Here is a 57,671-nt window from a genome sequence, read left to right as displayed (position 1 = left end):
CAGTCAAAGGCTGGAGTGCGATATTCAATTCTATTTCTTATGTTTTAATGTCTTTGCTTCTGGTTATTCCGATAGGAACAATATGCGCTGTATTGCTGAATCAAAAAATAGCAGGACGTACTTTTATCAGGACGCTGGTTATTATTCCCTGGGTTTTGTCTCAGACAGTTACAGCTCTGCTGTGGAAGTGGCTGCTTAACAGTAATTATGGACCTGTAAGTTATATATATTACTCTCTTACGGGTCAAAAGATTGATTTCTTCAATACACCCTTGGCAGCAAAGTTTACTGTTGTTTTAGCAAATGTTTGGAATTCATTTCCGATTGTATTAATCCTTATCCTTGCGGCCTTACAGTCCATATCAGCGGATGTGTATGAAGCTGCACAGGTAGACGGCGCAACAAGGCTTCAGACATTTTTCAAAATAACGCTGCCGTTATTGAAGCCCATAATACTGACGACTGTTGTGCTTCAGAGCATGGAATACTTTAATATGGTAACTCTGGTTTATACATTGACATCAGGAGGACCGTTCAATGCTACCCAGACAATGAGTGTGCTGGCTTTTAAAGAAGGATTTGAATACTGGCATCTGGGGTACGGCTCTGCGAGCAGTATTATTATACTTGTCCTCAATATGTTATTCAGTATATTTTATATGAAAACACTTAGAAAAAAAGACTAGTCTAAGAAAGAAGGTAACAGATAATGGCAGGAAGTTATGCTACGGGAAAGAAAAAATTCAGTATTTATATTTTATTGACGTATCTGGTATTGATTTTGTTTATTTTAGTTACAATAACTCCTATTATTTGGGGACTTATAACGTCACTTAAGGGAACAGGAGAGATTAACAGATTTCCGCCTACAATTTTTCCTGAGAAGCTAGATTTATCTAATTTTTACAAGGTAATCTTTTTATCTAATTTTACAACATACTTTAAAAACAGCTGTCTGGTAACTTTTTTATGTATCTTGGCTTCCACTATTATAGCCGGACATGCTGCATATGCAATTTCACGCTTTAACATTAAGTTTAAGGAACAGATGATGTTCGGAATATTGATGACAAGCATGGTCCCTGCTGTAGCCCTGCTTATACCGCTTTATATTATGGGTGTAAAGGCAGGAATATATAATACCGGTTTTATGCTGGTGCTGGTATATACTTCATGGAGAACCCCAATGCTGACATGGATACTGAAAGGCTTCTTTGATTCGGTTCCAATAGCTATTGAGGAGGCTGCGATGATTGACGGCTGCACAAGGCTTCGGACTTTTTATACAATAGTAATTCCTATGTCTCAGCCCGGAATTGTATCAAGTGCATTGCTGACAGCGGTGTATGTATGGAATGATTTTTTGGTATCATTTACCTTTGTAACAAAGGAAGAGCTCAGAACTGTATCGGTAGGACTTTATTCTTATATAACACAATATGGGGTTCAGTGGGGAGAGTTACTTTCTGCGGTTATGATTACAATTATTCCTATAATTATTTTATTTGTCCTCCTGCAAAGAAAGTTTGTGGATGGAATGGCTGCCGGAGCAGTAAAAGGTTAATAATGAATTAGAACGTATGCTTTAATTATAATTTGAAGTAAAAGGTTAATATTAAATTAGAGCTTATGCTTTAATAATAATTTAAAGGACAAAGGAGATTAAAAATGAAAAGATTTGTTATTGCAATGATCTCATTAGCACTTGTCTTTAGTATGACAGCTTGCGGTAATACAGCAAGTACTGAAGAAAGCGGCGGAACAAGTGCAAATAAAACATCATCAGGTTCTGACGTAAAAGGATCGGATTTGACCTTGTGGATTTTTTTGAATCCCGAATCAAAGGATGATCCGAGAAATATTGTATTAAAGGATATTGTTGACAGCTACAATGCTAATAATACAATGGGCAGCAAGGTAAAGGTTGAAAGCATCCATTACAGTAAGTTTGAAGCGCAGGCTATACAGGCGGCGGCAGCCGGTACAGGTCCGGATATTGTCAATGTATACACAGATATGCTGAAACAGCATATTGCAGGCGGAACTATTCAGCCAATGACAAAGTATGCCGAGGAATTTATTCCTACAATTGAAGGATACACATATACTGCCGACAGCTTGAAGATTAATAATGAAATCTATACTCTTCCGTGGGAGAGCAGAACATTTGTATTCTGGTACAGAAGCGACATTTTTAAGGATGTACCAAAGTCACTTGGTGAATTGTCTTCACTGGCAGGTGCTCAGTCGACTGCTTTGGCCCAGGGTTTTGTTATAGGATTGTCAGATGGTTCGAATAGCGCAAGCTTTATGGAATCATTTATTCCCTTCATACGTTCAGCAGGAGGAGCAATTTTTGATGACTCGGGAAAAGCAGTGTTCAATAGCGATGAAGGCGTTCAGGTTCTAAACTATATGAAGAGCCTTATTGATTCAAAGGCAATGGATAAAACTACTTTAAGCTTGGGTGTTGATGAAGTGGTTGATGCCTTCAAGGCAGGAACAATATTGTCCTGCAATGCAGGTACTCAAAGAGCAGCTACTATAAGAGGCTCTGAATTAAATGACAAAATCAAATCTGCTCCAATGCTAGGCTTTAAGGATAATGAGCCAAGCCCGGCAGTGGTTGCAGGTCAAAGCTTAGGTATAGGTAAATTCTGTAAGAATACAGATGCGGCATTTGATTTTATCAAGACCTTCTATACAAAAGATAATCAGGTTAAATGGCTGAAGGCAAATGTTCTTCCGGCTGTAAAATCAGCCTATGATGATGCTGAAATAAAGGCTATGTCTAACTATGAAGAGCTGGTTTCATGGAATGAATACGCTAGCAAGGGAAAGGTTGAATTTTACCCTGCCGATTATTCGGAATTGTCCGTCAAGCTGGTTCAGGCAGCGCAGAATGTATTATTTAACGGCAAGGATGCAAAAACCGAGTTAGACACTGTTGCAAATTGGTACAACGATAAGAATCAAAAATAATGTAACTAAGAATGCACTTGCACATAATCGGTGTAAGTGCATTCTGCAAGAATAACAGAGGAAAGTGAGGAATACAGGTGTGAATATGAAGTTTAAGGATAAATATGATGTAATTGTGGTCGGAGGCGGACCGGCCGGAATTATGGCTGCTTTGGCTGCTGCCGCAGTTGGAGCTGATACATTGGTTATTGAACGGAATGGATTTTTGGGAGGTGCTGCCACCAACTCAGTACTGGGACCGATTTCACCATTTCACTTTGGTGATGAGCAGGTAATAAACGGAATACCTCAGGAATTCATGGAGCAGCTTATTAAGGAGCATGGAAGCACAGGGCACCTAAAGGCGCTTGATCCATATGGAAGCGGGGCTTATCTTGGCTTTTATGACAGGGAAAAGTATAAATATGTTGCAGAGGAAATGCTGTTAAAAGCCGGAGTTGATATATTTTTTCATGCTTTTATCAGCGAGGTGCACAAGACCGGAAATAAAATTACAGGGTTGACAGCAATAACAAAAGCAGGCTCCAGAAGGTTTACGGCAAAAATTGTAGTTGATGCAAGCGGTGATGGCGATACGGCAGTCATGGCAGGGGCAGAGTACACATACGGCAATTCGGAAACAGGAAAGGCCCAGCCTGGTTCGTCAATGTTTGAAATGGCCAATGTGGATACTGATAAGGTGTATGACTATATTTATAATAATCCTGAGGATTTTGAGTGGAAATCTGATTTAGTGCCTGTTAGAGAGTACAGCGACAGACTAAAGCAGCACTATTTTGTGGCTCAAGGGTTTAAAAAGCTTGTAAAGAAGGCTGTTGAGGCCGGAGAGCTATGCTTTGGAAGAGACAGCGTTATTGTGTTAAACGGTATTCACCCCGGCAGTATTCATTTTAATGCAACTCGTGTAATTGGATATAACTCGGCAGATCCTGCAGAAAAGTCTGCAAGTGAAATTGACGGCAGAAGACAAATTGAATCCGTATCGGAATTCATGGTCAAATATGTTCCGGGCTTTGAAAACGCATATGTCAGTGTAACCAGCAACGAGGTCGGAGTTCGTGAAACAAGACACATAAAGGGACTATATACATTGACGGCTGAGGATGCAGGACAGGGAAGAAAGTTTGAAGATGTAGTTTCAAGAGGATATTTTCCTATGGATATTCATAATCCTGATGGGGCAACCGGATATACCGAAGGCAAAAGCGGCGGAAGCTGGGTAGATTTAAAGGACACTTATGATATCCCCATAAGATGCTTGATTCCTGAGAAATTAGACGGAATGGTATTAAGCGGGCGCTGTATTTCAGGAACAAGTGAAGCTCACGGCTCATACCGTACTCAAGGCGGTATTATGGGAATTGGTCAGGCCTCCGGTGTTGTGGCAGGGCTGTGTGCAATTAAGGGAATTGAACCGAGAAACATTAATGTAAAGGAAGTACAAAAGAAATTAGTTGAGCTGGGGGCTTCTGTTTGGCGTGATGATGCTAAAAAAGCCAGGGAAGAAGCACATGCAAAAGAGTGTGTTAAGCAATATATGAGCAAAAGAGACAAGGCGATAACAAAAAAAGACATTCTGGATTCTTATTTTAAATAGCAGAGACAGGTTTGAATAAGAAAGCTGATGAGGTACCAAAGACATTGATGTCTGAGAGCCTTATAATAAATTTAATATACAGCACGGCAAAGATTCCAAATGAATGGGCTGGCTTGAAAGAACGTGGAGGCTGATATGGATAATTCACTTGATAACATATTAAATAATTTTGTAAATATTTCTTTAAATGAAATAGAAGCTTTAAAGAATGAAATAAATTTTGAAGTATATGAAAAAGCCGCGGAACTAATAATAGCTGCAGAAGATATTGGCAACAGAGTGCATATAACAGGAATAGGAAAGCCTGGACACGTTGCCGGATATATAGCCTCGCTGATGTCATCAACAGGCACTCCCACTTATGAGCTTCATGGTACTGAAGCGGTTCATGGCTCGTCAGGACAAGTTAAAGCAGGTGATGTTGTAATAGCGATTTCAAATAGCGGCGAGACCTCTGAATTAAAGGCTACAGTTGCAACCTTAAAGGAAAACGGAGCAAAAGTAATCGCCGTAACCGGAAAGAAGGAGTCCTGGCTTGCCAAAGAAGCAGATATATTCCTTTATGCGGGAGTTAAAAATGAAGGAGACCCGTTAAACAGGGCTCCGCGAGCATCAATATTGGCAGAGGTTTTCGTCCTTCAGATTCTAAGTCTGCTGCTGCAATGCAAAAAAAATATTACACCGCAGCAATATGTTAAATGGCATCCGGGAGGAGCGCTCGGGCAATTAAGGACAAATGAAGTAAAATAGACTGATAACCATAGGAGTAAATTATGCTGAAAACTGCTTGTATAAATCCGGAATTAACGGGATTCCTTGCTGCATGCGGGCATGGCGACAAGATACTGATTGCCGATGGCAATTATCCCCTTGAATCCAATACATGTGATACTACACATAAAATATATCTGGGGCTTACACATGGCATTCCTGCTGTAACACAGGTTTTGAAAGTAATTAGCGATACCGTTGCAATTGAAGCTGCTGAGGTTATGCTTCCCGAATCAGGAAAGGAACCTGAAGTTTTTAGTGAATTCAGGAAGCTTCTTCCCAACGGCCTGAGCCTTGGGAATTTATCCAGATATGAATTCTATGAAGCTTGCAGCCAGAGTAATATCAAGATTGCCATAGCTACGGGCGAACAAAGAACATTTGCAAATATTCTGTTAACCATCGGTGTAGTAGGACTCTAGAGCTTAAGGAATACAGGAGCTGCAGAAATATAACGTAACACAACACATAATGGCTTTTGCGGAAAACAATTCTGCAAAAGCCATTTTAGCGTGTTTTTCAGCACTCAGGATAATAATGGGCTATATATAATGCTTTCTGTAAACGACACGAATAGACTTCCCTTTTGACATAAGTAATCAGTTTCCCTGCGCAATCCATAGGCTTTCTGCCTTATAGTTCATGGAAGTACTGATACATATGAGAATATCAATTTTACCATAACTAATTAACTTTATCTCACATTTAAAAGTAAAAATTAAAATGGTGAGATAAAGATATCTTTGTATATATAATTAAGTCATATCAGATACTGAATGCTTTACCAAGGTCAATTACGGTTGAAAGCTTCGCGCGATAAAATATCAAAAGAATACTCAAGGTGTTTTTTTAGAAAAATATTAGTTTAAAGCCGTTAGTATGTATCTGATAGGAAATTAAAAAGTGTGCACTGAGTGCAGCTGGTGGCATTATATATTAATGAGCAATTGATAAAAATAACAATGTATTACGCTGTATTATTCAAAGCGTGTGTTAGGAGGGTTGATATATGTTGAAAAAAAGCAGCAATCTGCAAAAAAATTTAATTGATGTTGTTGATATGTCTTTGAAAAGGTATGTTGGGGAAGGTATCCACCTTTATATTGATAAGAAGGAATATATTGATTGCGCATCCGGTACATTTAACCTTGCATTGGGTTATTCGGCAGGAGAGATAACTCAGGCACTGCATAAACAGCTGGATTCATGCTGCCATCTTGCATCGGAATATACAAAGGAAAAGTCACGGGTCATTTTTGAAATGTTAAGGGAATACCTTCCGGAGCACATTAATGCATTCTGGTTCAGAGACATCATAGGTTCAACTGCAAATGAATGTGCAATTCAAATTGCTCAAAAGGCTACGGGAAAGAGAGAAATTATATCGGTTTTCTTATCCCATCATGGTCAAAGTATTGTAAGCACAGGAGTCTCCGGGAATGCTTTCCGTCAGAGCTATATCAATACTCCTTTTACAGGAGCTCTTAAAATACCTGCATCTGATTGCGAAAACTGTTTCTACGGCCAGAATAAAAACCGCTGCGGAATACTCTGTGCAAGAAGATTGGAGGATTTCATCGAATATGCCTCCTGCGGTCAGGTAGCAGCATTTATACTTGAACCCATTCTTGGAAACGGCGGAAACATTGTACCGCACCCTGAGTACTACAGGCTCATCAGAAAAATCTGTGACAAGCATAATATTTTAATTATCGCAGATGAGGTTCAAACAGGTTTTGGCAGAACAGGAGCATTTTTTGCAAGCAATGGAATTGCAAAAGCGTTGAAGCCGGATATTATTACTTTTGCAAAGGGTGCAGGCGGTATTGGAATTCCGGTGGCAGGAGTCTTGATGAGAAAGGAACTGGATATACTGAACTCCTGGGAGCATTCTACAACATCAGGTGCAAATCCATTGGCTCTCGTGGCTATGGAAGAAACTATAAAGTATATAAAGAAGCATAAGGTCCTGCAGAACGTAAAAAAACAATCTGTGATCTTAAAAAATGGTCTACTTGAGTTGACTAAGGAATTCCCATTCATAAGCAATGTGAAGGGAGAAGGCTTGATGCTTGCCTTTGATATGAAAAGCAGTACCGCAGCCACTGATTTTATAAGGATTGCCAAGGAAAACGGATTAATTATGCGAGGCAGCAGATATGGCCTCGGCAATACGGTAAAAGTCAGACCTCCTCTGATAATTTCGGAGGAAGAGATTGAAGAGATTCTTGAACGGTTGAAAGCAGCGTTAAAGCAATATGAGGAGGAAAATTATGAGAGCACTGAAGTATAAGGATACGTGGAATTTGTCCATAGAAGAAGTAAACGATCTTCATGCAGAAGCCCCTTATGATGTTATTGTCGCGGTTTCCTACTGCGGAATCTGCGGTACAGATGTGGGAATCGCATCGGGAGCATATCCGGCGGCGGTCAGTGGGGTTACTCTGGGACATGAAGCTACAGGAATTGTTGTTGAGATAGGAGAAAAGGTGAAAAATGTCAATGTCGGGGACAGAGTTGTAATAAACCCTACGCCCTACTGCGGTAAATGCAGAATGTGCCAGACTCTCAGGATAAATCACTGCCAGAACAAGTTCGGCACTGAGAGCGGAGTAAGCTATGATGGTACATATGCGGATTTGTATAAAACTACTCAGGATTTTGTATATGTTTTGCCTGAGAAGGTATCACTGAAGGCGGGAACACTTACCGAGCCTTTAAGCTGTATTCTGACTGGATTACGCAAGATACAGCCTGCAACCATGACCGCATATTCATATGTTTTCGGCGCAGGACCGATGGGACTTCTCTATATATGGGCTTTATCCCTCAAAGGTATCGTGCCTGTGCTTATTGAGAGCTCACCGTCCAGACTTGAGTTTGCAAAAACCTGTTTACCTCATGGTGTCAGAGTATATTCAAATCTTGAAGAAGCAAAATCTGATTTTTTCAAGGATGTGAAGGCTCCAATGGATCTGGTGGTTGACACTACCTCGGGACTGCTGGAGGAGCTGTACCCGGAGCTGGCTTGCGGCAGCATATATATGTCAATTGGACTGAAGCAGAAAAAGGTATCAATAGACACAATGCAGCTTGCCGACAAAAGCCTGACTATTATGGGTTCCATTGACTCAATGCATGGCTCCTTTATTGAAGCATTCCACCTGATTGTAAAAGGAGTGATTCCGGCAGAAAAGCTGGTGAGTCATATATACCCTCTTAATGAGTTCAAACAGGCATTTGCTGCAATCGGATGTGATTTAAGCCAGAAAAAAATGACAAAAACTTCAGAACCGAACTGTAAGGTGCTGATAGAAATGAGAGCCGGACAATGATAAAAGGAATTATATTTGATATTGACGGTATTCTTGTAGACAGTGAACCGCTGCATGCGGCTTCCATCGTTGAAGCCATGAGAATTGTTTCAGGAAAACCGATTGAATTCCAGCCTCAAAAGCTGATTGGGCTAAGTCTGGCTGAAACCTTGGACAGGGTGGGAATTCCAAAGGATTGTATATGTGAGCTCAAGAAAACAATGATGTACTATTATCTCGAGCATTTGAATAAAACCATGATTAGGTGTGGCATACAAAAGCTATGGCAGAAGCTTGTAAGACAAGATATTCCTTTCGGCTGTGTTTCCTCGTCAGAAATGAAAATCTGCAAGGCAAATATTGACCTGATAGAGCTTCCGTCTGTTAAGGAAATTCAGATTATATCCTGTGAATGTCTGCCTCAAACCAAGCCCCATCCTTTGCCGTATATAACAATGCTGGAACGTTTGGGGTTATCGGCGGATGAAGCGGTTGTACTGGAGGACTCGGATGTTGGGATAACTTCTGCAAAAGGGGCGGGTATTGAAAACATATATGCATGGCCGCATGGATTGTCAAAGGATCAGTCCTACAAGGATGCCGGGAAGGTTATACAAGACATAACGGAAGTGCCCTTTATAAGGGAAGTCCTTCTGGGAGACGGTAAGGTTAAATAAGGTGCTTAAAGCAGACTAATAAAGCAGAGAAGAATTGCAACGGAATTTTTGGGGGGGTTTTGATTAAAAAAATGAAAATAAGTGTCATTATGCCTTATAAAAAGAGACTTGAGAATATACGCATGGCATTTGAAGCTATGGCGGCTCAGACCATGGAAAAATCGGAATTTGAAATTATAGTGGGAGTAATGGAATACTGTGAAAAGTATATAGCAGTCTGCAGGCAATTCATTGATAGAATCAACATCTGCTCGATTCTGGTAAATGAGGAATGGAATGTGGCCGCGGCAAGAAATGCTGCACTGAGGCAGGCAGCGGGTGAAATACTGGTAATACTTGACGCTGATATGGTTGTTCCTGCAAATTTCTTGACTAACCTGTATGACAGACACTTTTCATTCCGGCAGAGACAGTGTGTGATAGGCCAAATGATTGATTACAGCAACAATACTGAAAATGTGGATTCAGTGGAAATTCTGCCTTTCTCCCATTATGAGAAGCTTCTTTCAGAGCTGGAAAGGGAACAGCCCTTTCAAAAGGACACAAGATGGCATGTAGAGCATAATATCCCATGGGCCTTTGCATGGACGGCTCTTATAGCCCTGCCGAGAACAATAGTGGAGCAAAGCAGTCTGCTTTTCGATGAGAATTTCAGGGGCTACGGTGTGGAAGATCTGGAATGGGCATACCGTATTAGTCTTTCAGGAGTGCCGCTGCTGTTAAAGCATGATGTATGGGGAATCCATCTTCCTCACGCCCGGAACGTAAACAGCAATCAATTGACGGAAGGCAGCAATTACCGTTATTTCCTTGGCAAATATCCGGGCTATGATGTGGAAATTGTCAGTAGGCTGGGAGATTTTCAGGGGAATATCAGCTATATGGAGTATAAAAAGGAAATTGAAGCTGTTGCCCATAATGCAAATAATCTGCTGTCGGTATTGAATGGCAAGGTTAAGGGAATAACTACCCTTGTTATAGGAGTTATTCAGGACAGAAACGGAAATTATTTAAGTGACAGCAGCTTACCTGCTGTGTTTGATATGGGGGAGGAAGTGATTTCCATGCCTCTGGCAGGTATCTCATTGCCGTTTGAGGATCAGAGCATGGAGGAATGCTTTATTCTTCCTGTAATAATGGGTTTCAGTGATAAATACAAGGACTTGATATTTCAGGAATGTCAGAGAGTATCCAAAAAAATTCAAGTTAAGGAGAAATAGCATGTTTAAAGACTTCCAGTGGCATTGCCCGCCCCTGAAATGGGAAATTACCGAAAGGGGTTTGACAGCTGAAACAGCTTATCAAAGCGACTTTTGGAGAAACACATATTATGGTTTCATTCGTGATAATGGCCACTTTTTTTATAAGGAAACCGAAGGTGACTTTACCATGCAGGTAACAATATCGGGGAATTTTGAAGCCCTTTATGATCAACTGGGACTTATGATACGCCTCGATGCAAATCATTGGGTGAAGGCCGGAATAGAATACACAGATGGTGAAGCCCATCTGAGCTCGGTTTTTACAAATGAATTTTCTGACTGGTCCGTGGTCAGATACCGCCATTATAACGGTGAACTGACAATTCGCCTGACACGCCATGAAGAGGCGATACGTATTCAATATCTGGATGAGGATAAAAAATGGCAGATGCTGCGGCTGGGCTATCTCCCAAAATCAAAAGGCTGTATGGCGGGAATAATGTGTTGCTCCCCTGAGAGAAAGGGTTTTAATGCAGTATTTAAAAATTTTTCAATAGATAAGCCCATTGACAGAAAGCTGCACTCAGAATGAGAGACTGAGGGGACAAGAGTTCCAATGGACGAAATAATACGTTGTGTTTATATTATGCCGCTGGTGCTAATTATTTAAGAAAGTGCAGGTGAAATAATCTGAAAAAAGTATATGTATCATCAATTAAGACCCATGATGATCTGAAAAGCTATATAAAGCAGTTTGAGCTGGGAGAAGAGGGTGTCATTATCAAACCAAACTGGACGACAGGCGATTATGGGTTTTATACTGATGCCAAGCTTCTGGATATGGTGCTGTCCTGTATAAAAGGGGAAAAATATATAATTGAAAGCTATATGTACGGAAGGTGTGACGGCAGTATAAAAATAAATTCAGAGAATGGAAGAGAACATTGGGATTATCTGAAGGAGCAGGATGCGGTGTATCTGAAAAAAACCGGTCTGGCGGAGGTGCTGCAAAAGCATGATGCCCAATACATCAATATTAGTGAAGAATATTGGTCGGGGCGCTGCGTGGAAACAGAAAAGATAAAAGCACTGGTAGAAAAAAAATTCTCTCCCTTATATCATCAGGAGTTTTATGGTTTTATCCCCCAAAGGCTGTTTGAAAAAAGGCATCTGCCAATGATCAGTCTGGCGAAAATCAAGTATAATGTTCCGAGGGTATCTAATTTTTCCACTCTTTCCATGAAAAATATGTTTGGACTTATTCCTCTGCCTAACCGGGAAAAATATCATGGGGCGGATTTTGAGAAGGGGCTGTCCCGGAGTATCGTAAATATACTTACGGTATATGCTGCTATATTTAAAATTATTGGAATAAATGAAGGGCTTTTTCAGATGTCCGTTACAAGGGAGCCCGGTAAAAATACCCGCAAAATGATATGGACAGAGTACGATGTTATTGAAAATCAGGGGATGATTTTAGGAGCAGAGGATCTTGTAACTCTTGACGGGGTAACAAATCATATGATTGGCCTTGACCCTGAAAGCAGGTCAATCCTGAAAATCGGAGAAGAGGTGTTCGGCAGATGGGAACGCAAGGAGAAGGAGCGTATTCCCGAAGCATTCAAACAGGTATTTGCGCAGTTTTTGTAGGAAGGCTTTCAGATTTCATCAATACTTGTGCCGAAAACTCAGCGTGGAGGGCAGCTTGAAAAGCTTGAAAACAAAGTTTGTACAAACATGGTGCATTTTCGAGCAATAAAAAGCTGGCGTACATCCGCGATGGTTTACCAAATTTTTGTGCCGGAACTCGGCGTGGGGGTTAACATGAATGAAATGCACACACAGGGAGATATGCAGCCGCTTGCAAGTATTATAATACCAACCTACAATCAAAGCAGGCTGCTTAAATATACTGTTGATTCTATTCTTAAACAATCAGTAGATACACGTTTATTACAGGTTATAGTTGTGGATGACGGGTCTTCGGATGATACGAGGGAAATGGTAAAAAATTATTTCAGCAAGCTGAATTTTAAATATTTTTATCAGGAGGATATGGGCTTCCGGGCTGCTAAGGCAAGGAATACAGGCATCCTTAATGCGGATGCCCCCTTATGTATTTTTGTGGACTCCTCGGTTATGCTCGGTACACATGCGGTTGAGGAGCATTTGAAAATATACCGTTGCAGCAGCAGGCCCAGTGCTGTTATAGGTTATGTTTACGGATTTGATGATTATAACAGAAATGAAAATAGCTTGCTGGAGCTTGTGGATGTTCAAAATGCGGACAGCTCCATTGAAAAGCTGAAGAAGCTCGGAATCTGTGACAACAGAGAGCCTCTGTATCTAAAGCACGGAGATAATCTTTCAAAGTGGCCCGCACCATGGGTGATATTCTGGACCTGCCATGTATCAGTACCAAGAGCTGCTTTAATCAAGGCTGGTCTGTTCGACGAATTTTATACTTCATGGGGAGGGGAGGACTCTGATTTGGCTCTGGCTTTGGAGAGGAACAACGTCAGGTTTGTAATGAGCAGAGCGGCTGAGAGTATTCATTACCCACATGCAAAAAATTCCGGCTTCTACGAAGCCTTCGACGAAGCATTTATGGAAAAGAAGCACAGGATGGATAAAAAATACAACACAGCAGCGACAAGGCTTTGGCTGACAACAGCATGCGAGGAATTAAATGAAAAATTAATAGAACTGGGACAAAAGGGACAGTGAAACGAAAGGAGCAATTCCTATGAAACTTTTACTTTTAAGACCCTACTACGGGATTACGATAAACAGTGACATGATGGGCGATTTAGGAACTTCCGAGCATCTGCCTCAGGCTTTTCCGGATCTTCCGATGATTTATGCAGCCACTATTGCCAAAAATGATAAATCTGTTCAGCTGGACATAATAGATGCAAATGCAGAAAAGCTCTTGCCAAAGGATGTTATAAAAAGAATGAACGGAAAGTATGATGTCATTATTTTGAAGGCAGCTTCGCCGACGGTAAGATACGATATTGACTTTGCAAAATATTTGAAAAGGTATAACTATACATCGAGAATGGTATTTGCGGGACATACGGCAAAGCTCCTTAAAAAATGGATTGCAGTGAATATCCCTGAAATCGATGATGTTCCGGAGATTCCTATGGAATACTATGTTAACAGTATGCTGGAAAACAAGCTTCCTTCTCTTGACATTAATGAATTTCCCACTCCTGATTATTCACTTTTTCCATACGATAAATATGTGGTGATTTCAGGTGAGAAGAGGGGAACCCTTTATATGAGCAGGGGATGTGCAGTGGGCTGCTCTTACTGCCCGTATGCCTCCTTTTACGGAAAGAAATTTGAATTCAGAGAGCTTGACAAGGTTCTGTCTGATATAAAACATTTGATTTCACTGGGATTTAAGATTATTCAGTTCAGAGACCAATATTTTACTGCAAATAAGAAAACAGTGCTTGAGTTATGCAAAAGGATAATAGAGCAGGGCCTTAAGTTTGATTGGTATTGTGAAACCAGACTGGAATCTCTTGATACTGAGCTTATAGATACAATGACGGCGGCGGGCATGAAATTTATATTTTTCGGAGTGGAATCTGCTGAGGGAAATGTACTTCAAGAATTCAACAGGCCTGTTTATAAGCATGAAAAGACAAAGCTTTTAATTGATTATTTACATAAGAAAAATGTTATCACATTAGCTTTCTATATTGTAGGCTTTCCAAATGAGACCTGGGATACGCTGCAAAGCACTTATAACCTTGCTATGAAGCTGGAAAGCAAATGCGCGGTTTTTAGCACATATATGCCAAGCTTTCAGGAGGAAGAATTTAAAGAGCAATATCCTGATAAGGAAATAACTCCGGACTTGTTCATACCCTTTGAAGCTGCGCTGAACCTTAAGACAGCAAAGAATTTTTCCATGAAACAAATGATAGATATAAAAACACAGCTTTCCTTTATTTATCAGGCAAATGTAAGCGAACCGGATGCACTGCAGGATGCTTTTGAAAACCATTACTATCACACAAGCAGGTATATTAATTCGGTAAATAATTTAAGGTCCAAATTGGAAGAGATATCTATAATGGAGCTCTGAACATTATTGTGAAGAAATATGGAGCTGCCGGCATTAGTAAAAATTTACGCTTGAAGGGGTGAGATATTCCGGTATGGAGAGCACATTTGATGAAAACAGGTCACGTTCGTTTTTGTTTAGATTTACACTTCTTTTATCACTGCAGGCTTTAGTGGGATACATAGTGAACTCTATTGACATGTTTATGGTTGCCAGACTTGGAGAAACCTCAATAGCGGCTGTAGGTATAGCAAATCAGTTTTATAATCTGCTTACATATGTATTTAACGGTGTTTTTAATTCCTCGGTTATCTTTGCCTCCCAGTTCTGGGGGAAGAAAGATGTAAGGAGTCTGCATAAGGTGATTGGCTTCAGCTTGACTGCGGCCGTTGCAGTAGCGGTTATATTCTCTTTTGCTGCAATAGCGCTTCCAAGGTATATAGTTGGTGTCTTTACAAGCAATCCTGAAGTTTTGGAGGCGGGAGCCACTTATTTGAGGATTAAAGGATTGAGCTATGTGGCAGCGGCTGTCGGGACATGCTACATTGCATTGATGAAAAGTACGGGAAATGCGATATTTCCGCTGGTGCTAAGTGCCGGAACTTTAGTTGTGAATATTTTTCTGAACTATGCTTTTATTTATGGCAGGCTGGGCTTCCCGGAAATGGGAGTTTACGGGGCAGCTGTTTCCGCAAGTGTTTTGCGATATGCTGAGTGTATTGTAATATTGATTTTTATATATGCAGGAAAGTCTCCGGCAGCTGCTGGAATAAAGGAACTGTTCAGCTTTGACCGGGAATTTGCAGCCAAGTTTTCCAAGGTGTCTTTGTCTGTTATTATAAATGACATAGTATGGTACCTAGGGATAGTAACGTATAACTGGATATATGCAAAAATGGGTGTTGAGGCAATTGCGGCAGTAAATATCTGTTCGTCCGTAGAGGGAATGTTTACCACACTTTTTGTCGGAATGACCAGTACTTGCTCAATTTTTACCGGCAATTATATTGGAGCAGGTTTAAATGAAAAAGCCTTTAGATGCTCAAAGAGCTTTCTTGCACTAACAGTCATAGGCTCTGTTTTGATGGGGGCTGTGCTTGTCTTGAGTGCAAAAGGCATTTTATCCTTCTATTTGCTGTCATCGGCGGCTTACATTAACACTTGGTACTTGTTGACTGTTACCGGGTTCATACTCAGTGTAAAGGTGTGCAATATAATACTTGTTGTTGGAATCTTGCGCTGCGGAGGTGATACAAGATTCCCTATGGCTCTGGACTTGGTGACAATGTGGGGGATAGGGATACCGCTTGCGCTGCTGGGAGCCTTTGTACTGCATCTTCCCGTTTACTGGGTAGTATTGCTGGCTGCGGCAGAGGAAATTGCTAAAATGGCAGGCGGCTTAAAAAGATTTTTTTCAAAAAGATGGATTGCCGATATAGCTTTGAGTTAATGGAAAGGAGGATATTAAGTATATGGAAAAATCAAAGGATTTAAGCGGATTATATTGTGTGAAGCCCTTTGTCCAGCTTGACATTACATTGGATAACAGAGCGGCCTGCTGCTGTGAGGCATGGCTGCCCGGTGCTTATAACGGGTGTATAGAATATATGACTTTGGAGGAAATGTGGAACTCTGAAAAAATGCAGTTGGTGAGGCAGAGTGTTATAGACGGTACATACAGGTATTGCAGCAAGACAAAATGTCCGTATCTTATCAGTGAAGCTTTCCCTCTCTACACAAAGGCTGAACTGCAAAAGGCGGTTGATGCCGAAGACGGAGGTATTGAGCTTGAGAGCTCCCTTAAGCTTGTTAAGGACCTTGGACCTTGGATCAGGCGTATGCTTGAAGGCAAAACTATCATGGATATATTTCCTGCGGTTTACAATTTGGCATATGACGAGACCTGTAATCTCAGATGTCCAAGCTGCCGTCCGGGCAATATTGTCTATGCTCAGGGCAAGGAGTATGAAAGAAGGCTTGCGGCTCATAAAAAGCTGTTCGGTGATATAGAGAAGGGCGGCTTCGAAAATGTCAGGGGCTTTTATGTGACAGGAGCAGGTGATCCTTTCGCATCGTCTATATACAGAAGCCTGCTTTACAATTTTGATGGAAGCAGGTACCCTTTTCTGAAATTTTTTATTATGACTAATGGTATAATGCTGACGCCGGAGGCATGGGAAAAGATGAAAAAAATCCATTCAAATATTGATTATATTTTTATAACCATGGATGCCGCCACCTCTGAAACATATAAAAAAACCAGAGTAAATGGGGATTTTGACAGGCTTTTGGAAAACATTGAATTTCTGGGCGTAAAAAGAAAGGAAAATGAGCTCAAGAGGCTTATACTTGCCTTTATTGTTCAAAAGAAGAATTACAGGGAGATGACAGAGGCAATAGCAATTGCAAAAAAAATTAACGCTGATCAGCTTGCCTTCAGCAGCTTGGATGACTGGCAGTCCTGGAGCATAGAGGAGTATAACGAAAATGCGGTTTGCAGGTCTGAGCATAAAGAATACCCACAGCTGATGAGGGTTTTAAAGAGCCCGGTTTTTGAGGACCCTGTTGTGAGTCTTGGAAATATTACTCCTCATAGAGCGAAGGCATTAAGCATGTAAGGAGTATGTATGTAATAAATGAAGCTATAAGGAGGCTGGGGAAATGTTAGGTGAAATTTACGAGGAGTTGGGAACAGAAAATTTAATACCGGTATCAAAAGAGGAAGGAGAATTTATATCCAACTTTCTGAAGAGAAATAATATTAAAAAGACATTGGAAGTGGGCTTTGCGTATGGATGCTCTGCAGCGGCCATTATTTCAGCTACACAAAGCAGGCATTACGCAATAGACCCTTTTCAAAAGAGGGATTTTCAGAATGCGGGTATAAAGAATATGGAAAGGCTTGGATTCAGGCGTTTTCTTGATTTCAGAGAGGAATTTTCCGATACTGCGCTTCCCCGGATGCTTATGGAGGGAGTGAGGGTGGATTTTGCTTTTATTGACGGACTTCACCTGTTTGACAGTATATTTGTAGATTTTTATTTTATAGATATGATACTGGAGGAGAATGGCTATGTATGTTTCCATGACTATTGGATGCCGTCTACAAGGGCAGTTATATCATGGATTGCCAACAATAAAAAAAATTATGAGATTATTGATGTGTCTGTGGGTGAGCTGATTATTGTTAAGAAAGTAAGAAATGAGGAAAGAAGATGGGACCATTTCATACCGTTTAATGCAGGTATGTGATTCCACCTTCATTACAGACAAAATTACCGTATAAATAGAATAAACGAAACATGATAATAAGCTTATTGTAATAATCAGCTCATTATAGAAATTGAAAGACCGTTGATCTGAGGATAAGCCCTTCTGCTCAACGCTTAAAGGATTTATGCCTAAGCATAAATCCTTGTTTTTTAATTTTCAATAGTATAATTAAACAAAATATTTAAGGGATATTTTATAAATATTGTAAAAAATAAGATATATTATAAAAAATACAAATATTGTAAAATATATACAGAAGTATATTTCGATATGCCGCGGTTATCATGAAAGAAACAATATGCAGCTGCAAAATAAAAATAGTTTACCGCTGCGAAGCAGAGGTTCTCCAATGAAGTCTTTACCAAATATTTGTGCCAATGCTTGGCGTGGAGGTTAGGATGCGTTTATGACTTTGAGTTGACAGAAGCAACAAGAAACAGATGCGGTAAGATTTGTCCCATCTGGCTGTTGTACGGAGGGGAATATGCCTACATATGCATTGTTCGATAATGGAACAGCCGAACAGGTGATAATAAAATTACTCAATGTTGAGGTAAAAGAAGCTTTAGATATATACTTTCAGAGTTTTCGCTCTTCCAAGGTTAAGGAATCCGCAAGAAAAGGAATAGAATGCGCTTATGAAGTTTTATTTTCTAAAGATTTTAAAGCTTTCATACAAAAAACGCCTATTTCAGTTACTGTCAAGGATTTCACCAGACAGGTTGACGGCAGCAGTGCAGGTCTTGCCTATTCAGTTGCATTTGCAGCAGAGCTGAAAAAGGGAGGGATAATTGAACCTTCATTTGATATTCCCGAAATAATTGCCGCTACCGGTGAAGTGGATATTATCGGAAATATAAGAAGTATAAATGGCCTTAAAGAAAAAATACTGGGAGCGATATTCAAAAATGTGGAATTATTGTTTTATCCCAGTGAAAACTGTGAAGAGCTCAGAATATTACTGGAGCAGGACAAGGCCTTTCGTGTTGCAGTGAAAAACAGTGATATTAAGCTAAAGGATGTTTCAAGCATAAGACAGCTGTTTTGTGAAATTGGTATCTTGCAGGATGCCAATACTCAGGGGAAAAGCTGTGGACACCTATATAATGAAAGCAGCATGTCAGAGCTATACAAATATTTCCTCGGCACAGCAAAAAATATTCTGAGAATACTGAAATATGGAATAATTGCTTTTAAAAACTTGAAAATATTAAAGGTAATGCTGATCGCTCTGACAATAATTATTATGTGCATATCCATATACAGATCGCATGTATTGTCGATTGCATCAGGTTCTGTCAATCTGGCATATAAAAGAATTGCCTATGCCAGCTCGGATGAGAATCTTGAAAATTCTTCAGTTAATGCGGTTGATGGGAATAAAGACAGCAGATGGTCCTCCGAGCATTCTGACCAACAGTGGCTTTATATTGATTTAGGGAAGCTGCAGGCCGTTTCAAGTGTTGTATTATACTGGGAAGAGGCGTATGCAAAGCAATACCAGATACAGGTTTCGAGTGATGGTTTTGCATGGGCTGTAGTTTACAGCAAGAGCGATAATAAGGGTGGAGCAAACGTAATAAATTTTGATACTGTTCAGGCAAGATATGTAAAAATGTATGCCTGGCAGAGGGCAACTAAATATGGGTATTCTTTGCGGGAGTTTGAGGTATATGGAAAAAAGCAGGCACGGTACGAAATGCAGCCGTTGCAAAGGACTTCGTTAGCTGCTGTTTTTACGCATTACGGCAGCGGCAATTCAAAAGCTGCCTGCAGCGAAAATTTACAGGGGTTAAAAGACACAGCAAATAATAACCCGCCGGACAGAAAAACCTGCACCTCCGGTATCAGGTTCACAGCTTCCTTTATTAGTGATAGCCTAGATCAAAGCTGTTTAGATTCCGGAGGGAGCCCAAATAAGCAGGGGAAAGAAATCAAGCACTTGTAAAGGTTACTAAAAGCTTTGTTAATTGAATATCAGAGTCTACTTCAAAACAAATCTTATTATCTTCGTCAATTAATTCTGAGCCGATCAAGTTGGAAGAAGTATCTTCTAAGTAATATACAAGTATTCTGCCTGAGGTAATTGAATCCATTAATTTAATCACAAGCAGTGATGTGCCGGTATTATCCAAATATGATATTTTTTTGAGAAGATATTTTCTGTCGGTTGATATTATCTCCGAGGTTCCTGAAGTATTATTACTTGCGGCGGCGGCGACAGAGAAGGTGTCCGCATTTGCATTTTTCCATATTTCTTTCTGTACTCTTGCTGAAGGCGTAATTTGCTCGATAAAATCTTTATAATAATCATATTCGGAAATACATTGGCTACATTCTGAAAAATGAGCTTCAAATTCAGCTTCTTCATCTTTGTCAAGCTCCATATAAAAATACTTAAATATTTTTTCTGGTGTAGGGCAATTTCCGGACGAATTATTCATCTTAATTCTATCCTCCTTTTCAAAATTTAATAGTATACCTGCTTTTTAAGAAAACGTATTATATTTCTGATTAATGAGTTTTTTATCCTGTTGCACCAAACTGAAATCATATGGGCTTTTTGCTGAAGATTATTTTCTCCCAGATAATCCTCCAGCCTTGTGGAACCTGTCCTTGTAAATAGAATATTTTTTGTTATATGCAGGAACTTCTCATCATCGTTTCCGTATAATTCTATATAATAGTTTAAGCTTTCATTAAGCCCCTTTCTTAAGGGAAGAAACATATAATCAACAAATAGCTTATGCATGCCGGATTCATCCGTATACAGCGAGGTGAACAAATCCAGGATGCTGTCCAGCTTCATGCAGGAGAGTTCAGCTGCTATTCTTTGAGGAGTCCATCCGCTGAGAAGACATTTGTAGCAATAGCAGAGAGTCCTGTTTGGATAGCCTGATTCAGTCACCAAGGTTCTTAATGGTGCTGTGGAAATATCGACATCAAAGAAAAGCTGTTCGGGATAAAAGGATTTGTAATGATTGAACTCTGCCTTTTTGTAGAATTCACTGTAGCTGTATATAAGCTCGACAAAAAGCCTGTAGAAAATATCAGACCTGTTTTTCGCTTCCTCCATTAAAAAAATATGTGCCTGATATTTAATCCACAAATCGATATTTTCGGAAGGAAAATCGGAAATAACAAAATTATGCCTGATAAATTTCTGATACAGCAGGTCAGTATTTATATCCTTTAACCTTGTAGTACGCAGCCTGAAGTAACAAATTATTTTATTTTTATGACTTTCTAAATTCACAATATTATTATTCATGGAAAGCACCTGCTTTTGTTTTCTTATCAATTGTTAATATAATGTTTATGTGGTAATTAATTCTACCATGAATTTTTAAAATTATCTCACTATATTGATAATGAATATTATTTTTTTGAATACTTTTAAATATAGCTTTGCATCGGAAGGCTTCTGTTAAGATAAGGGCTTTGGCCAAGTTTTTAGGTGCCCGAGCACAAAAAATATCCAAAACACCCAAAATAAAATTATTACGTGCTCAAACACAAAAATTATATTATTTATTTTTTTATACAAATTACACAATAAAACGACAATAAATAATATAAAAATAAAATTAATTACTAAAAATTATTGACATTATTCGAGCTCAATGCTATTATTTATTTATAGCAAATGTGCTTGAGCACATAATAAATACAAATGCTTTATAAAGATTTAAAAGGAGGTGATAATGTGTCAGTTACAATTAAAGATATTGCCGCAGTAGCAAAGGTTTCACGCGGCACTGTTGACCGTGTGCTTAATAATCGCGGAGGCGTTAATCCGGATGTTGAGGAGAGGGTTAAAATGGTTGTAAAGGCTTTAGGATATAAACCTAATTCTGCGGCAAAGGCACTTTCGATTCTTAAAAAACGGATGGTTTTTGGAGTGCTGCTGCCAAGTATAAATAACCCGTTTTTTAAAGACTTAATTGCCGGAATATATGCTGCTCAAAAGGAATATGAAGATTACGGCGTTAAGGTTATTCTTAAAGAAATGTCAGGATACGACGTCGAAAATCAGATTGAATTTATTGACGAATTATTGGCGGAAGGAGTTACAGCTCTTGCTTTTCTTCCGTTTGACGATAGAAAAATTGCAGAAAAAATTAACCAAATTGTTGCTTCCGGAATTCCTGTTGTAACAATTAACTCAGATATTGAAAATTCAGCCCGTAATTGCTATATAGGTGTTGATTTCGTTCAGAGCGGGCGTATTGCAGCTGGATTGATGGGGTTGATTAACAGTAAGGCGCAGATTCTTGTTTTAAGCGGTACAGGAAAACTTCTTTCGCACAATCAAAGAATCCGGGGCTTCTGTGAAGTTATGGATTCGCGTTTGTCGAATTTATCTATAATAGAAACGTTAGAATGTAATGATAATGATTTTCTTGCATATGATTTGGTCTCTAAAGCTCTGGCTGTGCACCCTCAGATTGATGCCCTTTATATTACCGGTGAAGGTATTAAGGGTGCATGCGAGGCAATTTCAAAGCTCAATGAGCGAAAAATCAGCACTATCTGTTATGATGACGGACCGCATATTAAACAGCTTGTTAAAGAGGGGAAAATTAATGCGACTATCTGCCAGCAGCCGTTCAAACAGGGATATGAGTCCATTGCCTATTTGTTCAAGTACTTTGCAGGCGCAGAGCTTTCAGAAAAGAGTAATATCCTTATGGATAATATTATTGAGATAGTTGAGAATATTGATTATAAATCACAATAATTAATACACAGGATTGAAAGAAAGCAGTTAAAAATAATCTTGAAGGCATGAGGTGTAAAAGGTTAGGTAGTGGCCGACCACCATAATTGTCAGCATAACTCCGCAGAAATTCGACCCGTAATTAAGCTTTATTTCAGGGGCATATTCTGATATATGGTAGAAAAAGTTAGGAGGGTTAATGATAGTGGAAGAGAACGAATATTTATTTGAGATGCGGGGAGTGACAAAGTCGTTCCCGGGTGTTCTTGCATTGGATGATGTCACGCTGAAAGTAAAAGCCGGCTCAGTCCATGCTCTCTGCGGTGAGAATGGAGCCGGAAAATCAACCTTGATGAAGGTTCTTGCCGGAATTCATAAGCAGGATAAAGGTGAGGTTGTTATCAATGGACAGGCTGTGCAAATCATTAATACAAAGGATGCTATTAACAAGGGAATCAGTATGATTCACCAAGAACTTAATTTTTTCCCTCAAATGACAGTAGAAGCAAATTTGTTCATTGGCCGTGAGTCCAGCGTTGGATTTGGCATTGTTGATAAGAAGAAAAACATACAGGAAATACAAAAGATTATGTGCGAATACGGAATTGATATTAATGTAAGCTCACGTATGCACGAATTGACAATTGCCAAGCAGCAAATGGTCGAAATTGTACGAGCCATAGCCTTCAATGCAAAGATTATAATTATGGACGAACCTACATCCTCTCTGACAGATAATGAAATTGCAACGTTGTTTCGTATTATTCGTAAGCTTACAGCTGAAGGGAAATCTATAATATATATCAGTCATAAGCTTGATGAGATTTTTGAAATTTCAGATACTGTTACAGTCATAAGGGATGGCAGAACTATCGGTACTTACTCTATTCAGGAATTAGATAAAAAGAAAATCATCACTCTTATGGTTGGACGTGAACTCAAGGATGTCTATGACAAGAGGCAGATTTCTATAGGTGCTGAGAAACTTCGTGTTGAAAATTTCAGTCGCGGCAATGAATTTAAAAATATTTCCTTTGAAGTGCGCAAGGGTGAAATATTTGGATTTCTGGGTTTAGTGGGAGCCGGACGCAGTGAGGTTGCGGAAGCGGTTTTTGGATTGAAAAAGCCTGATACAGGCAAGGTGTATATTGACGGTAAAGAGGTTTTTATCCGTCATGCCTGGAATTCGATTGCTAACAAAATGGCTTTCATTACGGAAGACCGCAGGGCATATGGACTTAGCTTAATGCACTCTGTGCGGCAGAATTCTACAATAGCCAGTATGAAAAACTACTGTTCAAAATACTTTCCTATGGTTTTTGCCGCAAAGGAAAAGTCAGCAACCCAAAGGATGATAGATGCGCTTAAAATAAAGACACCTACGCAGGAAGCAAAATTGGAAAATTTAAGCGGCGGAAATCAGCAGAAGGTTGTCATAAGTAAGTGGCTGCTCAGTGAGCCGGAAATTATGATTATGGATGAACCAACAAGAGGTATTGATGTGGGAGCTAAGTTTGAAATTTATAAAATTATGAGTGATATGGCGCAGGAGGGGAAGGCGATTATCATGATTTCGTCTGAAATGCCCGAGCTTTTAGGCATGTGTGACAGAATTCTGGTAATGTGTGCCGGAAAACAAACTGGTATCTTTACCCGGAAGGAATTTGAACAGGTAAAATTAATGTCATGTGCGACTGGCACGCAAAAGGAGGACTTAGCGGATTATGTTGAGTAAAATTTTTCGAAAGGATTTCTTATTTAAAAATATCATTTTTATTACATTCGGATTGATGGTTTTATGTTTAAGTATTTTTACCGATACGTTTTTCAGTGTAACAAATGCTCAAAATATTTTACGTCAAAGTGCAATGATAGGTATTCTTGCATTAGGCATGACATATGTAATTATAACAAGCGGCATAGACCTATCGGTCGCATCTTCATTGGCGTTGTCTTCCTGTGTCGCAGCAAGCTTTTCTTCTACGGCAGGTACTGTATTTCCGTTACCTGTTGCAATTTTAATTGGAATTGCGGTAGGCGGAATTGTAGGCGGAATTAATGGCTTTGTCATTTCTTATCTGGGTATTAATCCGTTTATTGCTACATTGGGTATACAAACGGCTGTCCGAGGAGTAACTCTTGTCTATACTTCGGGACGCCCGATAAATGATCTGACTGATGAATATGTCTCTATTGGTAAATCTTTTATTTTTGGCATACCAACTCCGGTTGTCATTTTTATAATTCTTGCGGTAATTGCATGGTTTGTTCTTGCAAAGACAAAATACGGGCGTTATATCTATGCCATCGGGGGAAATGAAAAAGCGGCGATTGTCAGTGGCTTGAATGTTAAAAAGCTGAAGGCCAGTACTTATTTTATTAATGGATGTATAGCAGCAGTTGCAGGAATTGTGCTTTCTGCACGAGTAGCTGTAGGATCTCCTATAGCAGGAGAGGCGTATGATCTACAGGCTATTACTGCGGTTGTTATAGGCGGTACCAGTACTGCCGGAGGTACGGGAAGTATCTTGACAACTGTTGTCGGCGTACTGATTATAGGTGTTCTGAATAATGGCATGGATTTATTGAATGTCTCCGGTTACTATCAAAAAGTAATCACAGGTCTCGTTGTTCTGTTGGCTGTTATTATTGACCGTCATAATGTCAACCGAAATCATTAATGTGTATAAGCTTCTGTAAAAGAGGCTTTACAAAATAAAAAATAAAGGAGAGATTTTAAATGAAAAGAATCATTGGTTTGCTCACAGTATTATCGTTGGTAATGTCCTTATTTGTTGGCTGCGGAGGAAATTCAGCGATTAATGTCGGCTCGGCAGACACATCCTCTGCGAACAATACAGCCTCAGGCTCCTCGGATACTTCCTCCGCCGGTAATGGCAAGAATTACAAGGTAGCCATGATTTATCAGAATTTGGGCACACAGTTTAATATTTATTTTCAGGATGTTCTCAAGGCTCGTTGCAAGGAACTCGGAGTTGATTTGATTGAATTTGATGGCCAGGGTTCAGCGGAAAAGCAGCTCAGTCAAGCTGAAAATGCAATTCAGCAGAAGGTTGATGCACTAATGTTTATCCCGCAGGATAAGAGCGGCTGCGCACCGATTATTGATAAAGCCAACGCTGCAAATATTCCTGTTATCGGCTGCAATAATGTTACAGACAATATTGATGAAGCTACAGCGTATGTGGGAGCCAATGATGTTGAGGCAGGGACTATGGAGATGGAATATATGGCGAAGCTGCTGAATGGCAAAGGTAATATTGCTGTTATTCATGGACCGTTCGGACATTCTGCCGAGGTTTCCCGTCAGCAGGGTATTGAGGAGACACTTAAAAAGTATCCGGATATTAAAATAATTGAACAAAATACTGCCAACTGGGATCGTACTCAGGCTATGCAGCTGATGGAGAATTGGATTCAAAAAAATGGTGATAAAATTAATGCTGTTGTATGCCACAGTGATGATATGGGCATGGGAGCCTTGCAGGCAATCCAGGCAGCTAAGCTTGATATCAAGGTAATCGGTGTTGATGCAATTAAGGATGCTTTGCAATCTGTAAAGAAGGGTGAAATGTCTGCAACTGTATTCCAGGATGTTTATGGACAGGCTGAAGGGGCAATCAAGGTTGCAATGCAGATTTTAAACGGCGAGAAGTATGAAAAAGCCACTTATGTTCCGTTCCAGCTTGTTACACAGGATAATGCAGATAAATATCTTGAAAACTTTAAGTAAGCATTAAAGTTAATTATGAGTCATGGCGGAAATTTGCAGTGGTTCATAAATAAAAAAATAAAAAGGAGAAAAGTGCTTTGATTAATGACATTTATTATAACCCTACAAAAATAATATTTGGCAAGGGCTCGGAAGAAAAGGCCGGTGAAGAGACTGCCAGATACTCTAAAAAGATACTCATTCATTATGGATCGGACAGGATAAAAAAAGACGGTCTGTTTGACAGAGTTGCAGCTTCATTAAAGGCTGCCGGTATAGAATATCTTGAACTGGGCGGTGTGAAACCAAATCCTCGTGAAGACCTTGTTTACCAAGGAATTGAGATGTGTAAAAAAAATGGAATAAACTTCATACTCGCAATCGGAGGAGGAAGCGTAATCGATTCTGCAAAAGCTATCGGCTATGGAGTGGTTTATAACGGTGATTTTATGGATCTTTACCTTGGCAAAGCTCAGCCGGCAGATTGCTTAAAGATAGGAACAATTCTTACCTTGCCGGGTGCGGGAAGTGAATCCAGCAATGGCTCTGTCATAACTGATGAAAGAATAGGTTTGAAACGTTCCTGCGACACTGATCTGGCAAGACCTGTATTTTCTATAATGAACCCGGAACTGACCTATTCAATTCCGATGTATCATACTCTTGCAGGTGCTTTTGATGCAATTGTGCATGCTATGGAACGCTATTTTACAAATACAGCTTATGTAGATGTTTCGGACAGATTGTGTGAGGGCATTATGAAGTCAATGATAAAGTACATGAAATTGGTAAAGGAAGACCCGGATAACTATGATGTGCGCGCCGAAATTATGTGGGGCTGTAAAATGGCGCAGGACGGTACAATTGGTGTGGGACGTGAACAGGCTTGGACAAGCCATTTGCTGCAGCGTGATATCGGCTCTATTGCATTTGATTCATCTCATGGAGCGGGCTTGGCAGTGATTGTGCCGGTTTGGATGAGGTATGTCCTTGAGCACGATGTGGCAAGGTTTGCACAGTGGGCAAACAGGGTAATGGATGTACAAATAGACCCTTTTGATCTGAAAGCAACGGCATTGGAGGGGATTGAGCGTCTTGAGTCCTTCATAAAGTCTGTAGGGCTTCCTGTATCTTTACGTGAGGTTGGCGTAAAAAGTCTGGAGGATATACAGGTTATGGCAAAAAAAGCTTATCCTGATGGAAGCGGAAGGCTGGGAGGCTTCTATCCTATAAATCAGCAGGACTTCATTAATATTCTTACTAACGCATTTTAATAAACCGTAATTAATTTACCAAGTATAATTAATTGAACATATAATCAACTTAATTTATCACGTGATTTTATGTAAACGTTTTAATTTTCGCGCAAAAATTCTAAAAAATAATACATTCATACATTTTAAAAATTCATAATTAAAAGGAGCATAACTATGTTAAAAAAAATTTCACCAGTAATAAATCCGGAATTGATTAAAGTATTGATGGAGATGGGACACACCGATGAAATAGTAATATGTGACGGAAATATGCCGGCGTGTTCTCTTGGAAAGCGTGTAGTACGCCTTGACGGACATGGTGTGCCTGAAATTCTGAAAGCGGTTTTGGAATATTTGCCTCTTGACCCTACTACTGAGCAGCCGGCTGCTTTGTGTGCTTGGGACGGACCGAAGGCTGATATTTGGGATGTCTACAAGGATATTATTTTGCAAAGCGAGGAAGCTCCCAAGTTTAAGAATGGTTTCAGAATGCTTCCTCCTGCTGAATTTAATGAGGCAGTTAAAAATGCGTATTGCTTAGTTACAACAAGTGAAAAAGCCCTTGCGGCAAATATTATACTTAAAAAAGGTCTCCTTTAATAATCAGGACGATAGTAAGAGCGGATAAGCAATATTCTCTATATCTGGTTATTCGCTCTTAACTATTGGTTGTCATCATAAAAGGACGTGAATTCGATGATAAAAAGCATAAATCACTTTTCTGTCAACGTAAAAAACAAGGCCCTCACACTTAAATTCTATGGTGAGTTTTTGAAGCTTGAACGGCTTCAGGATATTGAGATGGAGGATCACCGGTTAATCTATTTTCTTCTTCCGGGTGGTATAAAGCTGGAGTTTATTGAGTATTATTTTTCAACAGGCGAAATTGTGACTCCATTTACGGCAAAGGGTATGTTTCGTCATTTGGCTTTTGAAGTATCAGATATTAAACAGGTGGCTAAAGATATTGAATTTTATGGCGGATTAATTATGCAGCCGCCTAAATGGGTGGAAAGGCTTGGACTTATCGGTATGCTTGCTACGGATCCCAATGGCTGCGAACTTGAATTTGTACAGCTTTCAAATTAAAGAAAAATGGCACAGCATTCTTTTAGGACATCTTAATCATATATGTGAGGAATTTATTATGGAAACTAAATTTAATTTTTTAAAAGAAAAATCGCAAGCATTAAGAAAAGATATAATTGATACAATATATAATGCAGGCTCCGGCCATCCGGGAGGGTCTCTTTCTGTAGTTGATATATTGACTGTTTTATATTACAGTGTAATGAATATTGACAGTTCAAGGCCAAAGGATGAGAACCGTGACAGGCTTGTTCTGTCAAAGGGACATGTGGCGCCAGCGCTATATTGTGTTTTAGCGGACAAGGGGTTTTTTGACAAAAAAGAGCTTAAAACCCTTAGAAAACCCGGATCAATTCTTCAGGGCCATCCGGATATGAAAAAAACACCGGGTATTGAGATATCAACAGGCTCTCTGGGACAGGGACTATCTGCCGCAAATGGCATGGCTCTTGCTGCAAGAGTGGATAATAAGAGCTACAATGTGTTTGCTATACTTGGAGACGGAGAAATACAGGAAGGACAGATATGGGAGGCGGCAATGACTGCGGCTCACTATAAGCTGAATAAGCTCATAGCTATTGTTGACTCCAACGGACTCCAAATAGACGGCCCTGTATGTGAAGTAATGGGTGTTGAGCCTATAGATGAAAAATTTAGGGCTTTTGGATGGGATACAATTGTAATAGACGGGCACAACCATGAAGAGATATATTATGCCGTTGCACTGGCAAAAAAGAGTAAGGAAAAGCCAACTGCCATAATTGCTAAAACAGTCAAGGGAAAAGGTGTCTCATTTATGGAAAACTGCTGTGAATGGCATGGACATGGCATAAATAAAGAACAGGCAGCGCAAGCGCTGGCAGATCTGGGGGTAAGATAAATGAGTAAGAATATTTCGACAAGAGAAGCGTATGGAAAAGCGCTGGCTGATTTTGGGCAGGAATATAAAGATATGGTAGTACTTGATGCCGATGTGTCGAAATGCACCATGACTGTATATTTTGCTGAAAAGTATCCCAACAGGTTCTTTAATGTGGGAATATCCGAGGCAGATATGGTGACTACGGCAGCCGGGCTGGCTACCTGCGGGAAAATACCCTTTGTAAGTGCTTTTGCCGTATTCGCAGCAGGAAGAGCTTTTGATCAGGTAAGAAATTCGGTGGCTTATCCTAAGCTGAATGTAAAAATCGGAGCGACACATGCAGGTATTACTATTGGGGAGGACGGCGGTACACACCAATCGATAGAAGACATAGCACTTATGAGGGCTGTACCTAACATGGCAATATTGAGCCCTGCTGATGCAGTGGAAACAAGAGCGGCTGTAAAAGCTGCCTTGGAGTATTATGGCCCTGTATATATAAGATTGGGCCGACCTGCTCAGGCTGCAATTTTTAATGAAGAGGACTACAGCTTTGAGCTTGGAAAAGGAGCGGTAATTAAGGAAGGAAATGATGCTGCCATATTTTCTACCGGTGTAATGACGGCGAAGGCTATAGAAGCAGCAGAGGTGCTTAAGGCAGAGGGAATAAATGCACGTGTTGTAAACATTCATACAATAAAGCCTATTGACAGGGATATTATAATTAAAGCTGCAAAAGAGACAAAGGGAATTGTAACGGTGGAGGACCATAATGTTATCGGAGGACTGGGAAGCGCAATTTCCGAGGTTCTGGCGCAGGAGCATCCTGCAAAAATGAAGATGGTGGGTATTGAAGACCAATTCGGAGTGTCGGGTACATCTGACCAGCTTATGGAGATATTCGGATTATCTGTGGAGAATATCGTAAATAAGGTTAAGGGTGTTTTACAGGAGTCAATAGGATAAGCATAGGGAAATCAATCTATAATTTAACTCTCTGGTTATGGAGTATCTTTTAACAAAAGGAAACTTTATAATCAGAGAGAATTTTCTTTTGAGATGTTTTAGATATATCAAACAATACCATTCCTTTAAAAATAGATTTCATTATTTTACAAATAAAAAATCTGCTTTTTTTATTGACATTTTTTTTAAAAGTGATAATATAAATTTATAAACAATATAACGTTATAACGTTATATTGTTATGAGGCTAGATTCGGGGAGAAAAATATGAATCAATTTAATGTTGATAAAGATTTGAAGATACCTTTACACCATCAAATTTACTTGGCTTTACTAGAAAAAATAGAAAACGGACAATACAGGGTAAATGATAAATTGCCTTCAGAGCCGGAGCTTCAGAGTTTATTTGATGTAAGCAGGATTACGGTCAGAAGTGCGATGCAGGAGCTTGAGAAAAACGGATATGTAAAAAAGTTCAGAGGAATTGGGACAATTGTATGCGAACCTAAACGAAAGTATAATTTGCAGCATCTCTCAAGCTTCAGTGATGATATAAAAGAATATGGAGAAAAGTCAAGCTCCATATTGCTTAATTTTGGATTAATTGTACCCGGAGAGAAAATTTCGGGCATTTTGAATATTCCTAAGGATCAAAAAGTTTATTATATTGAAAGAAGCCGTTTGAGAGACAATTTAATTGTCGGTTTAAATAAGGCATATATTAAAAAGGAAAACAACCTGCTTCTGGAAGAAAGTGAGTTTAAGCCTGAAACATCTCTTTATGCGCTTTTAAAGAAAAAAGGTATTTATTTAAAGCATGCCATAGAATTATTAGAAGCACAGATGCCGTCTACGGAGCTATGTCATACCTTGAATATCAAGAAAAACCAGCCTATATTTTACAGGGAGCGTATTACCTTTATGGAGCAGAATAATCCTATGGAGTATGTTGAAATGTTTTATCGCGCAGATGTTTACCAATATAAAATATCACTGGATTTAGATAAAAAGGATTAGCTTGATAAGGAGGCATTAGGGTGAAAATATATGATATTCATTCACATTTGGGGAAAACCAGTTCTGGAGACGAAAATTCACCTTCGGAAATAGTAAGCCAATTAAAAAATTACGGAATTTCAAAGGTAGGAGTAAGCTGCCTGTCCGGCATTTCCACCAGAGAACAAAATGATTTGATATATAGGGCCATGCAGGAATATCCGGGGGTTATTATGGGGTATGCTTTTATAAATCCGAAGGCACCGGATGCTATTGACGAGGTAAACAGATGCCTTGGTGATTATGGAATGAGCGGAATAAAATTTCATTCCTGGAAGCATGGGTATTATCCGGATAATACTCCGGCCTTAAATGACATATTATTTGAAATTGCGAAATATGGTGTCCATGTTCAGACACATGTGGGAACGGCGCCTTTTAGTACACCATTTACATGGGTGGAATATGCCAGAAAATTTCCTGATATTGATTTCCTTTTTACACATACCGGCTATTATGAATTTGGATTATCTACAATACAGGCGGTCAGGGATTTGAAAAATGTTTGGGTGGAAACCTCGGGACAAATGGATGTTGAAGTGCTTACGAAATCAATTGATGTTTTGGGAGCGGAAAGAGTATGCTTTGGAACTGATTGGCCTTATAAGCCTGTAAATATTGAAGTTGAAAAATTCTATGAGTTGAAAATTCCTGAAGATAGGCTGGAATATATATTCCATAAAAATGCAGAATATCTTTGGAGGATGGGGGATGAATAAATGATCAATATACTATTGGTAACACACGGCAAGATGGCAGAAGGAATGTACAGCTCTGTAGGAATGCTGATAGGTAAAGCGGAGAATTTTGATTTTGTATGCTTTGATAAGGATATGGGTCAGGATGAACTGAAAGAAGAGCTTGATAAAAGGCTTGCTGATGTGTCAGACGGGAAGCAGTACCTGATTATGTGCGATATTAAGGGCGGAACACCTTTTAATGTGGCAAGCCGGTACTCTTTTAAAAATGATAATGCGGCAGTTTTTTACGGAGTCAATCTTCCTATATTAATTGAAGCAATTATCAGCAGAGAGGGAAAAAGCTTGGGGCAGCTTGCTGAATATCTTGAGGGTGTATCAGGAACTACAATAGGCTTAAGTGAGATTTAATGATAAGGAGGAATAAATAATGGATATTACTATATTTAGAATTGATGACAGACTGATACATGGACAGGTTATTACAGCATGGATTGCATATGCCGATGCGGAAACAATTATAGTAGCGGATGATAATGCAGCCGGAGACGAGTTTCAGCAGTCGCTTCTGAAAATGGCAACACCAAATTCTGTAAAGCTTAATATCCTAAGTATTCAGGATACAATTGAATTACTGAAAACGGACACAAGTTCAACAAGGGCATTATTGCTGGTTAGAACTCCTAAGGGGGCTTATGACATTTTAGATGCCGGTATTAAAATTGAAAGTATAAATATTGGAAATATAAACATGAAAAAAAATAAAATAAAAATATTAGGAAATTTTTGGGTTTCGCAGGAAGATATTGATTGTCTTTATAAAATCAGTGAGAAAGGAGTGAAACTGGAGGTAAGAGCTGTACCTAATGAAAGAAGCCAAGATGCAGTGAATTTGTTGAAAAAAATCAAGTAATTTAAGGGGGTATTTAAGTGAGCTTATCATTACAGGCATTATTAGTGGCTTTATTTGTTACAATCACATTTATTGATGCACACACGACACAAACCCATATATTCAGGCCTATTGTTGTCGGTCCGGTCGTAGGCTTGATTATGGGAAATGTGCAAACAGGCTTAACCGTAGGGGTTACGGTAGAGCTAATGTTCCTTGCGGTTATTTTCGTAGGTACGGCAGTACCGCCAAACCCAACAATCAGCACTGCAATTGCAACAGGTATAGCAATTCTTGGAGGCGGTGGAACTGAGCTTGCTGTAGCTACGGCATTACCGATATCCTTCATTGGGCAAATGGCTGAAACCTTCCAGAATACTGTTATTAATGTATGGTTTATGCATAGGGTGGATAAGGCAGTTGAAAAACGTAATCCCAAGGGTATCGTAATAAATAATACTGTTTTACCGATGGCAATGAATGCTTTATTATATGGTGTACCCACATTTCTGGCTATTTACTTTGGCGCTGACTATGTAAAGATGATTATAGATGCTATTCCCGGTAAAATCATTACAGGACTTTCTGTGGGAGGAGCAATGATCGGTGCTGTCGGGTTTGCCTTATTACTGAACTCAATTAAATCAAAAAAATTATGGCCGTTCTTCCTTTTGGGATTCTTCTTTGCATCATATTTGAAAATCAACATGATTGGTATTGCAGTTTTGGCAGCTATTTGTGTTGCAATGTATTATTACTTTAAGCTCGCGGATCAAAAAAAAGAAGTAAAGGGATAGGAGGAAGCAGGTTATGAGTGAAGAAAAAAAATTAACCAGAAAAGATTTATGGAAGGTTTTTTTTAACCAATTGACAATTCGTTGTGCCAATAACTATGAAAGGCAGCAAAATGCCGGATTTACTCAGGCAATGATGCCGGTAATTGAAAAGCTATATGAAAAGCCTGAAGAGAAGCAGGAAGCATATGAAAGACATATGGAGTACTTTTTAACAAATGATATTACCTCGGCAATTCCTGTCGGTGTGGCAGCTGCCATGGAAGAAAGATATGCTACGGAAAAAGACATTGAACCGAGCTCAATAAATGCGGTTAAAACAGCCTTAATGGGGCCCTTGGCAGGCTTGGGAGATTCTCTTCTGAATGGAACAGCAAGACCCTTGCTTGCAGGCTTGGCAATCTCCATGGTGTCGGCAGGAACAGTCTGGTTAGGGCCGATATTCTTTGTTATCGGAATGGCAATCGTGTCCTTGGGAATAAGATATTTTGGTGTGTTTCAAGGATATAAGCAAGGTGTTAAATTTGTTGACAGAATTCAGAGTTCCGGTTTAATCAGCAAGATTGCTGACTTGGCGGCGATTGCAGCGTATACTATTGTCGGAGGGTTTGTGCCGCTGCTTGTTTCTATTAATATTCCACTGTCTTACACAAACGGGGACACGACACTTGTAATTCAGGAAATACTTGATGGGCTTATGCCTGGAGTATTAGGGCTGGGCTATACCTTATTTATGTATTTCCTGATATCTAAAAAGAAGATTTCGGCTGTCAAGCTTATACTGATTACAATGGTTATTGGTATCGTAGGAGCATACTTGGGAATATTAGGCTGATTCGAAACAGAAAGAAGGCATTAAGTATGATTTTTGACATACACTCACATATAAAGCGCGACTACAAAAATCAGGAAAAACTGGAAGAGGATTTATTGGCTGATATGAAAAAAAACAATATTTCCTTAAGGGTGGTATCTACCTTAGAGGGTAAATCCATTCGGGAGCAAAATGATTATATTTCTGATTTCGCTTCGAGGCATCCGCAGGAATTGGTTGGCTGTGCAGTAATAAATCCCAAGGAATTTGACAGCGTAGAGGAAACCAAGAGAGCACTTGGGCTTCCAGGTATCAGGATGCTTGAATTCAACTCTTTAGAACACGGGTATTATCCTGACAGCTGTGCAAATATCAATGAAATATTAGAAATTGCGGAAGCCAAGAGTGTACCGGTAAAGGTTTTTGTTGGACTGGGAGCCAGAGCGATACCTCAGCAATGGGCTGCTCATACCGGAAAATATCCGGAAATAAAATTTGTTTTCCTTCACATGGGCTGTTTTGATTATGGTTATGGCTGTGTGGATCTGGCACTGAACAATAACAATATATATGTAGAAACCTCAAATCAATATGAGGTTCAAATTCTAAAAAAGGCTTTTACCAAGCTGGATAAGGGAAAAATTGTTTTCGGGTCTTCTTATCCTGAAAGAATAACTAAATGCTCTATTGATGTTTTTGATATGTTTCATTTGGATAAGGATTATTTGGAAGGAATCCTTTCCGGAAGCTTTGAAAGCATTTTAGCACAAAAACAATAGTTATGAATTAATGGGATTGGAATTATTTTTTATATTGTTTACAGTTATTAATAATTTCAATCTCATTAGTTTTGGCTTCCATTGTTATTATGAGAGGTCGATTTTTAATAGGATATCAACCATTCATAATACCGGTTTCCAAAGTCAATTACGGCTGAAAGCCTCAGGGTGATAAGATATTGGGACGATATAAGCGTTGACAATTATATCGTTTATTTAACCGATAGTAATTGACTTTTTCGCTAAGGAGGGATCAAATGAGAGAAGGTATTTGCAGTGTAAGGAATGTTTTGCCGGACAGGGTAAGGGAATTGTTTGATAGTATAGTAGAACAAAGAGTTCTGGGGGCAAGCAAGCATATTGCGATGATTGGTGATATGATAGAGGCTATTGCTGTTCAAGGCAGGGATGAAAAAAAATCTGCTAAAGTAATTGTAGAAGATATAAAGAAGGTTGCAAAATTTTTTATGGCAACCCGAGGGGAAGCAAGTCAGGCAGTTAGTAATGCAATATTAATTATGCTGCATGAAATTGATAAAAATGCTGATTTAGATATAGAAACAGCTGTTGATAAAATATTAGAAACGAAAAATAATTATTTACAAGAGTCAAAAGAGGCGACAGAGAAGTTAATTGAATATGCAGCGGAGCTTGCGAAGGATATGGAAAAAATCTTTGTATTTGATTACTCAAGTACAGTTGAGAGCTTTCTTACTGCTTTAGCTGAGTCAGGAAAGAAGCATACGGTTTATATAGCCGAAAGCAGAAGTATTGATGGAGGTCTGCCCTTTGTCATTCCATGCCAAAAGGCAGGATATGCAATCAAATATATCCCGGATGTCTCTATTATGTATTATTTAAAGGAATGTGATGCAGCCTTTATGGGAGCCGAAACATTTTTCCCTGACGGCACAGGCTTTAATACTATCGGTTCAGATATTGTAGGATTGGTATGTTACCAATATAACATTCCGCTTTATTTTTTAACTCCATTTATTAAGCTGGACTTCCGTCCTGCATTTGGACACAAAAAGGCATTGGTAATCAATGATATGGGCAAAAAACTGACAAAGGACTGGAAGCAGGAAATTGATACCGGTAAAATTGACTTTTTAACTCCGGAGCTTGTAGGTGTAGAAGCAAAATATATTAAGGGCTATGTAACCGAGAAAGGCATTATACCTTCAAACCAAATGTACGAGATAAGCTTTGCATACAGTAATAATCTGAAAGGTGATATATTATGAAAGAAATTTTTAAACCCGATTGCCATGTTTTATCCATGATACAGCCAAATCCGCTGCCGGGCAGCTACCGTCATGCCACGGAGACAATTGATGAAATTGTCTGCTGCGCATTGAAGGAAACTGAAATGGTCAATGAAAACGGCTTTGATGGAATCATACTGCAGAATATGAATGATATGCCAATTAAACAGCAGTCCAGCCCGGAGGCTATCGCCTATATGACGAGAATTGGATATGAAATTAAAAAAGAATTTCCGGATATAATTATAGGCATTTTAATGAATTGGGATGGCGTGGCAGGACTGTCTGTAGCGGACGCCATCGGTGCTGATTTTGTTCGTGTTGAGCATTTGTTTACCGGTGCAAGTGTCACCAGTGCAGGTATATTGCAGGCACAATGTGTTGAGATAGCGAGACTGAGAAAGGCCATAAGGACAAGTGTTCCGGTATATGCTGATGTGTATGAGGTACACGGCATTCCGTTAGGAAGAAAACCGGTTGAGGATGCGGCATGGGAGTGTATCCATGAGGCTTTTGCCGACGGACTGTTTGTTTCAGGGAAAACTCCTCGGGAAAGTATTGATATGATTGCACAAATACGAAAGAGGCTGCCAGATACGCCTGTTTTGCTGGGCGGAGGCGCTACAGGGGATAATATATTTGAACTGCTTAAATATTATGACGGAGTATCGGTAGCAACATGGATTAAAAATGGCGATATGAAGAATCCCGTTGATTCAAAACGGGCAAAAATGTTTATGAGTGAAGCGCGAAAAGCAAAAGAATTTAAAAGAAATATGAAGTAGAAAATTGGTTTATATATCCGTTTTAAATAAATATGTGGCAAAGGAGCTTAAAATGATAAGTCAAAAAATCACGATAACAAATCCCTCAGGACTGCATTTAAGACCTGCCGGGCTTTTAGCGGGAATTGCTTCTAAGTGTAATTCTGAGATTACAATCATATGCGGGCAAAATAGAATAAACGCTAAAAGTGTGATAAACATTATGACTGCCGGCATAAAAAAGGGAACAGAAATAGAAGTAGCGTGTAACGGACATACGGAGGAGCAGGACCTTAAGACCATCATAGCTGCCATAGCGGGCGGCCTTGGCGAGTAGGAGGGAGACAATATGAAAGCTGTATCCGTCAATAGAGCATCTTCAAAGGGAATTGCAATAGGAAAGGCGTTTTTAGTTAAAAAGGCTGATTTAACACCTTCCGCATATAAAATAACTCATGATGGCATTGGGAAAGAAATCGGCAAATTTGAACAGGTGCTCATACAGACAGCAGATCAGGTGGAAAAGCTTGCAGCAGATTCTGAAATTTTTGCAGGGCATTTAATGCTTGTAAGGGATGCTGTCCTGAAGGATGCTGTGATAGGCAAAATTAAGGAACAGAAGAATGCCGAACAAGCCCTTTCAGAAGCCATAGCCGAATATGTAAGCATATTTGAGAGCATGGATGATGAGTATATGAGGGAACGTTCAGCAGATATAAAGGATATCGGCAACCGTATTTTTAGAAATATAAAGGGAATAGAGGATAAAGCTTTTTCGGATATTAAGGAAAGGGTAATTGTGATAGCCGATGAAATATCTCCCTCTGATACGACGGCTATGGATTTTAATAATATACTGGGCTTTATTACCGAATCAGGCGGGTTCACAAGTCATGTCAGCATTATAGCAAGAAATAAAGGTATTCCGGCAATGGTTGGCGTAACAGGTATATTAAAAGAAATCAAAAACGGAGACATGATTATTATGGATGCAGTGTCCGGTACGATTATAATTGATCCGGATGATGATGAAATTATAAAATATGAAGCCTTTAAGGAAGAATTTCTTCAAGGCCAAAAAAAATTAGAAGAAATAAGCCGCTTGCCCGGAATAACTATGGATGGAAAGGCAGTTGAGCTTTGTATAAATGTTGGAAATGTGGAGGAAATTAAAAACGCCAAGGTAAAGGATATAGAGGGGATTGGATTATTGCGGTCGGAATTTCTATATATGGAAAGCTCTCATTTTCCTACCGAGCAGGAGCAGTTTGAGGCATATAAAGCAGCTGCGGAGCTTTGCGGCGGTGATGTGATTATCCGTACGCTTGATATCGGAGGAGACAAAAAATTACCCTATTATTCATTTGAAAGAGAAGATAATCCCTTTCTCGGCTGGCGTGCTATCCGCATTTCTTTAGAATTGCAGGAGGTCTTTAAAACTCAATTGAGGGCAATCCTAAGAGCCAGCCATTATGGAAAATTAAAGATTATGTTTCCCATGATTATATCAGTTGAAGAGCTGCAGCAAGCAAAGGAAGTATTAGAGCATTGTAAACAGGAATTGAGGAATGAGAATTTTCTGTTTAATGAGAATATAGAAACGGGAATTATGGTAGAAACTCCTGCAGCCGTAGTTAATATTGAAGATTTTGCAAAAACAGCTGATTTTTTCAGCATCGGAACAAATGATCTGACGCAGTACCTATTGGCTGTAGACAGGGGAAACCAGAAGATATTAGGTTTGTATAATTCCTTTCATCCCGCAGTGTTAAGAAGTATTCACAAAGTTATCCAAACAGGGCATAAATATAATATAAAGGTAGGAATGTGCGGAGAATTTGCCAGTGATCCGGCAGCGATCAGAATATTACTTGGCATGGGCCTTGATGAGTTCAGCATGTCAGCCAAGGAAATCCCCGCAGCAAAAAATATCATCCGAAATTCAAATTATAAAGAGGCGATTAAGTTGGCAGAAAGGGTACTTGCGGCTTCTACCATAAAAGAGGTCATGGCTATTGTACAGGATTCCCCGAATTCATGATTGCTAAGTCAATTGCGGTTCAAGCCTTCGCGGTGATAGAATATCACACGATAGCTTATCAGGACGGTATTTATATGGTTTTTTAGACGAAATAAGCTTTTAGGCTTTATTTTAAACGCAGTTTGTATCAGTATGTTGGAACTATAGCTTTAAGCCGTCAATCGGAAGAGAGTATCTTCTGGTTGGCGGTTTTTATATTTTCCTGAGAAAAGTGCCGAATTCAATCATGTTAACAGGAAATAAGCACCTAAATAGACAAAGTGCTTTGTTGACAACAAAGTAAAAAAGTACTAAAATAAATAAAATATTGTTATTCTGGATAAAAAACAAGCTTAATAATTCCAGTAGCATCTAAGCTGAAAGCATATTTAAGTTCGCCGTATCCGGCGGTACAGAGAAGTGCTGTTATGTCATAAGCCATTAGTTTTACAAGTGAATCATAATTGATTTTGGTTCATCTTTCTGAAATTTAGAACGTAAAAAATTATATAGCTTTATTTCTTTAATTCGGGAAAATATAAGGAGACAACTATGAAAAATTGGAGAAGGCTTTTTGCAGGTTCTGTGTCAGTATTATTATTTTTACAGTTTACCATTTTTATTTGTTTTGCAGAAAATACATATTCCGGGGCTGCAATACAGTCAAAACAGACAGCGGATAAAGCCATATCGAACATGCTGGATATGCTGGAGGCTGATTCCCCGGACCTTTCAATAACAAAATCAGCTGACTTAAAAAATGCCTTAAGCAGTATATTGACAGGGTATAAGACTATGGCAGTTGTTTCACAGGACATTCCGGTTCCAGATGTATATGCCGATGCATCCGATACGGCAATTAATGCAGGCTGGAATGCGGCAGCACAGGCTCAAGGCTATGAAGTGTCATTGAATTCCGGCTCAAGCGTATATGTTGAAGAAACAAGCTATAAATTTGAAGGCTTGGAACCCAATTCGCAGTATACGGTTAAGGTGAGAGCAATCAGCTCATATGGGGAATATGGATTAATAGGAGATATGAACGGTGACGGAACAGTGGATTCTCTTGATTTTCAGCAAATGGGAGTTTATTTGCAGGATCCTCCCGGTGCACTGCCGGAAGAACTGCTTTGGGTGGGGGATGTTGACGGTGACGGAGCTATAAATTCAATTGATTATTATCTAATCAGAATGTATCTGCTGAAAATGATAAATTATTTTCCAAAGAGCAGCGTCAGCCAGTGGAGTGAGGAGACTGCCGTGCATACCTTGCTTTTAGCGCCTGCCGTAACTGCGGCAACTCCATCAGGAATATCGGTAGATGTGTCGTGGAACAGTGTTGACGGAGCCTCCCGGTACGATATAGAGGTTGACGGTCAGATAACAGATAACGGAGCATCTGTGACATATACGCATGAAAATCTTCTTCCGGGAACAGAGCACACCTACCGGATAAGAGGGATAAGCCCGGAAATAAACGGGGAGTGGTCTGAAGCAAAAAGCATTTGGACTTTGCCGGATATACCCGGAAATATAAACACAACTCCTTCAAGCATATCAATAGATATATCATGGAGTGAGGTTACAGGCGCAGCGGGATATGATATTGAGGTATACGGAAAACCTGTTGACAACGGAAACAGTACCGCATATACACAAACAGGCCTCGAACCGAATACCCAGCGTACCTACAGGGTCAGGGCCAAAAATTCAAGCGGTGCGGGTGAGTGGAGCAATGTTTTTGCGGCATCCACCTTGCCCCGGTCGGTTTTAAATCTTAAGGTAAAGGCTGCGGACAATTCATTGGAAGTAAGCTGGGATGCTCAGGCGGGAGCTTTGGCTTATGATATTGAAATTGACGGAGCAGAGGTCTATGAATTGACAGAAACAAAATATATACATACAGGTCTCGAAACAAATTCGGAGCATATGTACCGAATACGGACAAAAAGCGGAGCGGGAGCAGATGCTTCATATTATGCGGGCGAATGGAGTGAAACAGTCAAGGGGACAGTTTTGCCGTCTGTACCGGGTAATTTTGAAGTGGCTAATGTAACTAGCAGTGCAATTACGCTGGATTGGGATGAGGTTACAGGAGCAGCCGGCTATGAAATAGAAATTGACGGACGGGTCTTTGATAACGGAACAGCAACTGCATATACCCATTCGGGATTAAATTCAAACGAAGAGCATTCATATCGTGTCAGGGCATTTAACGGGTCTGCGGCAGGGGAATGGACAGGATTGATAATACAGTCGACCTTGCTTCCGGCACCTGAAAATTTCAAAGCAGCCGCATCAAACGGTCAAATAGTATTGCAGTGGGATATGGTAGCGGGAGCGGAGGGTTACCAGCTGGAAGCCGACGGGCAGATAATTGAAGCGGGAACAGGCACTGAGTACATACAAACAGGATTGACTCAAGGTTCAGAGCATAAATACAGGGTGAGGGCAGTTAACGGCAACGGCTGCGGAGGCTGGAGCAGGGAAGTGACAGTAACTGCATTGCCGGGCATACCTGAAAATATAACGGCGGTATTGCACAGCACGTCAATAACAATAGGCTGGAATCCGGTGGAAGGTGCGGCTGCCTATGAAATTATGGCAGACGGTAAAATTTATACCGGTATAGCTGGTACTTCATATGAGCATGAGGGCTTGACGCCCAATTCCATGCATGTATACATGATAAGAGCCATAAGCACGGGTTATGCGGGAGAATGGAGCACTCCTCAAATGTTCTTTACCCTTGTGGGTATTCCTGCAAATATTTATGCCGCTTCCGGCAGCACAGCGATAACACTTTCATGGGATGAGACTGACGGAGCGGACAGCTATGACATAATGGCTGATAATGAGCTTATTGATAACGGAACAGATACGGTATATATACACGACGGACTGAGCAATAACAGCCTGCATTCATACAAAGTCAGGGCAAAAAATGAAAATGGTGAAGGTGAATGGAGTGAAGCCGTTGCTAGGAGGACAGGGCCTTCAGTGCCTGAAAACATCAGTGCAGATACTCAGATAAACCAGATAGCCTTAACATGGGATAAGCCTGAAGGTGCGGTTTCGTATGAGGTAGAGGCAGACGGGGAAATAATACGGGATATTTTTACAGAGGGCTGCACCATTCAAGGGCTTGAACCCAATACAAGACATGAATACAGAGTCAGGGCACTGAATAGCGATGCCATATGCAGTGAGTGGAGCGAAGTGCTTGAGGTCAATACGACTGATGAGCTGACTATAAATGTTGAAAAGGATACGGGCTTTAATTTTGTTATAGCCGTACCGAAAAAAGAGGGAACAGACAGCTATGACATAGTTGTAAGCTATAATCCTGACGATGTGGAGGTTATAGATTTATATGCCGCTACCCAGAAGCTTGACTTGGAAGCAGGTCAAATAGAAGGGGCAGACAGCATTTCCGTTGAGGAATTTTCGGCGGGACGGATAGTATTTGGCATGGATAATTTAGAGAAGCCTGTAATGACAATTATAAGATTTTTATCAAAGACAAATGAAAATACAGGGATATCATATACGGTTGAGTAGGGATATTGCTTATAGCAATAATATTTATAGACTACTTGAGCTTATTCATAGGGAGGCAATATGGCAAAGACTAGAAGAAATAAAGTATTGGTTTTTATATTGGTTTTGTTAACGGTTATGAATATCAGTATTTCGTTAGAAGATTTACCTAATAAGAGTTTACTGAAGCTAAGCGGTGAAGTACAGGCTGCTGGTAATTGCTTTTATGATAAATATAAAGCAATAGGCCCTTATGAATCAAGGTATGATAGAACGACAGATACTTATAGTGGTTCTTTTCAGTATAGTACTATACCGACATATGATACATATTCTTTTAATCCAGCTATAGGTAAATATTCAGTATCTGGTGAAAGAAAAATAAGTTCTAATTCATATTGGATAGGAAGTGGATACTATCTTGAGGACAATGGTTCAACTTTAGTTAGTGTTAGTGTACAAATTCGTCCTGATATATACAATGTATATAAGGTGAAAGATTATTATAAAGCATACTATTTAGGCACATGTACAAAAGGAGAGCTGGTACAGCAAAATATAGCCGCGGCTGACGGAGCATATCCGATAAATGGACAGCATACCGATGGTTACTGGTATGTGAAAAAAACTCAACCGTCTATACAGACAGTATCACCGGCTAACAACTATATACTAAACGAGCAAAGCAACTGTGCGCCCTATATGACTGTCATAGACCCAGATGGAGAAACTTTAACCTGCAAGCTGTATATAGATTCTGTAGTAAAGGAAACAAGAACAGCTACTAATACGTCTACTCCCCAAACAGTCACCTTTAATTCACTGAATATAGCTGATTTGGAGAATGGCAGCCATACACTGAAATTTGAGGTTAGCGACGGAGTATTTGACCCAGTAACCCAAACAATTAACATCATAGTAGACAAACTTCCGACAATCAGCAATGTGGCCTGTACGCCTCAGGACATAGGCATAAGCATATCAACAACGGCCTCTGATGCTATAACTCCGGTGAGCAATCTTCAATACAGGTATACTGTGGGGAATATTGTTTCAAACTGGATATCTCAAAGCACATATTCGGTAAGCTCGCTGCTGCCTGATACCATATATTTAGTTAAGGTTGAAGTCAGGGATGCATCCGGGAATATTGCCATATCGGAACAGCAGGTCAGAACAAAGCTTCAGGTTCCGCAAGCTGCAACAGGCAATGCAACTGTAAGCTCTATGGATATAAGCGTGAACGATTCAAATCCTGCTGCAACACTGTATCAGGTTATGGCGGGAGGGAGCTACGTAACCTCCGGAGGGACATTATCCTCATCACCCCAATGGATAGCCCTGACAAATAAAAAGGTTACTGTCACCGGCCTGTCACAGAATACAGCATATGCAGTCAAGGTAAAAGCCAAAAACAGCGCGGGAACGGAAAGCGGCTTTTCACCGCAGATAACGGCGGTAACACTGGCACAGCCGCCTAGTAATATAGCTCTTGAGAGAAGCATTAATTCCTTGAAGCTATCATGGGATGCTATAAACAATGCCACATATATAGTGGAGCTTGACGGCAATACCTTAGTGAGCTTGACGGATAATACATACACCAATGACAGCCTTGCGGCAGACAGCACGCACCACTACAGGGTAAGAACCGTCAATGCCGGAGGGGCAGGGCCGTGGAGCAGCTATATAGAGGGCACAACCTTTCCGAATCCTCCAGAAACGGCACCTGTAATATCAATAACAGGAAAAACGCAGTCGTCAGTAACAATCGGCTGGGATGCGGCAGCAGGTGCGGACGGCTATGAAATAGAAGTTGATGAGGAAATAGACAAGGATACAGATCTGAACCTGATATATACGACAGCTACAGAATATACACACGAGGGTCTGGAGCCAGATTCACTGCACAGCTACCACGTAAGGGCACGAAATGACGGAGGACACAGCGGATGGAGCGAAGTTATCCAGGTGCGTACATTGCCCAAGCCTCCCGGGGTACCTCAAAATGTGGTTGCATCACCCTCCAGATACGGTATAAGCCTGTCATGGGATGAAGCCGAAGGGGCGGCAGGATACAGCATAGCGTTAGAGGGAAGCAGCGGCAGCTATACCAGAACAACCACATTGGCGGCAATAACTATTGACGGGCTTCTGTCAAACAGCACCTACACATATAAAATAAGGGCATACAACGACGGAGGCAGCAGTGATTGGAGCAATGGACAAGCTGTCACCACATGGCCTGAAATACCTTCTGCTCCTGCAAATATAATGGCATCCGCAGAAAAGGAGGCAATAACCCTGAGCTGGTACAGCTCTTACTTTGCAGAGGGCTATGACATAGAAATAGACGGAGCCGAAATCATAAATAACATTACCGGAACCTCATATACAAACAAAGGGCTTACTGCCGGTACAGCGCATAGCTACAGAATAAGGGCAGGGAATATAAGCGGTAAAAGTGGATGGAGTGCTTTGGCTGAGATTTCCACGTTGCCCCTGGAGACTGCGGGAAGTGACGAGGCTTCTGAAATGGCAAACGTCGCGGCAGTTGTCACAAACAAGTCGGTCACTATTTCATGGCAGGCAGTAAAAGCAGAGGTACAGTATGAGGTGGAAGCGGACGGTATAATTACGGACAATGGAAAAGATACGGTATACAGCCAGTCAGGGCTTGAACCCTCAACCTTTCATTCCTACAGGGTAAGAACAAGAGATAAAAATGGAAATGGAGAGTGGTGTGCGGCAATCTCTCTTTTCACCTTGCCGGATCCGCCCAATGCACCTGAGGATGTAACCGCAATAGCGGCTAGTACGCAGATAAAGCTGAGCTGGACCAAGGAAGACGGTGTGGCATATGAAGTGGAAATTGACGGAGCGTCAGTGGATGCAGGTGAGGTGTCAGAATATATACACAGCGGACTTGCACCGGGAACAGCACATACATACCGGGTAAGAGGTAGAAACATATCGGGGGTAACCTCCTGGAGCAACCCTGTAACAATAAGCACGGCAGGACTGTCTTATCAAATAGAATGCACAAGCGGAACAGAGTTTAATTTTGCACTGCTTGCTTCCGATATCAGGGATTTCGGAAACATGACCTTTGTTGTTGCCTATGATCCGGAGAAGCTTGAGGTAACGGATTTATGCGAGTACACAGAGGGGTATGACACAGCATCGGGAAGAATACCGGGTACAAACATAACCGTACAGAATAATACGGCGGGAAGAATAGAGCTTACCGTAAAAGAAAGCATAACCCCCGGGACAAGCTGGTCGGGAGAAATAACAACAATAATATTTAAGCCTAAAATAGACGGAGAGGCAAACATTGATTTCAATATTGAATAAAGAGAGGCAGTAGCATGGCAAAATCAATAAAAAAATACAGGCTTGCGGCGCTGCTGCTGGCAGCGGTAATGCTTTTGACTGCTGTTCCGTTAACCATAAGAGGAACTGGCGGAAGCAGCAATCTGACAATGGAAAATGCAAAGGAAGAGGACAAAAGGATAGCGTCCGAAATATCAAATGAAACAGGCTTCAGTGTTGAGGAGATATTTGAGCTGAAATCCAAGGGCCGGACATGGAATGATGTATTAAGGGTTTTAAAAACTGATACCAATCTCAGCGGGAAAAAGGACAAGGACAAAAGGGAGGACTTGCTGCTTAATTCGGGACTTGATGAGGAATTCCTTCAAAGACTCAAAAAGGAAGGCTTTTCGGAGGAGGATATAACAGAAGCAAGGATGCTTGAAGAGAGGGCCGTATTTCAGCTGCAGGAAATTGAAGCAGGCAGCGGCAGCGGTACAAAAACAGAGAAGCCTTCTGCAAATGCGTTAATTGAGGAAAAGGACAGCGATGATATAGACAAATATAAGGAATTGCTTGAAAAAATAAATATTGAGGATGCAGTGTATTTTATGCTTAAGCTGAAGGCAGAATTCGGAAGCTGTGAAAAAGTATTTGACGAATACCTGTATTCCCTTCAGGCAGGACTTGACTTAAACGAATACATAAAGGACAGCAAGGCATACCTGAAAAATAAAGAGGAGAAAAAGCCGCTGCTGGAAGAGCAAAAGGTCATAACCCTTGAAAAAATAGAGCAGAAGGCAATAGAAAAAATTCAGGGTGAGAGTCTGGAAAAGGATAGTACGGATAACCTGCCGCAAAAGGATAGGACGGCAGAAGAAGATAAGGAGGAGAAGGCACAGGGGAAAAGTCCTCTGCCTGATGTACCCAAGCCCTCAGCAGGAGATGTGAAGCCTCAAAATCCCACCGACGAAATAATGAACGAAATAAAGGGAATCAGTCCTATAGACAATAATTGAAAGGGTGGCTTTGCCACTTTTCCTGCGGTTGGGAATAAGCTATATTTACGGAATATTTCCAATTTCAGAGGAGCTGTTTCTTAATAGAAGACAAGAGGAGAATGAAGCCATGAGTAAAGTAAAAGCAGTGAGAATACTTGTTATAGCAATAGCAGCGGTGTTTATAATACAGGCAGGCTATACAGGCTATTCCAAGCTCGGAATATATCTTGCGCAAAAGCAGGCGGCAGAGGTTGCAGGTGAAAGCAGTCAGGAAGAAAATAATAATTTTACAGCCCCTGCCGCAAAAGCGGATAATCAGCTTAAGGATGGGACAGATACGGAAATATCACAGGAAATACTGGAATTGATAAAGGCATCTGATCCGGCTGGCTACGAAAAAAATAAGGAAAATTATATAAATCTCCTTAAAAACCTGAACGTACATACAATATTCAAAAATGAAATAGAAAGGCTTATAAAGGAAGGCTGCAAGCTGCCGGACATACTTACGGCCTATTCATATTTAAATGACAGCTACGGAAGTATAGGAAACCTTGAAAAGCTGGTAAAGGCAAAGGAATCAGGCGAGGGCTGGGCGGATATTTTCAAGGCATATAACAAAAGCAATCCCGGATTCAAGCCCAAAAGCTTTGATTCCAAATACCTTGAAGAGCTTTTGAACCTATCCGGCATTGATGAGGACAGCATAATGATAGCTGACAGAGTAAGCCAGAATGCAAAAGCAGACTTTAAAGACGTTATAAGCAAAAAAACAGAGGGCTTGAGCTGGAGGCTTATAAAGGCACAGTACGGAATAGCAAACGGACAGGAGAAATCCCCCCGCTTGTCCCTTACACGGGAGCAGCTTACCAAATACACAAAACAAGCAGGGCTATCCGAGGAGGAAGTGGTAAAAGCACTTACAATAGCCCAAAAGCTCGGGAAATCAGCGGATAATATATTAAAATCGATAAAACAGGGACTTTCAGAAGAAGAAATATATGCGTCTGCCTATGAAGAAAAATACTATTAAAAGCAGCAGATAAAAGGCAGCATGAGAAACTCATCAACCAGGAGGGATTTAATTTGAGCAACAGCAGAATAAACATAAAATTAATCATACCGGCAGTAATTTCGGCAGCGATAATATTAACTGCTGCTATACCTGCGGATAAGGTATTTGCGGAGGGCGGAGAGACAGGGCAGGTAACGGTGCAGGAGATTATGAATAACCTGACGGGGCCGAAGCAGCAATATAATGCCATGCTGTCTCCGGCATACCTGAGAAACAATGTGTCCGAGGAGGCAATAAGTGAGCAGAGCGGCGAGCTTTTATTGGCTCAGACTGATTATGTGCTTCCGGGTGTAAACGGGCTGGATCTTGAAATAAAGAGAATATATAAAAGCGGCACTGCAAACGTCAGGGACATGAAAGCAGACTACATAAACGGTATATGGGTTGACACTGTTTATACCGATGATACAACAGGCTCGTTCTATGAGGACAGGTATGACCTTGGAGCAGGAATGAGATTTTCCTTTCCCTCAATCGAGATAAAGAAAAATCAGGACGGCTCAAGCTATAAATTCCTCCATACAGACACAGGAGATGTATATACCTTAATTAATCCTGCCGTGACCGGCGGAGCATATACAATCGAAAACCAGACAATAGAAGACGTAGAAATAAAAGAGAACAGTGATTTTGTTAATGGTGCCGGGGAAACCTCCTTTTACGCAATGACAAATAAAAGCGGCAAAAAAACATACTTTGCCCAAGACGGAAGGATACTTGGAATATCGGATAGATACGGCAATAAAATAACCTTCCGGTACAATACAAGCACATATACAATAGACGGAAGAACAAAGACCAAAACCCGCATATCCAAAATCATTGACACAGCGGGCAGAGAGGTAGGCATAGAATACAAGGAAGACCAGAGCTTTACAGTAGGAGCTGTCCAAAGCAGCACATACAGCCTTGAGGACAGCTATAAGGCATCACAGAACCCGGATACCATAAATTCGGGAGACTTAAAAGGAAAATTCCAGGTAATAATAACCCTTCCGGGCGGGGAAAAAATCATATACGATAAATCGGCCGTACTGGTAAGTGATTCAAAGCATGTAATAAGAACAAGACTGCAAAGAGTATATGATGTTGACGGAAAACCGAAATATCACTTCTGGTATGACCAGCCCGAGCTTGGCTTCACCTTTAAAAACGGAACCTCATATTCCGCATACAACAGATACGAAAACCTTACCCAGATTGACTATTGCAGGACAAACAGGCTGGAGCGCTTTACATACAACACATACGCAAAGAGCCTTACAGAAAGCGGAAGCATGCAGTACAGGAAAATATTCGAAAAAAAGGAGCTGGCAAAAACAGGGTATGACACCTCTAAAGCCAACTTCCTTGACAGATTCCAATATAACGCTATGGACAGAACAGCATATAAGTATACAAATGAAGCCGACGGCTTCGGAAACAGCGCATATGCTGAGGCAATGAAAAACTATTCAAAAATACAGGCGGATAATGATAAAAAAGCTGCAATTGACGCTTACCTGAAGGATACGTACAAATACATTACAGAAAAAACCGACAACAAGGGAACAACTGCAAAATACACATACAATGGCATTCATGAGCTGCTTAACACTGTAGAAACGGGCAGCGATCACAAAAGAACCACAGTTACGGAATATGATGAAAAGAAGTTTCCGTTAAAAACAGAAGAAACCATGGTAAAAATGGAAAACGGACAGGAAACGGGGCAAGCTGTCAGGAAAATTCAGAACTATGCATATGATATACATGGAAACCTAACAAGCTACACAGGGCCCGAGGCAGCAAGGGATGAAAACGGAGAGCCTGTATCTGATAAATACAAGGTTACATATGGATATGACTATGGTAAGTTTGATGTTATGAATTTAAAAACATGGAATCAGGATGAAAGCACAAACTGCCAGACTATATTCACAATTGATGATATGGGAAATGTAACACAGGAGAAAAAGGTTCACAACGGCAATGAAAGTCAATATCTTGTGACCGATTACGAATACGATACACATGGAAATATGACAAAAAAGACAGTCCATTCCGGTGAAAAAGATTATACAACCAATTACAGCTATGGAACAGACGCAGACGGAGCAGATCAAAAGGGGGCCTGCCTTACCGGACAGTGGAGCACATCAGACAATGGAAATATAAAAAAATCAAAAAAATATGCATATGACTTCGATACCGGAAATATGACGGCAGAGCTGGAGGAAACAGCAAAGTCGGACAGTAACGACAGCGAAGGAAATAAAATATATGAAACCGTAAGGTCAGTCAGGACCGGCTATACTTACGACCTGCTGAGCAGAATAAGCAAAATAACATATCCCGACAGCACCATCAAGCAATATGAGTACAGCGACACATACGATGGCAGCTATCGCATAAAAAACAAGCAGATAGACTACACAGACCCGGAAGGAACAAAATTCAGGTATGAATACGACATATTCGGAAACCAGACAAGATACAGTGTATATGATAAAGCAGAAAACAATGGATATGCATGGCAGCTGTTAAAAGCCGACGAATATGACTCAAAGGGAAACAAAACCAAGGAAACAGACTCAAACGGGCACAGCACAAGATTTGCCTACAACAGCGACAATATGCTTGTAAACAAGGAATATTATGAAAAGGACACAAACAAAAAGGAAAACATAACTCTGGACTATATCTATAAATCTGATGGAGACAACGGTTCCGGCCTTCTCATAACCCTGACTGACGAGGACGGCTACAAAAGCCGGCTGCATTACGATATACTGAACAGGCTTGTAAAATCCGAGCAGACGCCCGATAACAAAACCTATTATTCCACGGCATACAAATATGACTATACCGGCAACACCACAGAAAAAACGGATTCAAAAGGGACGACAAAATTTGAATATGATGATCTGGGCAGACTTGTAACAAAAAAGGATGCCTTAAGCAACGAAACAAAATACACATATAACAGCCTCGGCAGCATATTAACGGCAGAAGAGCCTGACGGAAGAACAACGGAATACATATACGACTTTGCCGGAAGAGTACTGGAGGAAAGGACCTATGACAAGGCCGAGCAAGGCAGCTGCGTATACAAAAAATACGGCTATGACGGATATAACAGCGAATGCGGCAGAATAGAAACAGTGGCCCTCGGAAGGGTTGAGGATAATAACGGGGATGCGGTAAACACAGTATCCTCATATACCGAGTACTATTATAACAGCATGGACAGGATTGCCGACGAGTACGGCAAAATTGACGAAAACAGGAAAGCCCATACACATTACGAGTATGACGGCAAAGGAAACATAATAGCTTCGGAGCAATACACAGACGAAGCTGAAAGCAGCTCAATAAAGTACTTGTACAGCTATGATTACGGAGACAGGGTAACGAAGGAAGAAGGAATAATGACAGTATCCGAACCTGCAAATCAGGCTGCGGCAGAATACGGGCACTACATAAATACCGCAAAATACGATTATGCAGGAAACCTTATAGCTCAGGAGCAATATAACGGAACAGGCTATGAAAAAACCACATACAGCTACGACTACAGGAACAGGCTGACAGAAAAAACAGAGCCGTTCGCGGCAAGCGGGAAAACAACAAGGCTCAAATACGATAAAAGAGGAAATATAGTAACAAAAGCAACAACCTGCAGAGGTGCCGAATGCACCGTACAATACAGGTATAACGGCATGGGGAAAATCACGGCGCAAATAGACTCAGAAGGCTATGTGACAAAATATCTCCATGATGAGGAGGGAAATCTCATAAAAGAGGCAGATCCCAGATATTCCTCCCAGGATATTTCGGAGTCACCCGGCATGGAATACAGCTATGATGCGCTGAACAGGCTCGTAACAACCACTGTCATAAACGAAGACAAAACAAGGACAGTCATAAGCTTCAAAGCATACGACGGACGAGGGAACATCATAAAAGAAGCAGACGGAGAAGGCTACAGCAGTCAAAGCCCATCCCGGTCCATCGGGAAAGAATATAAATACGATGCCTCAAACAACATAAAAAGCTATACATCCGCACAAGCAGCAAAGGAAAATGCGCAGAACGGAACAAACATCCGTACAAAAGCATATACCTATGACGGTTCAGGCAGAATACTTACAGAAAAGGATGCAGCCGGGAATGAAACTAAAAACACATACTATTTAAACGGCCTGCTAAAAGAAACAGTTTATGCCGACAATACAAGGGAAAGCTATGACTATGACCTGACAGGAAAAGCCAGAACAATAAAAACCGATAAAGCGCAGAACATCATCACAGTATACAGCAACATATTCGGGAAAACATACAAGACGGAATATCCCGACAATACAAGTGAAGCCTTTGAATACTCCCCGAAGGGCGAGCTTGTAAAAAGCACGGACAGGGCAGGCAACAAAAAATACTATGAATATGATCCGTCAGGAAACATAATATCCCAAAAGGAATATATAAAAACCGACGGAGGCTTCGATAATTACAGGCTTGTAAAAAGCACCTACGATGAAAAAGGCAGCATACTTAGCACAGAAACCTTTAAATACAAGGTAAACACAGGTTCCCTGACAGGCGGGGCGGAAGAGACTGCAGGTGACGCCGTTCACTATACCTATGATAAAAACGGAAGAGCAATATCCGTAACAGGCCCCGGAAAGCACGAAACAATAAATGAGTATGATAAAAAAGGAAACCTGATAACAAAAAAGCAAAAGCTATCAGAAAATGATTACCGGGTTGAAAGATACAGCTATGATGTCCAGTCAAGGCCGGTTGAGCAGGCATTACTTGCAGATACCTCGGACATAGAAGGCAGTTATCTCAAAAATGTGGAATTCGACAGGGAATACACAAAAAAAATCAAAATAAAGACAAAATATACATATTACTCAGATGGGCAGTTAAAAACAAAAACAGAAGCAAACGGCAGCAATACAGAATTTAAATATGACCTTGACAAAAACCTGATTAAGAAAACAGAAGCAAAAGACAAGCTGGATATAGAAACAGCCTATGAATACGATTTAAACGGAAATCTCAGAAAAGAAACAAATGCAAAAAACACAGCAGTAGCCTATGAATATGACAGCATGAACAGGCTCATAAGGAAAAAGGCTCCCGCATCAGACGGAGAACAGGCAATAACAAGATACATATATGATTTGTCGGGCAACCTCAAAAAACAGATACAGCCCAATGACTATGAGCCGGCAAAGGATACCCGGGAGATGGCGGAAGCAATGGCCGGCATCTCCTATACCTACGACAGCATGAACAGACGGCTCATGACAATAATGCCGGACGGAAAAGCAGCAGAGTGCCTTGAATATGACGCAAACGGAAATATATCAAAAAGAGCTGACGGAATCAGATATGCAGATGCACAGGAGGATGACGGAACCGAGGGAGATACATACAGCGGCAATATGCAGCAGGCACTGGGAACGATCTATCAGTATGACGGCCTTAACAGAGCTGTAAAAACCACAGATGCGGCAGGAAACAGCAAAGGCTATGAGTATGACGTGCTGGGTAATCTGACAAAAATAACAGATGAAAAAAATAACACCTCCCAATACGAATACAATGTCGACGGGACTTTGAGAAAATTAACCTTTGCCGACACCGGAGCAGCAGAATATACCTATGACGGGCTTGGAAGAAAAACAAGCCAGAAGGATCAGCTGGGAAATATCACAGAATACAGCTATAACAGCTTCGGCAGCATAAAGGAGGAGCGGGATCCATACGGAAACACAATTGAAAACAAAACAGACCTGCTGGGAAACATAACCTCGGCAAAAGACAAAAACGGCAGCCTTACAAAAATTACATATGATGCTGCAAACAGAATAACCGAAAAGAAGCTCCCCTTAGAAAAGGACAGCAGCGGGAATACGGTATACTCCATTGAAAAATATACATATGATGCCATAGGAAAAATAACGGCAATAGAAACAACAGGCACAAAGGACAAGCTGTCCTCAAGGATAACAAGCTATACCTATAATGACAGCGGCCTTGTAAATGCGGTAACCGACAGCAGCGGAGCGTACGAAAGAAGCTATTACGACAAAAACGGCAACACCGTAAAAACAGAAAAGCTGAGGTCGGCAGATATATACGACATAGAAAAATTTGAATATGACAGCATGAACAGGCTGGTAAAGGACATAAAACTTATAGCTGAAGCCGACATATACAAGGAAGCCCTTGACCCGGCAGAACTCACAATGCTTGAAGGTCTTAGGGACAGTGAATATACAGACAGATACAGGATGGTAACAGCCTATGAATATGATGCCCTCGGAAATAAAATAAAGGAAACAGCCCCGGCTGCTTACCTATACGGCGAGGGGACCGAAGGCAGGGATAAAAATACAACCGTATATACATATGACGTACTGAACAGGCTGGAAAAAATAACAAGAAAATATGATGACGGCGAAGGAAATATAAAGGACGTATACACCCAATACACCTATGATGCTACAGGCAACAAAGAAACAGAAACAAATGAGAGAGGCTTTGTAACCAGGTACGCCTATGATGAGCTGGGAAGGGTAGAAACCATAACAGATGAGGAAAACAACACCATAGCATACACCTATGACACAGCAGGCAACAAGACTGCCGAAACCAATGCAAAGGGCACAATGACCTATTCCTATGACAGGCTGAACAGGCAGAAAACCGTCACAGATGCCTACAACAGGGTAATAAGCTGCAACGTGTACGATGCAAACGGAAACATAATAAAAACAATAGATGCATCAGGCTATCTGTCAGGAAATGACGAAGCATCAAGATACGGCACCGTATACAGCTACAATCTGGCAAACATGGTGACAGAAAAATCAACACCCGAGGCAGTTAAAGAAAACACATACACAGAAAAATATGAATACAACCAGTACGGGGAAGTAATCCGGCAGACAAACAGTCTGGGAGAAGCCACAGCCTATGAATATGACGAAGCCGGAAGACTGACAAAAGTAACAGACCCTCTAAAAGTAACCACAAAATACAGCTATGACAAGCTGGGCAGCAAGCTTTCCATGACAGACGGCAGAGGTAAGCTGACACGCTACAGCTATACAGCCTTTGGAATGCTGAAAGCCGTAACAAACCCGGACGGCAAAACAGAAAGCTACAAGTATGCTTTGTCTGGGAAATTAGCCTGTGTAACAGACAAAAAAGGAAACAAAACCCTTTACACCTATGACAGCACAGGGCAATTGCTTGAAAAAAGAGCAGCGGCAACAGGAGACAGCATAAAATATACATATGATGAATCCGGAAACAGAAGCACAATGGAGGACGAAAGCGGCAAAAGCACATACGAATACGACAGAAGCAACAGGCTGAAGACAATAAAAAAAGCCGGCTTAGTACAGATAAGCTATGACTATGATGCGGTCGGAAACGTAACAAAGGTAACAGACCTTAAAGGCAATGAAACAGGCTATACCTACGATGCATCAAGCAGAATGGAAACAGTGGCCTACGGAGGGAAAACCACAGAATACGAATACGATGAAAACGGAAGAAGAAAAGCAATAACCTATGACGGCGGTGTCAAGGAAGAATACGGGTACGACAGGGACAACCGCTTAATAAGCATGACAAACAAAAAGCCAAACGGAAGCAGCATATCCGAATACGCATACGAATATGACACAGCAGGAAGGCAGATATCAAAAACAGACAGCTACGGAACCACCGGCTATGAGTATGACAAGGCAGGCAGAATAACAAAGATAACGGCGCCCGGAAAAACCACGGTATATGCATATGACAAGGCAGGAAACAGAATATCCTTGAACGAAGCCTATACCTCGCCTCAGCCCTGTGAATATATTGACGGAACAACAGGACAAGGCATACAATATATATTAAAGAAAAGTGATTACACCTATTCCGGTTCAAACACACTGTTAAAGCTGACAGAAAGAATGCTTGACGAAAGCAACAGGGAAATTGCCAGAAAAACAACGGCATATATATATGACGACAACGGAAACCAGCTAAAGCAAAGCGTGAGCCACACACTGCCGGAAAATACGGCAATTCGCCCGGCTGCAAAAGGAACAGCCTACGGCAATGCCACATCAGGCAGCATAGACACACTGCTTGAAAAAACAAGCAATACCTATGACGGCTTCAACAGGCTCAGGAAAACCGAAACAGTAAAGGGAGGCATAAGAACAACAGCAGAGTACGCCTACAACGGAGACGACCTGAGAGTAAGCAAGACGGTAAAAAAATCCGACAGCGGCTATACGGCGGAGGTAACAAACTACCAGTACGACAGGCAGAATGTAATACTGGAAACAGATGCAAACAGCAGCATAAAAGCAAGATACATAAAAGGAATAAACTATATAGCAAGCATAGCTGCAAATGGTGATGAAACCTATTTCCTCTACAACGGTCACGGAGACGTAGGCCAGACAGTTGATGAAGCAGGTGAGGTACAGAACCAGTACGATTACGACATCTGGGGAAACCCAACGCTGACAGTAGAAACAGCAAGCAACTCAATCCGCTATGCAGGAGAGTTCTTTGATAATGAAACAGGGCTATATTACCTGAGGGCTAGATATTATGACCCATACACAGGTCGCTTCACCACCGAGGACAGCTATTGGGGTGAGGATGAGAATCCGCTGAGCTTGAATTTGTATACCTATTGCTTTAATAACCCTGTAATGTATACAGACCCGACAGGGCATGCAGTGGCAAAGTTAGGAACAAGAGGGGATACAGTACAAGCCATACAGGAAAAGTTGAATAAGTTAGGATATAATGTAGGCAAGGCTGATGGAATATTTGGGGAAAAGACAAAAGCAGCAGTAATAAAATTTCAAAAGGATAATGGTCTAACTGTTGATGGTATTGTCGGCAATCAAACATTAACAGAAATATACTTTGAGCAGAGTAAGCAAAGTGCAAAAGCTAATGGTATAACCTTACCGGAAGCACAGAAAGCAAAAGTCGGGCAGATAAGCGGTAATGTATCAATAATGACAGATGCGAAGTTCAATCAGGCCATTGCTAATATAGTAGAGACTAAAGCCAAGACAAACGGAGGTTCACTGAATACCGATGTAAAAAATAA

46 protein-coding genes (1 of these 46 running past the window's edge) are annotated in these 57,671 nt (G+C 40.6%); 44 read left to right on the top strand and 2 right to left on the bottom strand.

All coding sequences use genetic code 11. The features are described 5' to 3' along the window. From LY28_RS08285 to LY28_RS08200, 19 genes are all read left to right on the top strand, one after another. On the top strand, positions 1-686 hold the 3' portion of the coding sequence (locus tag LY28_RS08285) for a carbohydrate ABC transporter permease (RefSeq protein ID WP_110461712.1). It extends 202 nt beyond the left edge of the window; only the last 686 of its 888 coding nucleotides appear in the window; its start codon lies beyond the left edge, outside the window; it ends in the stop codon at positions 684-686. Positions 687-709: 23 nt separating this feature from the next. Then, positions 710-1,564 (top strand): carbohydrate ABC transporter permease, encoded by an 855-nt coding sequence (locus LY28_RS08280; RefSeq protein ID WP_110461711.1) that lies wholly within the window; start codon positions 710-712, stop codon positions 1,562-1,564. A gap of 104 nt (positions 1,565-1,668) precedes the next feature. Then, positions 1,669-2,982, top strand: a complete 1,314-nt coding sequence (locus LY28_RS08275; RefSeq protein ID WP_110461710.1) for an ABC transporter substrate-binding protein — start codon at positions 1,669-1,671, stop codon at positions 2,980-2,982. Between the two features lie 85 nt (positions 2,983-3,067). Then, complete coding sequence (locus LY28_RS08270) at positions 3,068-4,579, top strand: FAD-dependent oxidoreductase (RefSeq protein WP_110461795.1); 1,512 nt, start codon at positions 3,068-3,070, stop codon at positions 4,577-4,579. 11 nt (positions 4,580-4,590) lie between these two features. Beyond that, the gene (locus tag LY28_RS19675) at positions 4,591-4,713 is read left to right on the top strand and encodes a hypothetical protein (protein WP_278303105.1); all 123 of its coding nucleotides are present in this window, start codon (positions 4,591-4,593) and stop codon (positions 4,711-4,713) included. Between the two features lies 1 nt (position 4,714). Then, a complete protein-coding gene (locus LY28_RS08265) occupies positions 4,715-5,329 on the top strand; it encodes a KpsF/GutQ family sugar-phosphate isomerase (RefSeq protein WP_110461709.1) in 615 nt (204 codons plus the stop codon). A 23-nt stretch (positions 5,330-5,352) separates the two neighbouring features. Then, positions 5,353-5,772 (top strand): RbsD/FucU family protein, encoded by a 420-nt coding sequence (locus LY28_RS08260; RefSeq protein WP_110461708.1) that lies wholly within the window; start codon positions 5,353-5,355, stop codon positions 5,770-5,772. 587 nt (positions 5,773-6,359) lie between these two features. Further along, entirely contained in the window at positions 6,360-7,643 is a 1,284-nt protein-coding gene (locus LY28_RS08255; protein WP_110461707.1) for an aspartate aminotransferase family protein, read from the top strand. Next, the gene (locus tag LY28_RS08250; protein ID WP_110461706.1) at positions 7,624-8,685 is read left to right on the top strand and encodes a zinc-dependent alcohol dehydrogenase; all 1,062 of its coding nucleotides are present in this window, start codon (positions 7,624-7,626) and stop codon (positions 8,683-8,685) included. Before LY28_RS08255 ends, LY28_RS08250 begins: the two co-directional genes overlap by 20 nt. Next, complete coding sequence (locus LY28_RS08245) at positions 8,682-9,341, top strand: HAD family hydrolase (protein WP_110461705.1); 660 nt, start codon at positions 8,682-8,684, stop codon at positions 9,339-9,341. Before LY28_RS08250 ends, LY28_RS08245 begins: the two co-directional genes overlap by 4 nt. 59 nt (positions 9,342-9,400) lie before the next feature. Beyond that, positions 9,401-10,561: a glycosyltransferase family 2 protein gene (locus LY28_RS08240; RefSeq protein ID WP_110461704.1), complete on the top strand. Its 1,161-nt coding sequence runs from the start codon at positions 9,401-9,403 to the stop codon at positions 10,559-10,561. Between the two features lies 1 nt (position 10,562). Then, the gene (locus LY28_RS08235; RefSeq protein ID WP_110461703.1) at positions 10,563-11,135 is read left to right on the top strand and encodes a DUF1349 domain-containing protein; all 573 of its coding nucleotides are present in this window, start codon (positions 10,563-10,565) and stop codon (positions 11,133-11,135) included. A gap of 98 nt (positions 11,136-11,233) precedes the next feature. Beyond that, the gene (locus tag LY28_RS08230) at positions 11,234-12,193 is read left to right on the top strand and encodes a DUF362 domain-containing protein (protein ID WP_110461702.1); all 960 of its coding nucleotides are present in this window, start codon (positions 11,234-11,236) and stop codon (positions 12,191-12,193) included. 174 nt (positions 12,194-12,367) lie between these two features. Beyond that, a complete protein-coding gene (locus LY28_RS08225) occupies positions 12,368-13,270 on the top strand; it encodes a glycosyltransferase (protein WP_165835526.1) in 903 nt (300 codons plus the stop codon). Between the two features lie 19 nt (positions 13,271-13,289). Further along, on the top strand, positions 13,290-14,648 hold the full coding sequence (locus LY28_RS08220; protein ID WP_110461700.1) for a B12-binding domain-containing radical SAM protein: 1,359 nt from the start codon (positions 13,290-13,292) through the stop codon (positions 14,646-14,648). A 73-nt stretch (positions 14,649-14,721) separates the two neighbouring features. Further along, positions 14,722-16,077 carry an MATE family efflux transporter gene (locus tag LY28_RS08215; RefSeq protein WP_110461699.1) on the top strand — a complete coding sequence of 452 codons (1,356 nt, stop codon included), beginning with the start codon at positions 14,722-14,724 and terminating at the stop codon, positions 16,075-16,077. Positions 16,078-16,099: 22 nt separating this feature from the next. Next, complete coding sequence (locus LY28_RS08210; protein WP_110461698.1) at positions 16,100-17,245, top strand: radical SAM/SPASM domain-containing protein; 1,146 nt, start codon at positions 16,100-16,102, stop codon at positions 17,243-17,245. Positions 17,246-17,288: 43 nt separating this feature from the next. Continuing rightward, a complete protein-coding gene (locus LY28_RS08205; RefSeq protein ID WP_110461697.1) occupies positions 17,289-17,879 on the top strand; it encodes a class I SAM-dependent methyltransferase in 591 nt (196 codons plus the stop codon). A 505-nt stretch (positions 17,880-18,384) separates the two neighbouring features. After that, positions 18,385-19,848, top strand: a complete 1,464-nt coding sequence (locus LY28_RS08200; RefSeq protein WP_110461696.1) for a galactose-binding domain-containing protein — start codon at positions 18,385-18,387, stop codon at positions 19,846-19,848. Here the strand turns inward: LY28_RS08200 and LY28_RS08195 are convergent. Then, a complete protein-coding gene (locus LY28_RS08195; RefSeq protein ID WP_110461695.1) occupies positions 19,835-20,344 on the bottom strand; it encodes an anti-sigma factor in 510 nt (169 codons plus the stop codon). The two genes, LY28_RS08200 and LY28_RS08195, sit on opposite strands and share 14 nt — an antisense overlap. 26 nt (positions 20,345-20,370) lie before the next feature. After that, positions 20,371-21,171 (bottom strand): hypothetical protein, encoded by an 801-nt coding sequence (locus LY28_RS08190; protein WP_110461694.1) that lies wholly within the window; start codon positions 21,169-21,171, stop codon positions 20,371-20,373. 435 nt (positions 21,172-21,606) lie between these two features. Between LY28_RS08190 and LY28_RS08180 the strand changes: the two genes are divergently transcribed. The 25 genes from LY28_RS08180 to LY28_RS08060 all read left to right on the top strand — a co-directional run. Further along, positions 21,607-22,641: a LacI family DNA-binding transcriptional regulator gene (locus LY28_RS08180; RefSeq protein WP_165835525.1), complete on the top strand. Its 1,035-nt coding sequence runs from the start codon at positions 21,607-21,609 to the stop codon at positions 22,639-22,641. Positions 22,642-22,819: 178 nt separating this feature from the next. Next, complete coding sequence (locus LY28_RS08175) at positions 22,820-24,355, top strand: sugar ABC transporter ATP-binding protein (protein ID WP_207658070.1); 1,536 nt, start codon at positions 22,820-22,822, stop codon at positions 24,353-24,355. Beyond that, positions 24,345-25,301 carry an ABC transporter permease gene (locus tag LY28_RS08170; protein ID WP_110461691.1) on the top strand — a complete coding sequence of 319 codons (957 nt, stop codon included), beginning with the start codon at positions 24,345-24,347 and terminating at the stop codon, positions 25,299-25,301. The genes LY28_RS08175 and LY28_RS08170 overlap by 11 nt, the downstream gene beginning before the upstream one ends. 59 nt (positions 25,302-25,360) lie before the next feature. Continuing rightward, the gene (locus tag LY28_RS08165; protein ID WP_110461690.1) at positions 25,361-26,374 is read left to right on the top strand and encodes a substrate-binding domain-containing protein; all 1,014 of its coding nucleotides are present in this window, start codon (positions 25,361-25,363) and stop codon (positions 26,372-26,374) included. A gap of 77 nt (positions 26,375-26,451) precedes the next feature. Beyond that, positions 26,452-27,627, top strand: a complete 1,176-nt coding sequence (locus LY28_RS08160; protein WP_110461689.1) for an iron-containing alcohol dehydrogenase — start codon at positions 26,452-26,454, stop codon at positions 27,625-27,627. 156 nt (positions 27,628-27,783) lie between these two features. Continuing rightward, positions 27,784-28,209 (top strand): RbsD/FucU family protein, encoded by a 426-nt coding sequence (locus LY28_RS08155; RefSeq protein ID WP_110461688.1) that lies wholly within the window; start codon positions 27,784-27,786, stop codon positions 28,207-28,209. A 96-nt stretch (positions 28,210-28,305) separates the two neighbouring features. Then, entirely contained in the window at positions 28,306-28,698 is a 393-nt protein-coding gene (locus tag LY28_RS08150; protein WP_110461687.1) for a VOC family protein, read from the top strand. A 58-nt stretch (positions 28,699-28,756) separates the two neighbouring features. Beyond that, positions 28,757-29,578, top strand: coding sequence for a transketolase (locus tag LY28_RS08145; protein WP_110461793.1), 822 nt, complete (start codon positions 28,757-28,759; stop codon positions 29,576-29,578). Continuing rightward, positions 29,579-30,526: a transketolase family protein gene (locus LY28_RS08140; RefSeq protein WP_110461686.1), complete on the top strand. Its 948-nt coding sequence runs from the start codon at positions 29,579-29,581 to the stop codon at positions 30,524-30,526. Positions 30,527-30,792: 266 nt separating this feature from the next. Next, the gene (locus tag LY28_RS08135) at positions 30,793-31,542 is read left to right on the top strand and encodes a GntR family transcriptional regulator (RefSeq protein WP_110461685.1); all 750 of its coding nucleotides are present in this window, start codon (positions 30,793-30,795) and stop codon (positions 31,540-31,542) included. Positions 31,543-31,562: 20 nt separating this feature from the next. After that, complete coding sequence (locus tag LY28_RS08130) at positions 31,563-32,300, top strand: amidohydrolase family protein (protein WP_110461684.1); 738 nt, start codon at positions 31,563-31,565, stop codon at positions 32,298-32,300. Then, complete coding sequence (locus tag LY28_RS08125; RefSeq protein ID WP_110461683.1) at positions 32,301-32,690, top strand: PTS sugar transporter subunit IIA; 390 nt, start codon at positions 32,301-32,303, stop codon at positions 32,688-32,690. 19 nt (positions 32,691-32,709) lie between these two features. Further along, positions 32,710-33,192, top strand: coding sequence for a PTS sugar transporter subunit IIB (locus LY28_RS08120; RefSeq protein WP_110461682.1), 483 nt, complete (start codon positions 32,710-32,712; stop codon positions 33,190-33,192). 17 nt (positions 33,193-33,209) lie between these two features. Then, complete coding sequence (locus LY28_RS08115; protein ID WP_110461681.1) at positions 33,210-33,968, top strand: PTS mannose/fructose/sorbose/N-acetylgalactosamine transporter subunit IIC; 759 nt, start codon at positions 33,210-33,212, stop codon at positions 33,966-33,968. Positions 33,969-33,981: 13 nt separating this feature from the next. Continuing rightward, entirely contained in the window at positions 33,982-34,800 is an 819-nt protein-coding gene (locus LY28_RS08110) for a PTS system mannose/fructose/sorbose family transporter subunit IID (protein ID WP_110461680.1), read from the top strand. Positions 34,801-34,826: 26 nt separating this feature from the next. Beyond that, complete coding sequence (locus LY28_RS08105) at positions 34,827-35,558, top strand: amidohydrolase family protein (protein WP_110461679.1); 732 nt, start codon at positions 34,827-34,829, stop codon at positions 35,556-35,558. A gap of 257 nt (positions 35,559-35,815) precedes the next feature. Next, positions 35,816-36,805, top strand: coding sequence for an IF-2B domain-containing protein (locus LY28_RS08100; RefSeq protein ID WP_110461678.1), 990 nt, complete (start codon positions 35,816-35,818; stop codon positions 36,803-36,805). Continuing rightward, positions 36,802-37,611 (top strand): BtpA/SgcQ family protein, encoded by an 810-nt coding sequence (locus tag LY28_RS08095; RefSeq protein ID WP_110461677.1) that lies wholly within the window; start codon positions 36,802-36,804, stop codon positions 37,609-37,611. The genes LY28_RS08100 and LY28_RS08095 overlap by 4 nt, the downstream gene beginning before the upstream one ends. Positions 37,612-37,663: 52 nt before the next feature. Beyond that, positions 37,664-37,927 carry an HPr family phosphocarrier protein gene (locus tag LY28_RS08090; protein WP_110461792.1) on the top strand — a complete coding sequence of 88 codons (264 nt, stop codon included), beginning with the start codon at positions 37,664-37,666 and terminating at the stop codon, positions 37,925-37,927. 12 nt (positions 37,928-37,939) lie between these two features. Then, positions 37,940-39,631, top strand: coding sequence for a phosphoenolpyruvate--protein phosphotransferase (gene ptsP / locus LY28_RS08085; protein WP_110461676.1), 1,692 nt, complete (start codon positions 37,940-37,942; stop codon positions 39,629-39,631). Between the two features lie 531 nt (positions 39,632-40,162). Beyond that, positions 40,163-43,171: a fibronectin type III domain-containing protein gene (locus LY28_RS08080; protein WP_110461675.1), complete on the top strand. Its 3,009-nt coding sequence runs from the start codon at positions 40,163-40,165 to the stop codon at positions 43,169-43,171. Positions 43,172-43,231: 60 nt separating this feature from the next. Then, positions 43,232-46,507, top strand: coding sequence for a fibronectin type III domain-containing protein (locus tag LY28_RS08075; protein WP_110461674.1), 3,276 nt, complete (start codon positions 43,232-43,234; stop codon positions 46,505-46,507). Between the two features lie 14 nt (positions 46,508-46,521). Next, complete coding sequence (locus LY28_RS08070; RefSeq protein WP_110461673.1) at positions 46,522-47,484, top strand: hypothetical protein; 963 nt, start codon at positions 46,522-46,524, stop codon at positions 47,482-47,484. 109 nt (positions 47,485-47,593) lie between these two features. Next, complete coding sequence (locus LY28_RS08065) at positions 47,594-48,499, top strand: hypothetical protein (RefSeq protein ID WP_110461791.1); 906 nt, start codon at positions 47,594-47,596, stop codon at positions 48,497-48,499. A gap of 53 nt (positions 48,500-48,552) precedes the next feature. Beyond that, a partial coding sequence (locus LY28_RS08060; protein WP_133250182.1) for an RHS repeat-associated core domain-containing protein occupies positions 48,553-57,671 on the top strand: 9,119 nt, incomplete at its 3' end.

The sequence above is a fragment of the Ruminiclostridium sufflavum DSM 19573 genome (assembly GCF_003208175.1).
Taxonomy (GTDB): domain Bacteria; phylum Bacillota; class Clostridia; order Acetivibrionales; family DSM-1351; genus Ruminiclostridium; species Ruminiclostridium sufflavum.
The sequence above is the reverse complement of the archived record's forward strand: the minus strand, read 5'-3'. Positions and strand labels throughout refer to the sequence as shown.

Excerpts from the sequence above, each read along its gene's own strand:
- LY28_RS08280 (WP_110461711.1), top strand. The coding sequence starts at position 710 with ATGGCAGGAAGTTATGCTACGGGAAAGAAAAAATTCAGTATTTATATT.
- LY28_RS08275 (WP_110461710.1), top strand. The coding sequence starts at position 1,669 with ATGAAAAGATTTGTTATTGCAATGATCTCATTAGCACTTGTCTTTAGT.
- LY28_RS08270 (WP_110461795.1), top strand. The coding sequence starts at position 3,068 with ATGAAGTTTAAGGATAAATATGATGTAATTGTGGTCGGAGGCGGACCG.
- LY28_RS08265 (WP_110461709.1), top strand. The coding sequence starts at position 4,715 with ATGGATAATTCACTTGATAACATATTAAATAATTTTGTAAATATTTCT.
- LY28_RS08260 (WP_110461708.1), top strand. The coding sequence starts at position 5,353 with ATGCTGAAAACTGCTTGTATAAATCCGGAATTAACGGGATTCCTTGCT.
- LY28_RS08255 (WP_110461707.1), top strand. The coding sequence starts at position 6,360 with ATGTTGAAAAAAAGCAGCAATCTGCAAAAAAATTTAATTGATGTTGTT.
- LY28_RS08250 (WP_110461706.1), top strand. The coding sequence starts at position 7,624 with ATGAGAGCACTGAAGTATAAGGATACGTGGAATTTGTCCATAGAAGAA.
- LY28_RS08245 (WP_110461705.1), top strand. The coding sequence starts at position 8,682 with ATGATAAAAGGAATTATATTTGATATTGACGGTATTCTTGTAGACAGT.
- LY28_RS08235 (WP_110461703.1), top strand. The coding sequence starts at position 10,563 with ATGTTTAAAGACTTCCAGTGGCATTGCCCGCCCCTGAAATGGGAAATT.
- LY28_RS08225 (WP_165835526.1), top strand. The coding sequence starts at position 12,368 with ATGAATGAAATGCACACACAGGGAGATATGCAGCCGCTTGCAAGTATT.
- LY28_RS08220 (WP_110461700.1), top strand. The coding sequence starts at position 13,290 with ATGAAACTTTTACTTTTAAGACCCTACTACGGGATTACGATAAACAGT.
- LY28_RS08215 (WP_110461699.1), top strand. The coding sequence starts at position 14,722 with ATGGAGAGCACATTTGATGAAAACAGGTCACGTTCGTTTTTGTTTAGA.
- LY28_RS08210 (WP_110461698.1), top strand. The coding sequence starts at position 16,100 with ATGGAAAAATCAAAGGATTTAAGCGGATTATATTGTGTGAAGCCCTTT.
- LY28_RS08205 (WP_110461697.1), top strand. The coding sequence starts at position 17,289 with ATGTTAGGTGAAATTTACGAGGAGTTGGGAACAGAAAATTTAATACCG.
- LY28_RS08200 (WP_110461696.1), top strand. The coding sequence starts at position 18,385 with ATGCCTACATATGCATTGTTCGATAATGGAACAGCCGAACAGGTGATA.
- LY28_RS08195 (WP_110461695.1), bottom strand. The coding sequence starts at position 20,344 with ATGAATAATTCGTCCGGAAATTGCCCTACACCAGAAAAAATATTTAAG.
- LY28_RS08190 (WP_110461694.1), bottom strand. The coding sequence starts at position 21,171 with ATGAATAATAATATTGTGAATTTAGAAAGTCATAAAAATAAAATAATT.
- LY28_RS08175 (WP_207658070.1), top strand. The coding sequence starts at position 22,820 with ATGATAGTGGAAGAGAACGAATATTTATTTGAGATGCGGGGAGTGACA.
- LY28_RS08170 (WP_110461691.1), top strand. The coding sequence starts at position 24,345 with ATGTTGAGTAAAATTTTTCGAAAGGATTTCTTATTTAAAAATATCATT.
- LY28_RS08165 (WP_110461690.1), top strand. The coding sequence starts at position 25,361 with ATGAAAAGAATCATTGGTTTGCTCACAGTATTATCGTTGGTAATGTCC.
- LY28_RS08155 (WP_110461688.1), top strand. The coding sequence starts at position 27,784 with ATGTTAAAAAAAATTTCACCAGTAATAAATCCGGAATTGATTAAAGTA.
- LY28_RS08150 (WP_110461687.1), top strand. The coding sequence starts at position 28,306 with ATGATAAAAAGCATAAATCACTTTTCTGTCAACGTAAAAAACAAGGCC.
- LY28_RS08145 (WP_110461793.1), top strand. The coding sequence starts at position 28,757 with ATGGAAACTAAATTTAATTTTTTAAAAGAAAAATCGCAAGCATTAAGA.
- LY28_RS08140 (WP_110461686.1), top strand. The coding sequence starts at position 29,579 with ATGAGTAAGAATATTTCGACAAGAGAAGCGTATGGAAAAGCGCTGGCT.
- LY28_RS08135 (WP_110461685.1), top strand. The coding sequence starts at position 30,793 with ATGAATCAATTTAATGTTGATAAAGATTTGAAGATACCTTTACACCAT.
- LY28_RS08125 (WP_110461683.1), top strand. The coding sequence starts at position 32,301 with ATGATCAATATACTATTGGTAACACACGGCAAGATGGCAGAAGGAATG.
- LY28_RS08120 (WP_110461682.1), top strand. The coding sequence starts at position 32,710 with ATGGATATTACTATATTTAGAATTGATGACAGACTGATACATGGACAG.
- LY28_RS08110 (WP_110461680.1), top strand. The coding sequence starts at position 33,982 with ATGAGTGAAGAAAAAAAATTAACCAGAAAAGATTTATGGAAGGTTTTT.
- LY28_RS08105 (WP_110461679.1), top strand. The coding sequence starts at position 34,827 with ATGATTTTTGACATACACTCACATATAAAGCGCGACTACAAAAATCAG.
- LY28_RS08100 (WP_110461678.1), top strand. The coding sequence starts at position 35,816 with ATGAGAGAAGGTATTTGCAGTGTAAGGAATGTTTTGCCGGACAGGGTA.
- LY28_RS08095 (WP_110461677.1), top strand. The coding sequence starts at position 36,802 with ATGAAAGAAATTTTTAAACCCGATTGCCATGTTTTATCCATGATACAG.
- LY28_RS08090 (WP_110461792.1), top strand. The coding sequence starts at position 37,664 with ATGATAAGTCAAAAAATCACGATAACAAATCCCTCAGGACTGCATTTA.
- ptsP (WP_110461676.1), top strand. The coding sequence starts at position 37,940 with ATGAAAGCTGTATCCGTCAATAGAGCATCTTCAAAGGGAATTGCAATA.
- LY28_RS08080 (WP_110461675.1), top strand. The coding sequence starts at position 40,163 with ATGAAAAATTGGAGAAGGCTTTTTGCAGGTTCTGTGTCAGTATTATTA.
- LY28_RS08075 (WP_110461674.1), top strand. The coding sequence starts at position 43,232 with ATGGCAAAGACTAGAAGAAATAAAGTATTGGTTTTTATATTGGTTTTG.
- LY28_RS08070 (WP_110461673.1), top strand. The coding sequence starts at position 46,522 with ATGGCAAAATCAATAAAAAAATACAGGCTTGCGGCGCTGCTGCTGGCA.
- LY28_RS08065 (WP_110461791.1), top strand. The coding sequence starts at position 47,594 with ATGAGTAAAGTAAAAGCAGTGAGAATACTTGTTATAGCAATAGCAGCG.